Annotated in this window: 47 protein-coding genes and 1 pseudogene (1 of these 48 running past the window's edge); 29 read left to right on the forward strand and 19 right to left on the reverse strand. The window is 71.5% G+C overall.

Translation table 11 applies throughout. The annotated features are described in order from the left end of the window. From AB0N02_RS22630 to AB0N02_RS22640, 3 genes and pseudogenes are all read left to right on the forward strand, one after another. Positions 1-241: pseudogene (locus AB0N02_RS22630) on the forward strand (hypothetical protein); the annotation flags it as partial. Next, positions 184-864 (forward strand): DUF4191 domain-containing protein, encoded by a 681-nt coding sequence (locus AB0N02_RS22635; RefSeq protein WP_363949743.1) that lies wholly within the window; start codon positions 184-186, stop codon positions 862-864. The pseudogene AB0N02_RS22630 and the gene AB0N02_RS22635, both read left to right, overlap by 58 nt. Next, positions 864-1,661: a class I SAM-dependent methyltransferase gene (locus AB0N02_RS22640; RefSeq protein WP_363949746.1), complete on the forward strand. Its 798-nt coding sequence runs from the start codon at positions 864-866 to the stop codon at positions 1,659-1,661. Before AB0N02_RS22635 ends, AB0N02_RS22640 begins: the two co-directional genes overlap by 1 nt. A 271-nt stretch (positions 1,662-1,932) precedes the next feature. On the opposite strand, the gene AB0N02_RS22645 is transcribed toward AB0N02_RS22640, so the two are convergent. Both AB0N02_RS22645 and AB0N02_RS22650 read right to left on the reverse strand, forming a co-directional pair. Then, positions 1,933-4,416: an alkaline phosphatase family protein gene (locus AB0N02_RS22645; RefSeq protein WP_363949749.1), complete on the reverse strand. Its 2,484-nt coding sequence runs from the start codon at positions 4,414-4,416 to the stop codon at positions 1,933-1,935. Between the two features lie 298 nt (positions 4,417-4,714). Further along, positions 4,715-5,179: an RDD family protein gene (locus tag AB0N02_RS22650; RefSeq protein WP_363949751.1), complete on the reverse strand. Its 465-nt coding sequence runs from the start codon at positions 5,177-5,179 to the stop codon at positions 4,715-4,717. A 118-nt stretch (positions 5,180-5,297) separates the two neighbouring features. On the opposite strand from AB0N02_RS22650, the gene AB0N02_RS22655 reads away from it, so the two are divergent. The 3 genes from AB0N02_RS22655 (at position 5,298) to AB0N02_RS22665 (ending at position 11,149) form a co-directional block, all read left to right on the forward strand. Next, a complete protein-coding gene (locus AB0N02_RS22655; RefSeq protein WP_363949754.1) occupies positions 5,298-6,329 on the forward strand; it encodes a hypothetical protein in 1,032 nt (343 codons plus the stop codon). Between the two features lie 179 nt (positions 6,330-6,508). Continuing rightward, entirely contained in the window at positions 6,509-7,933 is a 1,425-nt protein-coding gene (gene glnA / locus AB0N02_RS22660; protein WP_363949757.1) for a type I glutamate--ammonia ligase, read from the forward strand. A 957-nt stretch (positions 7,934-8,890) separates the two neighbouring features. Further along, a complete protein-coding gene (locus AB0N02_RS22665) occupies positions 8,891-11,149 on the forward strand; it encodes a PxKF domain-containing protein (protein WP_363949760.1) in 2,259 nt (752 codons plus the stop codon). A 146-nt stretch (positions 11,150-11,295) separates the two neighbouring features. On the opposite strand, the gene AB0N02_RS22670 is transcribed toward AB0N02_RS22665, so the two are convergent. Then, positions 11,296-11,712, reverse strand: coding sequence for a heme-binding protein (locus tag AB0N02_RS22670; RefSeq protein WP_363949762.1), 417 nt, complete (start codon positions 11,710-11,712; stop codon positions 11,296-11,298). Between the two features lie 329 nt (positions 11,713-12,041). Here AB0N02_RS22670 and AB0N02_RS22675 point away from each other — a divergent pair, with 329 nt between their 5' ends. The 3 genes from AB0N02_RS22675 (at position 12,042) to AB0N02_RS22685 (ending at position 14,064) form a co-directional block, all read left to right on the forward strand. Continuing rightward, on the forward strand, positions 12,042-12,167 hold the full coding sequence (locus AB0N02_RS22675; RefSeq protein ID WP_363949765.1) for a hypothetical protein: 126 nt from the start codon (positions 12,042-12,044) through the stop codon (positions 12,165-12,167). Continuing rightward, positions 12,164-13,372: a multidrug effflux MFS transporter gene (locus AB0N02_RS22680; RefSeq protein ID WP_363949768.1), complete on the forward strand. Its 1,209-nt coding sequence runs from the start codon at positions 12,164-12,166 to the stop codon at positions 13,370-13,372. Before AB0N02_RS22675 ends, AB0N02_RS22680 begins: the two co-directional genes overlap by 4 nt. Positions 13,373-13,458: 86 nt before the next feature. Further along, complete coding sequence (locus tag AB0N02_RS22685; RefSeq protein ID WP_363949771.1) at positions 13,459-14,064, forward strand: NlpC/P60 family protein; 606 nt, start codon at positions 13,459-13,461, stop codon at positions 14,062-14,064. Between the two features lie 85 nt (positions 14,065-14,149). On the opposite strand, the gene AB0N02_RS22690 is transcribed toward AB0N02_RS22685, so the two are convergent. The 4 genes from AB0N02_RS22690 to AB0N02_RS22705 form a co-directional block, all read right to left on the reverse strand. After that, on the reverse strand, positions 14,150-15,028 hold the full coding sequence (locus tag AB0N02_RS22690) for a TIGR03620 family F420-dependent LLM class oxidoreductase (RefSeq protein WP_363949774.1): 879 nt from the start codon (positions 15,026-15,028) through the stop codon (positions 14,150-14,152). Positions 15,029-15,302: 274 nt separating this feature from the next. Next, positions 15,303-16,394 carry a hypothetical protein gene (locus AB0N02_RS22695; protein WP_363949777.1) on the reverse strand — a complete coding sequence of 364 codons (1,092 nt, stop codon included), beginning with the start codon at positions 16,392-16,394 and terminating at the stop codon, positions 15,303-15,305. A gap of 198 nt (positions 16,395-16,592) precedes the next feature. Beyond that, a complete protein-coding gene (locus AB0N02_RS22700; RefSeq protein ID WP_363950204.1) occupies positions 16,593-19,562 on the reverse strand; it encodes a bifunctional [glutamine synthetase] adenylyltransferase/[glutamine synthetase]-adenylyl-L-tyrosine phosphorylase in 2,970 nt (989 codons plus the stop codon). A gap of 176 nt (positions 19,563-19,738) precedes the next feature. Then, the gene (locus tag AB0N02_RS22705; RefSeq protein WP_363949780.1) at positions 19,739-20,440 is read right to left on the reverse strand and encodes a type 1 glutamine amidotransferase; all 702 of its coding nucleotides are present in this window, start codon (positions 20,438-20,440) and stop codon (positions 19,739-19,741) included. Positions 20,441-20,487: 47 nt separating this feature from the next. On the opposite strand from AB0N02_RS22705, the gene AB0N02_RS22710 reads away from it, so the two are divergent. Further along, on the forward strand, positions 20,488-21,411 hold the full coding sequence (locus AB0N02_RS22710) for an alpha/beta hydrolase (RefSeq protein WP_363949783.1): 924 nt from the start codon (positions 20,488-20,490) through the stop codon (positions 21,409-21,411). A 108-nt stretch (positions 21,412-21,519) separates the two neighbouring features. Here the strand turns inward: AB0N02_RS22710 and AB0N02_RS22715 are convergent, their stop codons facing one another. Next, the gene (locus tag AB0N02_RS22715) at positions 21,520-22,245 is read right to left on the reverse strand and encodes a hotdog fold domain-containing protein (RefSeq protein WP_363949785.1); all 726 of its coding nucleotides are present in this window, start codon (positions 22,243-22,245) and stop codon (positions 21,520-21,522) included. Positions 22,246-23,175: 930 nt separating this feature from the next. Between AB0N02_RS22715 and AB0N02_RS22720 the strand changes: the two genes are divergently transcribed. Beyond that, positions 23,176-25,995 (forward strand): tetratricopeptide repeat protein, encoded by a 2,820-nt coding sequence (locus tag AB0N02_RS22720; protein WP_363949788.1) that lies wholly within the window; start codon positions 23,176-23,178, stop codon positions 25,993-25,995. A 131-nt stretch (positions 25,996-26,126) separates the two neighbouring features. On the opposite strand, the gene glnA (AB0N02_RS22725) is transcribed toward AB0N02_RS22720, so the two are convergent. Next, the gene (glnA, locus tag AB0N02_RS22725) at positions 26,127-27,488 is read right to left on the reverse strand and encodes a type I glutamate--ammonia ligase (RefSeq protein ID WP_363949791.1); all 1,362 of its coding nucleotides are present in this window, start codon (positions 27,486-27,488) and stop codon (positions 26,127-26,129) included. Between the two features lie 571 nt (positions 27,489-28,059). Between glnA (AB0N02_RS22725) and AB0N02_RS22730 the strand changes: the two genes are divergently transcribed. The 9 genes from AB0N02_RS22730 to AB0N02_RS22770 all read left to right on the forward strand — a co-directional run bounded on the left by AB0N02_RS22730 (position 28,060) and on the right by AB0N02_RS22770 (position 40,103). Then, complete coding sequence (locus AB0N02_RS22730) at positions 28,060-28,947, forward strand: terpene synthase family protein (RefSeq protein WP_363949794.1); 888 nt, start codon at positions 28,060-28,062, stop codon at positions 28,945-28,947. Positions 28,948-28,981: 34 nt separating this feature from the next. After that, positions 28,982-29,527, forward strand: a complete 546-nt coding sequence (locus AB0N02_RS22735; RefSeq protein ID WP_363949797.1) for a hypothetical protein — start codon at positions 28,982-28,984, stop codon at positions 29,525-29,527. A 71-nt stretch (positions 29,528-29,598) separates the two neighbouring features. After that, positions 29,599-30,726, forward strand: a complete 1,128-nt coding sequence (locus tag AB0N02_RS22740) for a terpene synthase family protein (protein WP_363949799.1) — start codon at positions 29,599-29,601, stop codon at positions 30,724-30,726. A gap of 271 nt (positions 30,727-30,997) precedes the next feature. Next, complete coding sequence (locus tag AB0N02_RS22745) at positions 30,998-32,971, forward strand: sensor histidine kinase (protein ID WP_363949802.1); 1,974 nt, start codon at positions 30,998-31,000, stop codon at positions 32,969-32,971. An 85-nt stretch (positions 32,972-33,056) separates the two neighbouring features. After that, the gene (locus AB0N02_RS22750) at positions 33,057-34,523 is read left to right on the forward strand and encodes a BTAD domain-containing putative transcriptional regulator (protein ID WP_363949805.1); all 1,467 of its coding nucleotides are present in this window, start codon (positions 33,057-33,059) and stop codon (positions 34,521-34,523) included. Positions 34,524-34,711: 188 nt separating this feature from the next. Next, complete coding sequence (locus AB0N02_RS22755) at positions 34,712-36,727, forward strand: sensor histidine kinase (protein ID WP_363949808.1); 2,016 nt, start codon at positions 34,712-34,714, stop codon at positions 36,725-36,727. Between the two features lie 66 nt (positions 36,728-36,793). Continuing rightward, on the forward strand, positions 36,794-37,693 hold the full coding sequence (locus tag AB0N02_RS22760) for a hypothetical protein (RefSeq protein WP_363949811.1): 900 nt from the start codon (positions 36,794-36,796) through the stop codon (positions 37,691-37,693). Positions 37,694-37,757: 64 nt separating this feature from the next. Continuing rightward, on the forward strand, positions 37,758-39,542 hold the full coding sequence (locus AB0N02_RS22765; RefSeq protein ID WP_363949814.1) for an NAD+ synthase: 1,785 nt from the start codon (positions 37,758-37,760) through the stop codon (positions 39,540-39,542). A 345-nt stretch (positions 39,543-39,887) separates the two neighbouring features. Then, the gene (locus tag AB0N02_RS22770) at positions 39,888-40,103 is read left to right on the forward strand and encodes a DUF1918 domain-containing protein (protein ID WP_363949816.1); all 216 of its coding nucleotides are present in this window, start codon (positions 39,888-39,890) and stop codon (positions 40,101-40,103) included. A 192-nt stretch (positions 40,104-40,295) separates the two neighbouring features. On the opposite strand, the gene AB0N02_RS22775 is transcribed toward AB0N02_RS22770, so the two are convergent. The 3 genes from AB0N02_RS22775 to AB0N02_RS22785 form a co-directional block, all read right to left on the reverse strand. Then, positions 40,296-40,910, reverse strand: coding sequence for a TetR/AcrR family transcriptional regulator (locus tag AB0N02_RS22775; RefSeq protein WP_363949818.1), 615 nt, complete (start codon positions 40,908-40,910; stop codon positions 40,296-40,298). A 7-nt stretch (positions 40,911-40,917) separates the two neighbouring features. Further along, positions 40,918-42,480, reverse strand: a complete 1,563-nt coding sequence (locus tag AB0N02_RS22780) for an MFS transporter (RefSeq protein WP_363949821.1) — start codon at positions 42,478-42,480, stop codon at positions 40,918-40,920. A 106-nt stretch (positions 42,481-42,586) separates the two neighbouring features. After that, complete coding sequence (locus AB0N02_RS22785; protein WP_363949824.1) at positions 42,587-43,783, reverse strand: MFS transporter; 1,197 nt, start codon at positions 43,781-43,783, stop codon at positions 42,587-42,589. Positions 43,784-43,946: 163 nt separating this feature from the next. Here AB0N02_RS22785 and panB point away from each other — a divergent pair, with 163 nt between their 5' ends. Then, positions 43,947-44,804 (forward strand): 3-methyl-2-oxobutanoate hydroxymethyltransferase, encoded by an 858-nt coding sequence (gene panB, locus AB0N02_RS22790; protein ID WP_363949827.1) that lies wholly within the window; start codon positions 43,947-43,949, stop codon positions 44,802-44,804. A 74-nt stretch (positions 44,805-44,878) separates the two neighbouring features. Here the strand turns inward: panB and AB0N02_RS22795 are convergent, their stop codons facing one another. After that, complete coding sequence (locus AB0N02_RS22795; RefSeq protein WP_363949830.1) at positions 44,879-45,886, reverse strand: DUF2278 family protein; 1,008 nt, start codon at positions 45,884-45,886, stop codon at positions 44,879-44,881. Between the two features lie 75 nt (positions 45,887-45,961). Further along, on the reverse strand, positions 45,962-47,134 hold the full coding sequence (locus tag AB0N02_RS22800) for an aminotransferase class I/II-fold pyridoxal phosphate-dependent enzyme (RefSeq protein ID WP_363949832.1): 1,173 nt from the start codon (positions 47,132-47,134) through the stop codon (positions 45,962-45,964). Positions 47,135-47,285: 151 nt separating this feature from the next. Between AB0N02_RS22800 and AB0N02_RS22805 the strand changes: the two genes are divergently transcribed. The 4 genes from AB0N02_RS22805 to AB0N02_RS22820 are packed head-to-tail and all read left to right on the forward strand — an operon-like array spanning position 47,286 to position 50,741. Then, a complete protein-coding gene (locus AB0N02_RS22805; RefSeq protein ID WP_363949834.1) occupies positions 47,286-48,230 on the forward strand; it encodes an ABC transporter ATP-binding protein in 945 nt (314 codons plus the stop codon). Next, complete coding sequence (locus AB0N02_RS22810; protein ID WP_363949837.1) at positions 48,227-49,006, forward strand: ABC transporter permease; 780 nt, start codon at positions 48,227-48,229, stop codon at positions 49,004-49,006. Before AB0N02_RS22805 ends, AB0N02_RS22810 begins: the two co-directional genes overlap by 4 nt. Positions 49,007-49,035: 29 nt before the next feature. Further along, the gene (locus AB0N02_RS22815) at positions 49,036-50,139 is read left to right on the forward strand and encodes a histidine kinase (RefSeq protein ID WP_363949840.1); all 1,104 of its coding nucleotides are present in this window, start codon (positions 49,036-49,038) and stop codon (positions 50,137-50,139) included. After that, a complete protein-coding gene (locus tag AB0N02_RS22820) occupies positions 50,136-50,741 on the forward strand; it encodes a response regulator transcription factor (protein ID WP_363949843.1) in 606 nt (201 codons plus the stop codon). Before AB0N02_RS22815 ends, AB0N02_RS22820 begins: the two co-directional genes overlap by 4 nt. Positions 50,742-50,756: 15 nt before the next feature. Here the strand turns inward: AB0N02_RS22820 and npdG are convergent, their stop codons facing one another. After that, positions 50,757-51,422, reverse strand: a complete 666-nt coding sequence (gene npdG / locus AB0N02_RS22825; protein WP_363949846.1) for an NADPH-dependent F420 reductase — start codon at positions 51,420-51,422, stop codon at positions 50,757-50,759. Positions 51,423-51,547: 125 nt separating this feature from the next. Between npdG and AB0N02_RS22830 the strand changes: the two genes are divergently transcribed. After that, positions 51,548-52,126, forward strand: coding sequence for a hypothetical protein (locus tag AB0N02_RS22830; protein WP_363949848.1), 579 nt, complete (start codon positions 51,548-51,550; stop codon positions 52,124-52,126). Positions 52,127-52,188: 62 nt separating this feature from the next. Here the strand turns inward: AB0N02_RS22830 and AB0N02_RS22835 are convergent, their stop codons facing one another. Next, on the reverse strand, positions 52,189-53,130 hold the full coding sequence (locus AB0N02_RS22835; protein ID WP_363949851.1) for a LysR substrate-binding domain-containing protein: 942 nt from the start codon (positions 53,128-53,130) through the stop codon (positions 52,189-52,191). Between the two features lie 103 nt (positions 53,131-53,233). On the opposite strand from AB0N02_RS22835, the gene AB0N02_RS22840 reads away from it, so the two are divergent. Continuing rightward, positions 53,234-53,503, forward strand: coding sequence for a hypothetical protein (locus tag AB0N02_RS22840; RefSeq protein ID WP_363949853.1), 270 nt, complete (start codon positions 53,234-53,236; stop codon positions 53,501-53,503). Then, the gene (locus tag AB0N02_RS22845; RefSeq protein ID WP_363949856.1) at positions 53,500-54,159 is read left to right on the forward strand and encodes a cyclase family protein; all 660 of its coding nucleotides are present in this window, start codon (positions 53,500-53,502) and stop codon (positions 54,157-54,159) included. The genes AB0N02_RS22840 and AB0N02_RS22845 overlap by 4 nt, the downstream gene beginning before the upstream one ends. 18 nt (positions 54,160-54,177) lie before the next feature. Here the strand turns inward: AB0N02_RS22845 and AB0N02_RS22850 are convergent, their stop codons facing one another. Continuing rightward, positions 54,178-54,357 (reverse strand): hypothetical protein, encoded by a 180-nt coding sequence (locus tag AB0N02_RS22850; RefSeq protein WP_363949859.1) that lies wholly within the window; start codon positions 54,355-54,357, stop codon positions 54,178-54,180. A 45-nt stretch (positions 54,358-54,402) separates the two neighbouring features. On the opposite strand from AB0N02_RS22850, the gene map reads away from it, so the two are divergent. Beyond that, positions 54,403-55,251, forward strand: a complete 849-nt coding sequence (gene map, locus AB0N02_RS22855) for a type I methionyl aminopeptidase (RefSeq protein WP_363949861.1) — start codon at positions 54,403-54,405, stop codon at positions 55,249-55,251. Positions 55,252-55,259: 8 nt separating this feature from the next. Here the strand turns inward: map and AB0N02_RS22860 are convergent, their stop codons facing one another. Both AB0N02_RS22860 and AB0N02_RS22865 read right to left on the reverse strand, forming a co-directional pair. Beyond that, positions 55,260-55,667, reverse strand: a complete 408-nt coding sequence (locus AB0N02_RS22860; protein WP_363949864.1) for an ATP-binding protein — start codon at positions 55,665-55,667, stop codon at positions 55,260-55,262. Positions 55,668-56,023: 356 nt separating this feature from the next. Next, a protein-coding gene (locus AB0N02_RS22865; RefSeq protein ID WP_363950207.1) for a cytochrome c oxidase assembly protein crosses the window boundary here: on the reverse strand, positions 56,024-57,671 show its 3' portion. Its footprint extends 329 nt past the window's final position; 1,648 of the gene's 1,977 nt are visible here — the last part of the coding sequence; its start codon lies off the right edge, out of view; its stop codon occupies positions 56,024-56,026.

The following is a 57,671-nucleotide window of genomic DNA, read 5'->3' on the forward strand; positions in this document are numbered from 1 at the left end:
GGTCGTCGAGGTCGCGGGCCGGCAGGGTGAGGCCGCGTGGGGCATGCCCCTGCCCGAGGAGCTCCGCAAGGGCCTCGACTCCCCCGCCCCGGTGTTGATCGTTCCCGGTCAGCGGGGGTCGCGCGCCGACGCGCGGCAGGTCACGTTTTCATTTCTTGACCCCAGGATTTGTATCCTCAAGGCATGGCGAAGAAGCCCGAAGACCAAGAGCGCCCGGGGCGCGTCAAGCAGTTCCGTATGATCGCGCAGATCATCAAACAGGCGAACCCCAAGGGAATGCCGATCGTCTACGCGTCCGCGCTCGGCACACTCGTGCTGTGTGTCGTGATCGGCCTGGTCACCGGGCTGGTGTGGTACCTCCTGTTCATCGGGATCATGCTGGCCCTCACCGTCGGCCTGGTGGTGTTCGGCCAGCTTGCCCAGAAGGCGCAGTACTCCATGCTGCACGGCCAGCCGGGCGCCGCCGCCGCGATCCTGCAGGGCATGCGCGGCACCTGGGAGGTCACCCCCGCCGTCGCGGTCAACCGCGACCAGGACATCGTGCACCGGGTCATCGGATTCCCGGGTGTGATCCTGGTCTCCGAGGGGCCGGGCACCCGGGTGCAGAAGATGCTGGTGGCCGAGAAGAAGCGCGTCCAGCGGGTCGCGCTCGACATCCCGGTCTACGACGTCCAGTCCGGTGACGGCGAGGGGCAGATCCCCATCGCCAAGCTGCAGCGGCACCTGATGAAGTTGCCCCGCAACCTCAAGAAGCCCGCGGTCTACGAGGTCAACAACAGGCTCAAGGCCCTCCCGCAGACGCTGCCGATGCCCAAGGGCCCGCTGCCGCGTGGCGCGCGGATGCCCCGTCCCAAGATGCGCTGATGAACGTCTCGGGGATCGACCGGCGCCGCGTGGGCGCCGTGGAGACCTCGCGCGCCAACCGCGGCTGGTGGGACGGCGCCGCCGACGACTACCAGGCCGAGCACGGGGATTTCCTGCGTGACTCCGGTTTCGTCTGGTGCCCGGAGGGGCTCGACGAGGCCGACGCCCGTCTGCTGGGCGACGTCACGGGCAGGGACGTGCTGGAGATCGGCTGCGGTGCCGGGCAGTGCGGACGGTGGCTGACGGGCCAGGGGGCCCGGGTCGCCGCCTTCGATCTGTCGTTCCGGCAGCTCCAGCACTCCCACAGGATCGACTTCGGCAGCGGCTCCCGCCTTCCCGTGGTCCAGGCGGACGCGGAGTCCCTGCCCTTCGCCGACGAGTCGTTCGACGTGGCCTGCTCGGCGTTCGGGGGCCTGCCGTTCGTGGCGGACGCCCGTGCCGTTCTCACCGAGACCCGCAGGGTGCTGCGTCCCGGCGGCCTGCTGGTCTTCTCGGTGAGCCACCCGATCCGCTGGGCCTTCCCCGACGACCCGGGACCCGGGGGGCTGACCGCCGACCGGTCCTACTTCGACCGCTCGCCGTACGTGGAGATCGACGACGACGGGCGGCCGTCCTATGTCGAGCACCATCGCACGCTGGCGGACTGGATCGGGCACATCGTCGCCTCCGGGCTGGTCGTGCGCGGGGTGGTGGAGCCTGAGTGGCCCGAGGGGCACGAGCGCGAGTGGGGCGGCTGGAGCCCGCTGCGCGGCCGTCACCTGCCGGGGACGATCATCTTCAGCTGCGCCCGGCCGTAGCCCGTGCGGGGCGCGGTCCCGGGGAACCATCGGCCGGGGCCGGAACGGCGGAGGGCGGGGATCGGAGGATCCCCGCCCTTTCTCTCACCCTTCTCTCACGGTCGCGGCCGCAGCCTTCTCCCGTCCCGTCCCCGCCGGGTCACGGCGGTGGCCGGCCGGTCGCGTCCGCGGTGACCACCGGGGTGGCCGCCACAGCGACCGCCACAGCGACCACCACAGTGACCGCCGCGGTGGCCTCTGCGGTGGCCTCCGCGGTGAGCCGCGGTGACGGCTACGGGCGGTTGACCGTGATCTCGGTGACCTCGCTGCCCTCGGGGTAGTAGGGAAGCTTGGCGTGCTGGATGTCGAGGATCGAGAGCCTGGCCGTCTCCGTGTGGGTCACGGTCCTGGTCAGGGTGCACTTACCGTCGTTGCCGGTCCAGCACTGGGCGGGCAGCGCGACGTTCTTGTTGTCGCGGGTCCAGGAGCCCTTCACCAGCGCGCCGTACACCGGCTTGCCCGCGAGGTCGGTGACGGTCAGGTCCACGAAGGCCTGCCACGCCGGGGAGTGCGCGGGGTTGCCGACCGCGACGGAGCGGGGCGCCGCCGCGGCGACCACCGCGCCGGTGACGGGCCTGGACGACAGCTTGACGTCGTCGACCGCCCAGTACCAGCCGTCCTTGGCCGAGGCGTAGCGGAAACGGACCTGAGCCTGCTTGGCCCCCGCGGGAACCGGGACCTTGAACGACTCGGCCTTGGCGATGGTGTCGGCGGTGTAGGAGACGACGGGGACCGGGGCCGCGCCGTCGAAGGAGACCGAGACCTCGGCCTTCTGGGCGGGGTCGGTCCGGTAGTGCGTCACGTAGGACAGGTCGAGGGTGCTTCCCGGGTGGACCTTGGCGGGCGGGCTGACCAGGGTCGAGTCGAACCCGCCGGTGAACGGCTTGTCGCTCCACTCGTCGGAGTCGGCCACGGCGAACACGTCACGGGAGCGCACGTTGTTCTCGCGCTGCTGGTCGCGCTCCGCGCGGGTCCAGAACTCGTCGGTGGTGAAGGACCAGCCCCGCCACTCGGTGTAGCCGCCGGTGCCCATCGCGCCGTTGTCCACGCTCCAGCCGTTCGGCGCGGTGTGCGTGAAGCCCTTCAGGCCGGCGGGGATGCCGGTCTCGTCGGCCCGCTCGGACAGGCTCGGGCGCAGCGTGTCGAAGGCGTCGGTGCTCGTCACCGTGATCGGGCGCCCGTCGAGAGCCGGGTCGAGCGGCTGGCCGAAGTGCCGCAGCGCGGTGGCGGCGAGGTCCACCAGGCGCACGTCGGTGCGGGTGACGCCGGCGGGGATGTCCTTGCCCTGGGCGATGACGAAGGTCGAGCGCTCGCGGGGGTCGGAGCCGCCGTGACCGCCGCCGGACTTGTGGCCGTGGTCGGCGGTGACCATGGTCAGCCAGTTCTCCTGGGCATAGGAGGGCCGGGAGCGCACCGCCTCGAGGATCCGGCCGACCTGGGCGTCGATGTCCTTGATCGCCTTCAGGTAGGCCGGGCTGTCGGGGCCGGGACCGTGCCCCGCGCCGTCGATGTTGTCGAGCTGGATGAAGGTGGCGTCCGGGCCGTTGTCCTTGATGTAGGAGACCGCCTTGCGCGTGGTGCCCTCGTCGTAGTCGGCGCCGCCGTTGAGGCGTACGTCCACCTTGTCACCGAAGACGGTCTTGTTGATCGGGTCCCAGGACGCGGCGACGAAGGTGGAGAAGGACGAGTCGGCCTTCTCCAGCCGGGTCATGAAGTCGGGGTAGGCGTCGTAGCGGGGGGCGGTGAAGTCGTTGTCCCTGACGTTGTGCTTGTCGGGCCAGACGCCGGTGGCGATCGTGGACCAGCCCGGTCCCGAGCTGGTCTGCGCCATCGGACTCGAGTAGAGCGGGCTCGGTGCCGTGGTCCCCTTGGCGATGAGGTCCTTGAGGTTGGGCGCGTCGGCCTCCCTGATCTTGTCGAGCAGGGCGCCGTCGAGGCCGAGCACCAGAAGCTTGTCCTTCTTGGTCCCGTCGGGGCCGTCGGGGACCTCCGGGGGCGCCTCGGGCAGCGGGGGCTTGTCGATCGGCGCGTCGGCGACCCTGACGTCGTCGACCGCCCAGAACCAGTTGTTGGCGCCGTCGTGGAGCCGCCAGCTCACCTTCATCTTCCTGGCGCCGGCGGGGACCTGGATCTCCAGCGAGTAGTACTCGTTCAGCGCGTCCGCGCCGCCCAGGCTCATGATCTCGACGGGGGCACCGCCGTCGAAGCTGACGGTCACCTGGCCCTTCTGCGGGGCCTCGTCACGGTAGTGGCTGGCGAAGCCGAGGTAGACCTTGTCCTTCCCCTCGGGCAGGGTCACCTCGTTCGAGGTCAGTGTCGAGTCGAACCGGCCCTTGGTGGAGGGGGATCCCTTGTCGTCCCACTCGTCGGGGTCGGCGACGGCGAACACACCGGAGGCGCGGGTGAAGCCCTCCCTGCCCTGCCCCTCGGCGGCGGTCCAGAAAGGCATGGTGGTGAACGACCAGCCCTGCCATTCGGTCACGCCCTGCGGCATGTTCGGGGCCAGGTCGACCGCCCATCCGGCGGGCGGGGTGTGGGTGAATCCCTTGAGGTCCGCGGGAATCCCGGTTTCGTCGACCCGGGTGGACAGAGAACTGGAAAGGCCGTCGAAGTTCTCGGCCTGCAACGGTGTCTGAGCGGTCCGGGCCTCGGCGGCGAGGGGCGTCGCGATGACGGTGGCGGCCGCGAGCAGGGCCAACCCATTCCTGAAGCGCATGTGCCTTCGTTCTGTGCTGTCGTGCCGTAGCTGTCGGGTGTTTCCGGGGAAACCGTCACGCAGGACGGTGAAGCGACGGCTACGACGCAATGAACGGGCGACCAATTAGCCTTATTCGATTTCGCGTTCGGCGCCATAGGAAATAACAATGGGCCATTGTTTTCATTTACCGGTACGGTTCTCGGGGGGCGTCCTCCGTTTTCACGGAAAAAGGGGAGGGCGCGGGGCCCTCGCCCCGCGCCCTCCCCGTGCGCGCCCTCGTCCGGCTCACGACCGGCTCACGACCGGCCGTGCCGGTTCACATCCGCACGACCACGGTGTTGGCCGCGCGGTCGTGCAGGCCCCGCTGGTCGCGATCCCAGATGAGCGGCGGTACGGCCATGCACAGCAGCAGGGTCCGCACGAGCACGGACACGAACGGGGGACGGCCGCCGTCGAGCGCGGCGACCCGGATGCCGAGCAGCCGCATGCCGAACGTCATGCCCATGGTGCCGACCAGCAGGACGTACTCCAGGGCGAGCACCGCGATCGGGACCCAGCTCTGCTGGACCGGGTCGATCCGCAGGAGTCCCTGGGTGATGGCCCAGGTGCAGATCAGCCAGTCGATCATCAGGGCGCCGGCCCTGCGCCCGAATCCGGCCACCGAGCCGCTGCCCTCGGCGGGCAGTCCGAGACGCTCCCCCGGGTGACCCAGGTCGACTCCGGCCGATCTGACCCCCCCGAGCCAGGTCTGGGTCCAACGGGGCTGCTGCCTGCTGTTCATGCCTTAAAGGTATCCGCCCGGGGAGCCGCTCCCGAATTCACCTGAACCGTTATCGGAATCGATGAAAGCCATACATCATGGTCATGATCATCCCTTCAGTGACTCCGGAGTCCTCCCCGTGTCCGACACAGACGACATCGACCGGCGGTTCGCCGGTCTCACCTCCCAGATCGGCCGGCGCGAGCGGCGCAGGATGAGCAAGGCCGCCGCCAGGGAGTGGTCGCACCTGCCCCGCAACAGGCGCCGGCGTCGGCGGTGGATCATCGCGGTCACGCTGCTCGCCGTCGTCGCGGGGGCCGGGCTGGTGGTCGTCTACCGGCCCGAGGTGGCCGGCCAGGTCGCCGAGGCATTCTCCTCGCGTTTCCTCGGGACGGGCCGCGGCCTGCCCTTCGGCACGGTTCCCGAGGAGACCACGCCGGTGGACGTCGAACCGCCGGCCGTGTCCCCGTTCGAGGGATCCCCCGCCAAGGACTACGCCAACGGCGCCAAGGGGCTGGTGATGCCCGCGGCCAAGGCGACGGGCGGGCTGAGCCGCAAGGACGTCGCCCTCGCGCTGAGGCGCACCCGCGCCATGCTCGTGGCCTCCAACCTCGACCGCAAGACCCTCCTGGGCGGCAGGCCCACGGCGCTGGTGAAGCTCCTGTCCCCGGAGCTGCGCGAGTGGTTCCTGAAGAACCTGGACAACAGGAAGCGGAAGAAGGGCGGCTCCAACACCAGGTACTGGGTCACCAGCCTGGCGCCGAAGGCCGCCGAGCCGGCCACCGACGTGGTCAAGGTCAAGGGGAGGACGACGTACGCCGCCTTCCGGAAGGACGGCCGCACCGGGGTCAGGATCACGGTGAAGTACCTGTTCGTCTACGCCGTCCGGCGGCCGGGACGCCCCGAGCTCACCCGGCGGATCATCGTGCGCAGCATCGGCGAGCTCCTCGCCTACCGCGAGAACGGCGAACTGGTGCTGTGGCCCGTCCGGTGGAACGGCGGGGGCGTCACCGGCATCCGCTGCGACGTCGAGGACGGGTTCATCCACCCGTTCTACCCCGACTCCGCCCCCGACAAGGAGGCCGCCAAGGCGACCGGCGCCCCGATCGACCCCTACGCACTCGACCGCGAGCCGAAGGAGAAGGGGTGCACCCTCGCCTCCCGTACGTGAGAAGTCCGGCATACGTGAAAACTCCGGCAAAGGACGGGCTTCTCTGCCCGGTCCGGTCGCAACCCCCGGCTAGCGTGAGGGCGACTCTTCCTTAACACAGGTGAAACAGACGAGACACGGGCCGGTAACGGCCCAGGCCTACGTTCGACCTGATAGCTCGTGCCCCTTGGGAGGTTCGCGTGTTCAACTCCGCCGACGACGTCCTCAAGTTCATCAGGGACGAGGGGGTGCAGTTCGTCGATGTCAGGTTCACGGACCTGCCGGGGACGACGCACCATTTCACGTTCCCCACGGAGAACTTCGGGGCGAACGTCTTCACCGACGGCCTCATGTTCGACGGATCGTCGATCCGCGGCTTCCAGGCCATCCACGAGTCGGACATGCTGCTGCTGCCCGACCCCTCGACGGCCGTGCTCGACCCCTTCCGGCAGCACAAGACGCTCAACATCAACTTCTTCGTGCACGACCCGCTGACGGGTGAGGCCTACAGCCGCGACCCGCGCAACGTCGCCCGCAAGGCCGAGGAGTATCTCAAGGGCACCGGCATCGCCGACACCGTCTTCTTCGGCCCCGAGGCCGAGTTCTACATCTTCGACGACGTGCGCTTCGAGACCAGCGCCCACTCCAGCTACTACCACATCGACTCCATCGAGGGCGCCTGGAACACCGGCAAGGCCCAGGAGGGCGGCAACCTCGGTTACAAGCCGCGCTACAAGGGCGGCTACTTCCCGGTCCCGCCGATGGACCACTTCACCGACCTGCGCTCGGAGATGGTCCGCCGTCTCATCGAGGCGGGCATCGAGGTGGAGATGCAGCACCACGAGGTCGGCACCGCCGGGCAGGCCGAGATCGACTTCCGGTTCAACACGCTGCTCAAGGCCGCCGACACCATGATGCTGTACAAGTACATCGTCAAGAGCACGGCCCTGGAGTACGGTCACACGGTCACCTTCATGCCCAAGCCGATCTTCGGCGACAACGGCTCCGGGATGCACTGCCACCAGTCGCTCTGGAAGGACGGCGCGCCGCTGTTCTACGACGAGGTGGGTTACGCGGGCCTGTCCGACACCGCCCGCTACTACATCGGCGGTCTGCTCAGGCACGCCCCGTCGCTGCTGGCCTTCACCAACCCGACGGTGAACTCCTACCACCGGCTGGTCCCCGGCTACGAGGCCCCGGTCAACCTGGTCTACTCCCAGCGCAACCGCTCGGCGTGCATCCGCATCCCGATCACGGGCTCGAACCCGAAGGCCAAGCGCATCGAGTTCCGCGTGCCCGACCCGTCCTGCAACCCGTACTTCGCCTTCGCCGCGCAGCTGATGGCGGGCATCGACGGCATCCGCAACAAGATCGAGCCGCCCGAGCCGGTCGACAAGGACCTCTACGAGCTTCCCCCCGAGGAGGCCCGCAACATCCCGCAGGTCCCGGGCACGCTCGCCGAGGTGCTCGGCGCCTTGGAGGCCGACCACGACTACCTCCTCGAGGGCGGCGTGTTCACCCCGGACCTGATCGAGACCTGGATCGCCTACAAGCGCGAGAACGAGATCGACCCGATCCGCCTGCGCCCGCACCCGCACGAGTTCGAGCTCTACTACGACGTCTGATCCGTTGAGGCCCTGAGCGGGACGCCCCAGCGGAGGTGACCCCGCCAGGGCACGCTCAGGGCGCACAGGGCATTCGGACATCTCGCGAAAGGCCGTCGGCCGCCCCTCCGTCGAGGGCGCGCCCGGCGGCCTTTCGCATGCGATCCTCCCCGACTGTTCGAAGCGCGTGCCGGTGTGAGGCGGAGCGCCACCGCGGGGGGCCACCGTGGAAGGTCACCGCGAGAGGCCACCGCGGGAGAAACTCGCCGTCGGCCCGGTCACGGCCAAAAGCCGGCGATCCCGGAAAGGCGCGCGGGCCCTTACATGCGCTGTCCGAGGAGGTTGACATCGGGCGGGCCGACCTGCGGACCGGCCGAATGACCGGCCAGGCGCTCGAGCGGCCGGAGCGGACACCGGCCACCGAGAACGCCCGTGAACAGGCCGGAACCGCACGGGCGGCGCCGTATCGGCGGCGTGTCCTCGGACCCGGCCGGTTCCGGAGCAGGCCGCTCCCGCCCGCGGCCCCTCGAAAGCATGGATCGGGAATTCCGACAAACAACACGAGAAACGCAATTACCGAACAGCCGAAGCGTGAATCCAGAGGGTGAATCGCCCCGGGTCCGGCGCGCGCCGACCGTGTCCACCGGCCTTGACAAGTTCCGGCACGCAACGGCCGTTCCCGTCTCACGAAATCACGCTTCCGCGGCCCCCCGCCGGAGGAAAACCTCTCCACGACTTCCGGGAAGACGACCGATTTTCCGGACATCGCCTTCGACCCCACCGCGTGGAGCCGGCCATGCCCGCGAGGCGCTCCTCCCTCCGGAGCACGGGCGATGCGACCGATATGCCGCTCTTGACCCCTACTTTGCCTGCCTGGTACTAATCGCCAACCTTGTCCTCGCCCTCCGCACCCCAGAGGGCCCAGAGGGTGAGGACGCCACGCGGACTTCCATGTCCGCCATGATCAGGAGGTTCTCCGTGAGGAGTTCACTCAGACGGCCTCGCCGGTTCGAACGACTGACCGTCATCGGCGGCCTGGCGGCGGCAATGTCCCTCGGGACCGTGTCGGCGGCCGCCGGTGGCGTCCAGGCTCAAGCACTGTCCGGCTCAAGTCTGACGGCCGAGGCGCCCGCGGCGACGAACGTACCACTGCCGGACTACGACAGCGAGATCGTCGGCCGGTTCGACTCGGCCAACTCCGTCAACCACATCCGGCACCTCGCCGTGAACATCGGCCCACGCCTGAACGGCACCCCGCAGGAGCGGGAGGGCGCGGAGTACATCGGCGGAATCCTGAAGTCCTACGGCTTCGAGGTGACCCTCCAGCAATGGGGCCCGGTCTCGACCAAGCGCGTCGCGAAGGTCACGTCCTCGGACGCCGACCTGCCCGGGGGACCGAACTGGCAGATGGCCGCCTCGACCAGCGGGAAGTTCACCGGCGACACCGGCGTGAAGGGACAGGTCGTCGACGCCAAGACCGGCCAGTCCGCCGCCGACTTCCCGGCGGACACCGAGGGCAAGGTCGTGCTGATGGACTACAGCACCACCGCCACGGTCCGGAACACCGCCGTGGCCAACGCGGTGAGCCGCGGCGCGCTCGCGGTCATCCTGGCCTACCCGACCGGCAACTCCGCGCCGCCCTCGTTCACCCTCACCACGCCTCAGCCGGGGATCCCGGTGGTCGGCGGCGGCAGCGCGCACAGCACCTGGATCAGGGAGCTCCTGGCCAAGGGGCCGCTGACGCTGACGATCGCGACGAACGAGTACGCGAACCCGATGGGCAACAACGTCATCGGCATCCGGCACGCGGTCGGCGACCCGGACGGCACCACCGCGCCGATCGTCATGGTCGGCGCGCACATCGACTCGGTCCTGGGCGCGCCCGGCGCCCACGACGACGCCTCGGGCAACGGCGTCTCCCTGGAGGTCGCCCGGGTGCTCAGCCAGTACCCGCTGGACAAGGAACTGCGGATCGGCGGCTTCGGCGGTGAGGAGGGCGGCCTCCTCGGCGCGAAGGCGTACGTGAACACGCTGACCGCGGCGGAGAAGGCGCGGTTCGTCGGCGAGTGGCAGATGGACATGGTCGGCACGCCGTACGAGCCTGCCCGGCTGTGGGCGCTGACTCCGAACGGCCAGTCGAACTACGTGGTCCAGGAGGCGTACAACGCGGCCGCACGCGTCGGGTTCGAGGGACTGCGCAACTGCAGGCTCGGGCAGAGCGACCACCAGGCGTTCTACGACGTGGGCATCCCGTCCTCGCTGTTCATCTGGCTCGACTACCGGCCGCCGACCCCGCCGGCCGTCTGCGGACCGACCGGCGGCACGTACGTCACCGAGCCGCAGTACCACAAGCCGACGGACACGATGGACAACATCAGCCCCGAGCGGCTGCAGACCACCCTTGACGTCGTGGGCGGCGCGGTGGCGCACAACGCGCTGAACGCGGTGACGGTGTCCGCGCTCTCGGACGCCGGTGAGCCGCTGGCCGGGGCGCAGGTGCAGGCCGACTGCGGCAACGGCCCGCGGAAGCTGGGTGCCACCGGGGCGGACGGCCGGCTCAAGGCGGTGTTCCCGCACATCACGTGCGACTTCTCCGTGACCGCCGAGGACGCGGTGGCGACCGAGCAAGGCGTGTCGATCTCCGGTGACCGGACGGTGAAGGTGACCGTCGACCTCACCAAGCCGACGATCTCCCTCACCAGGCCCGCCGACGGCGCCGTCTACACGCTCGGGACGGCCGTGACCGCGTCGTACCGGTGCGAGGACAACCTGTCCGGGATCGCCACCTGCGCCGGTACGGTGCCCGACGGCAGCCCGCTCGGCACCTCCGCCGTCGGCTTCCACGAGTTCACCGTGAAGGCCACCGACCGCGCCGGTAACACCGCGAGCCAGAAGGTGACCTACCAGGTCGTCTACCCCTGGCACGCCTACTTCCCGGAGACGATGGAGGGCAAGGCCGGCAGCGCCGTACCGATCAAGTTCAGTCTCGGCGGTGACCGGGGCACCGACTTCTTCGCTTCCGGCTACCCGGCTTCCCAGCCGGTGACCTGCGACACCGGGAAGCCGACCGGCCCGGCCGAGCCGACCCGCAACCCGGGCAACTCGAGCATCAGCTACGGAGGCGGCCAGTACAACTACGTGTGGAAGACCGACAAGAGCTGGTCCGACACCTGCCGCCAGTTCCAGCTGAAGCTTGACGACGGCACCAGCCACTTCGCCACCATCAAGCTGAAGTAGTCCCGACCAGGTTGGAATAGCCGCGACATGACGCCCTGCCGGGGAACGGGATCGGCACCGTTCCCCGGCAGGGTTCTCCTTTTCGCGCACCCCGGGGGAGGGTGACCGGCGCTCCGTCAAGCCGGTCGAGCCCTCCCCCGGTGAGCTCATGCGGTCGCGCAGGCGTCCCTGGCCGCCTCGGCGCACAGGACGTCCTGGGCGGGGGTCGCGCCGCTGACCCCCACGGCGCCGACGATCTCACCGTCGACTTCGAGCAGGATCCCGCCCGGCAGCGTGGTGGGACGGAAGGGCACCTGGTCCCCGGCGAGGGTGAACACCTCGGGGTAGGACTCCTTGAGCCCGGTGAGGGTGGCGCTGTCGCGCCGGAAGGCGGCGGCCGTACGGGCCTTGGAGCGCGCCACCTCGGGGGTGAACCAGGTGGCCCCGTCGCTTCGGACGACGAGCACGTCCCGGCCCATGGCGTCCACCACCGCGACGCTGACCCGCAGGCTGTCCCCGGCCGCGCGTGCCAGCGCGGCCTCCACCGTCACGCGTGCCAGGTCGAGTCCCAGTTCCCGTGCCACAGATACCTCTCCTTCAGCGTGCCGCACCCGCGACGGGCGACGGCTCACGTGTCACATGACGGTGCTCATATGGTGGCCCCTCCAGGGTCCGGTCCCGCACCCGCATGCCGTTCCGCGACCCGAGCCTCCCGGCCGGGACCCCGGTGACGGGCGACGAAACGGGCGTCGTGATACTGGATCGTGGCCGTCGTCCTGACGCCCCGGCGCGGCGGAGCCCGGCCGGAGCGCCCTGACGATCCCGCACGACGAGAGTCCCCCGACACCGGCGACATCGCGAACCCCCGCCCGGGGTGGCGCGAGCCCCGGGCAACCCCCTGGGAAGGAGATCCATGGACGCCGGTCTCGATGACGGCGCCGTGTCCGTCCACGCCGCCGATCTCCCCGGCCGGGACGTCCGGCGCGGGCGGCGGCGGGACGAGGACCGGTGGAAGGCGCGGGTGCGCGGCCCGCGATGACCCTTACCGCACAACCCGCCCTCACCGGCGCCCGGCGGCTGCGCGTCCTGATCGCGCTCGGTGCCCTGTCTGCGTTCGGTCCCCTGTCGATGGACCTCTACCTGCCGGTCCTGCCGGAGCTCGGCCGGGCCCTGCGGACCACCGACGCCCTCGCCCAGCTCACCATGTCCATGTGCATGGTGGGACTGGCGTTCGGCCAGCTCCTGGCGGGCCCGCTCAGCGACCGGGTGGGCCGCCGCCGCCCGCTCATCGTGGGAGTGGCGACGTACGCGGTGACCTCGCTGCTGTGCGCGCTGGCCCCGGACATCTGGTCGCTGATCGGCCTGCGGCTGGTGCAGGGAGCCGCCGGAGCCGCCGGGCTGGTCATCGCCAGGGCGATGGTCCGCGACATGTTCGACGGTGACGCGGCGGCCCGGGTCTTCTCCCTGCTCATGCTGGTCAGCGGGCTGGCGCCGGTGGTGGCGCCGCTCGCGGGGGGCCAGCTCGCCCGCTTCACCGACTGGCGCGGCATGTTCGTCGCGCTCGCCGTCATCGGCCTCCTGCTGTTCCTGGCGGCGCTGAGCCTGCCCGAGACGCTCGCCCCCGGGGCCCGCCACACCGGCGGGCTGCGCGTGACGGGACGCCAGTTCGCCGTGCTCGTCCGCGACCGCGGCTTCGTCGGCTACGCGCTGGTGCTCGCGTTCGCCGGTTGCTCCCTGTTCATCTACATCACGCTCAGCCCGTTCGTCCTGCAGGAGGGCTACGAGCTGACCGCGCAGGCCTTCTCGGCGATCTTCGCGGTCAACTCCGTCGGCATCATGCTGGGAGGCAACCTCAACCGCGTGCTGGTGGGCCGCTACGGTGCCCGCCGCATGCTGGGAACCGGGCTCGTGATCGGGCTGACCGGCGCGCTGACCGCGCTCGCGGGCGTCCTGGCCGGCTGGGGGCTGCCGGGACTGCTGCCCGGCCTCTTCGTCGCCGTCTCCAGCATCGGCCTGGTCTCACCGAACGCCAACGCGCTGGCCATGTCCCCGCACGGCGAGCGGGCGGGCACCGCGTCCGCGCTGCTGGGGGTGATGCAGTTCATCGTCGGCGCGGCGGTTCCTCCGCTGCTCTCCATCGGCGGCGCGAGCGCGCCGTCCATGACGCTGGCGGTCGCCGCCGCCTCCGCCACCGCGCTGGTCCTGCTGATCACGATGACCCGGGTACGGCCCGGCCGGACCTGAGCGGGAGAGGCGGAAAGCACACGATCCGGCACGGCGGTATGTTGACCGAAACGGTCCGGGATCAACCTGACGATCGAGGAGAGCCGATGCCGAGGACCCCCCGGAGCGCGGGAGAGCGTCGGGGGATCTCCCGCTGGCGGGGAGCCTCCGCCGCGGCCGTACTGCTGGGCACCCTGCTGTTCACCGGCGGTTCGGTGCCGCTTCTGCCCGCCATCCTGAACCGGGTGATCACCGTCGCCCACGCGATCGAGGCCGGGCAGGGCCAGCCCGGCTGGCGGGGCGGGAAGATCCCCTACTCCTGGGGTGGCGGTCACGACGAGGCTCCCGGCCCCTCACTCGGCACCTGCGCGGGCTACCACGGAGCGATAACCCCCTGTCCCGCCGCCGACACCCGGGGGCTCGACTGCTCCGGCCTGACCAGGTGGGTCTACCGGCTCGCCTACGGCAGGGACGTGCTGGGCCCCGGCAACACCAACGACCACCTCCGGCGGCTGACAAGGATCCCGGCCGCCGCGGCGCGCCCCGGCGACCTGGTGTTCTACGGCGAGATCGGCAAGCGCGTGAAGACCCACCACGTGGGCATCTACATCGGTCAGGGCAGGATGATCAACGCGCTGCGGACCGGAACCCGGGTCCGGACCGACCCCCTCACGGCCGTCAAGGACTTCGCCGGATACTTCCGCTACCGGTAACGGGCCCCACCCGGGGGCGGCGTCCCGGCTCCGCCTTCCGCGGGGTCCCGCAGGGGCCGGTGGACAGGGCTCGGGCGGAGCGGGCTCAGAGTTCCAGCAGGGCGGGGGCCAGCTCACGCCACTGCCGGATCGGCAGGCCCTCCGCCAGGACCTGGACGCAGACGTGGTCCGCGCCCGCGTCGAGGTGCTCGCGGACCCGCCCGGCGACGGTCTCCACGTCGCCCCACACGACCAGTGCCTCGAGCAGCCGGTCACTGCCGCCGTCGAGCAGGTCGTCGTCGCCGAAGCCCAGCCGCCTGAGGTTCTCCACCTGGTGGAGCGCCTGGGTGTATCCGCCGACGAACTCGCGGGCGATCTCCCGCCCCCGGTCGGGACGTTCCAGGACGACCGTCTGCTCGACCGCGAGCAGCGCGTCGGGTCCCAGGATCTCCCTGGCCCTTGCCGTGTGCTCGACCGGCACGAAATAGGAGTGGGCGCCCCAGGTGCGCTCGGCGGCCAGTTCCAGCATCCTGGGCCCGAGGGCGGCCAGGACGCGGCGGGGCGGTTCGGCCGGTGCCGGGCTCCGCAGGGGGGCCTGGTCCATCGCGTCCAGGTAGGCGCGCACGGTGGGCACCGGGCGCCCGTGGTGCGGCAGGAGACCGGCGGGCTGGTCCACGGTGCGGTGACCGCCCAGGCCCAGCAGGAAGCGGTCCGGGAAGGCCTCGCCGAGGGTGCGCTCCGCGGCGGCCGCGGCGATCGGACCGCGGAGGAAGATGTTGGCGATGCCGGTGGCGACGGCCAGCCGTTCGGTCGCCTCCAGCAGCAACGCCGCCTGGGTGAACGCCTCCCTGCCGAACGCCTCGCCGATCCAGATCGCCCCGTAGCCGAGCCGGTCGAGCTCCGCGGCCGCCTCCCGCACCCTGGCGACCGGCTGGTCTTCGAAGGCGAAGGTCCACACTCCCACGCGCCCGAGATTCACGCTCATCGGTTGGATGCTCCTCGCAGGATTTACCGGAGGCCGTCTCCGGATGACGCCCACCATACGGAGGCGACCTCCACTTAGCAACGGATTATCCGGAAGGCGGCCGGAAGACCTCCGGACGCGCGGCACGGAACCGCCCGGGAGGAGTCACCGGACCATGCGCCACCCACCGGCGCCGATCAGCCCCGCCGCACCGGCGCCCCGAAAACCCCCTGGCACAGGCGGGGACGCATGAACGCCCCCAGAGGAGGGGGCCGGTGCCCCGGATGGGGGCAGGTCAGGAGTTCTTGCCGCGGATGCCGGTGAGCCTGCGCAGGATGTCCCACCAGAAGGAGGCGCCGAACAGCAGGGCGACCACGGTTACCAGGTAGCCGGGCCAGTGCCCCGGGGTGATCAGGCGGTTCCACCAGCTGCCGGCGTTGAAGCTGAAGGAGGGGCCGTCCGCGCCCTCGGCGGGGATCGTCACGCTCATCACGGCGTGGTCGAAGATCTTGACCAGTGCCGGGGAGCTGAAGACCTCGGTGACGCAGGAGTACGGCTCGACGGAGCCCGCGACGGCGCACTTGTCCTTCAGGGAGTCCTTGAGCTCGGCCGTACCGTCCCCACCGCCGCTCGCGATGGCCGCGACCGCCGCCCGGTAGGCGTTGTCCCGCAGCAGGGTCTTGCCGTACTCCAGGGAGTCCATGCTGAACAGCAGCGTCAACGCCAGGGCGAGGGCGAAGACCACCCACTTGACGTAGCGGCGGTAGAGCGTGGACAGGCGCTGCATCTCCCCGTCGAACCAGTCCTCGACGCCCTTGCGGAACTTGCCCATGTCCCGCTGGGCGCCCTCCCACACGCCCCGCAGGTGCCCGGCCAGCGGGCTGCGGATGGCCTCCAGCTTGGCGATCAGGCTCTCGATGCCGCCCTCCTCGGCGGCGACCAGCTCCAGCAGCGCGCCGGAGAACCGCTCCGGCGGGATGTTGGAGATGCTGGTCCTGGCCCCCTTGGGATGGTCGATCTCCTGGAGCCGTTCGTACAGCCGCTCGGTCATGTCGACCGGGGGAACGGGTGCCTCCTCGGCGAGCACCGCGCTGGGATCGACCGGCATCGGCTCGACCACCGACGGCGCGGGGTCGGGGGCGTGCCGGGGACGCGGGTCCTGGCTGGAGAAGGGCAGCTTGGCGAAGACGTCGATGATCCTCGACGGGATCCACGACCTCCCCTTCCCCGGGCCGCCGTCGAAGGTGTCGCGGAGGTAAGCCCACAGGAACTTGCTGCGGATGCCGAGCAGCCTGACGACGGCCTCGTTGAGACCGCTCACCAGGAGCGACAGCAGCAGGAAGGCCAGCACGAGGCCGATGGCCAGGTCAACGTAGACGGATATCACAGTAGATCACCCGCACCGTTGATACACGTCAGCCCCAGGAAGCGCAACGTCATCGCACGAAATGGGTCAAGCGCCGAGAGGTCCCATCCCGTATGTCCGTATCCCCGCGATGTCCGTATCCCCGCGGGCCATACCGTCGCACCCGCGGACCGCACCGCCACATTCGCGGACCGCACCGCCGCGCCGCCGCGGTCGCCGTCAGTCCTCGTAGAAGACCCGCTCCATGACCAGGCGGGCGCGCCGGGTGAGGCGGCGGTAGTCGTCGACGAAATCCCCGCTGCTGTCCGGCGGGTAGCCGAGGGTGCGGGAGATGAGCGCGCGCTCGCGCACGTCCACCGGGATGGAGTCCGCGGCGCGGCCCCGGACCAGCACTATGGCGTCGCGGACGCGCGAGGCGAGCCGCCAGGCCGCCGCGAGCGCGGCCTCGTCCTCCTCGGACAGCAGGCCCTCGGCGACCGCGGCGCGCAGCGCCTCCAGGGTGCGGGTGGTGCGCAGCGACGGCAGCGCCCCGGCGTGGCGGAGCTGCAGGAGCTGGGCCACCCACTCCACGTCGGACAGGCCGCCCCTGCCGAGCTTGGTGTGCAGGGTCGGATCGGCGCCGCGCGGCAGCCGTTCGGCCTCCATCCTGGCCTTCAGCGTGCGGATCTGCAGCACGGCCGTGTCCGAGATGCCGTGCTCCGGGTAGCGCAGCGGATCGACCAGCCTGAGGAACTCGGCGCCGAGCGAGGCGTCCCCCGCGGAGAGCCGGGCGCGCAGCAACGCCTGGGACTCCCACGGGGACGACCAGCGCTCGTAGTAGGCCGCGTACGAGGCCAGCGTGCGGACCAGCGGGCCCTGGCGGCCCTCGGGGCGCAGGTCGGGGTCGATGTGCAGGGGCGGATCCGGCGCGGGCAGGCTCAGCAGGCGACGCAGCTCGTTGGCCACCGCGAAGGCCGCGTCTGTCGCGTCCTTCTCCGCGACGCCCGCGAGGGGCGAGTGCACGAACATCACGTCGGCGTCGCTGCCGTAGGAGCATTCGAGACCGCCGAGACGGCCCATCGCGATCACCGCGAACCGTGTGCCCAGCGGGGCGCGCCGTTCCATCTCGACCTTGCCGATCGCGGCGTCCAGCGCGGCCTGGAGCGTCACGTCGTTGAGCGCGGACAGCGCCTGGCCGACCCGCTCGACGTCGATGTGCCCGGACAGGTCGGCGGCGGCCGTACGGACCAGTTCCCTGCGCCGCAGCCCGCGCGCCGCGGCCACCCCGCTCTCGGCCTCGCCGGGGTAGCGGCCGACGGTGGCCCGCGCCTCCGTCAGCAGCGCCTCGGCGGGCCGGGGGTCCAACTCGGCGTCCGAGCCGAACATCGCCACCGCCTCGGGGGCGTGCAGCAGCAGCCCCGTCACGTAACGGCTGGTCCCCAGCAGCCGGGCCAGCCGCGAGGCGACCGCGGTCTCGTCGCGCAGCAGCCGCAGGTACCACGGGGTGCTGCCGAGCTTGTCGGAGACCTGGCGGAAGCCGAGCAGGCCCGCGTCGGGGGCGGGAGCGTCGGCGAACCAGCCGAGCATGACCGGGAGCAGGGTCCGCTGGATCGCCGCGCGACGCGAGACACCACTGGTCAGAGCGCTGATGTGGCGCAGCGCTCCGGCCGGGTCGGTGTAGCCGAGCGCTTCGAGGCGGGCCTGCGCGGCGGCGGTCGACAGCCGGGCCTCCGACTCGGGCAGCCGGGCGACGGCCTGCAGCAGCGGCCGGTAGAACAGCTTCTCATGCAGGCGCCGGGCCTCCATCGCGTGGCGTTTCCAGCGCGCGGTGAACTCCCCGACCGGGTCGCTGGTCATGCCCAGCCCCCGGCCGAGGCGCCGCAGGTCGGCCTCGCCCTCCGGCACCACGTGGGTACGGCGGAGCCGGTACAGCTGGATCAGGTGCTCGATCCGGCGCAGGAAGGTGTATGCCTCGGCGAGCGCCTTGGCGTCGTCCCTGCCGACGTAGCCGCCCCTGGACAGGGCGGCGAGCGCGGGAAGCGTGGCCCGGCGGCGCAGCAGCGGGTCGAGGCGGCCGTGGACGAGCTGCAGCAGCTGCACCGCGAACTCGATGTCGCGCAGCCCGCCGGGACCGAGCTTGAGCTGGCGGTCGGCCTGGTCCCCGCGCACGTGGGCCTCGACCCTGCGGCGCATCGCCTGCACGTCCTCGACGAACCGGTCGCGGGTCGCGGCCTGCCAGACCATCTCGTTCATCGCGGCGACGTACCGCTCGCCGAGTTCGAGGTCCCCGGCGACGGGCCGGGCCTTCAGCAGCGCCTGGAACTCCCACGTCTTGGCCCATCGGCGGTAGTAGGTCTGGTGGCTGGCGAGGGTGCGGACCAGCGGCCCCGCCTTGCCCTCGGGGCGCAGGGCCGCGTCCACCTCCCACAGCGCCCCCTCAGGGGTGCTGGCCGAGCAGACGCGCATCATGTCCTTGGCCAGGCGGGTGGCCAGCTGGACGGCCTCGGTCTCGTCCACGCCCTCCCCCGGCTCGGCCACGAAGACGACGTCGACGTCGCTGATGTAGTTGAGCTCCCGCGCCCCGCACTTGCCCATGCCGATGACGGCCAGCCGTACCGGGCGGGGGTCTGTGTGCCCGGACCGGGCGACGGCGAGCGCCGCCTCCAGCGCGGCTCCCGCCAGGTCGGACAGCTCGGCGGTGACCTCGGTGAGCGAGGCCTCGCTGAGGACGTCGCGGGCGGCCAGGTGGAGCAGGTGCCCGCGGTAGGCGACCCGCAGGGCGACCAGGACCGGGGTGCCGGCACCGGCGGCCCTGGGCTCGGGGTCCTCGGGGTCGGCGCCGACCGCGAGCAGCAGGGCGGCGCGGAGCTCCTGCCCGGACGGCCGCCGCAGAACGTGCTCGCCGGCGAGTACGCGCCGGTGCTCGGGGTGCCTGACCACGTGTTCGCCGAGGGCGGCGCTGACCCCGAAGACACCGAGGAGCCTGGCTCGCAGGCCGGGGTCGGCGCGCAGTTCGCCGAGGACACCGGGGTCCTGCTCGGCCAGCCGGTTGAGCGAGGTGAGCGCCAGGTCGGGGTCTGCCACGGCGACCAGGGACTCCAGCAGGTCGGAGTCGCCCGCCGCCTCGGGGCCCAGCCCGCTCAGCAGTCGTTCGGCCCTGGTCCCGTCGGCGAACCCGAGCCTGGCCAGTTGTCCTGCGGTCGTCCGCATCCGGGGCACCGCGTTCACCGCCCCTCCCTCGTCTCCGCCACGGGCGTCTCCGCCACGCGCACGGATGGCTTCCCGGCTCCCGCCGCATCCCTACCCCAGGGCGCCGGGGGCTCGCCGCGGACGCCGTCTCTGAAACCGTACGACGTCAGCGGTCGATTCGGACGGTAATCGGCCGATCACACGGATTTGACGACGTCGGCGAAGCGGCGGGCGACCGTCCCCCAGGCCGCGATCAGCCCTTCCTCGGCCTCCTTCGCCCGCGTGTCGAGCTCCTCGACCGAGTGGCCGAGCGAGATCAGGTGGTCGGCGGAGTCGCGGGTCCAGTCGGTGAAGATCTCGGCGGTCGCCTCGGGGTGGAACTGCACCGCCCACGCCCTCTCCCCGAGCCGGTATGCCTGGTTGGGGTAGGGATCGCCGGTGGCGAGCGGTACGGCGCCCTCGGGCAGCCTGGTCATCGCGTCGCCGTGGTACTGCACGGCGGGAACCGGGCCGAGGCCGCCGAACAGCCGGTCGTCCGCGGCGGCGGGGAGCGGGACGACCTCCCGGACGCCGACCTCGAGGCCGTGCTCGCCGCGTTCCACGGCGCCGTCGAAGGCGAGGGTCATCAGCTGGGCGCCCAGGCAGATCCCCAGGGTCGGCACGCCGTCCTCGACCGACCTCCGGATCAGGGCGCGGGCCGCGGGCAACCAGGGGTACCGCTCGTCCTCCCATGCCGCCGCCGAGCCGCCGAGCACGATCAGCCCGTCCTCGGCCCGCCCGGGAACCGCCTCTCCCAGGTGGGGCCGGACGACCTCGTGGTCCACTCCGCTCTCCGCCAGCCATCCGGCGAAGAATCCAAGGCCCGCTCCGGCTTCGTTCTCGACGACAGTGATTCTCATGGGGTAATTATGGGCGAAAGTAGAACAAGCCCCCATATCGGGCTTCGGTGGACCGGTCAGGCGTCTTCCGGCGGCCCGCCGGGCCTTCGACCGGCTCCCCCTCCGGCGCGCCCGTCTTCGGCGAGGTCGAGGTGCCCGGCGGCCGGCTGCGCGTCGCCAGGTTCGGCACCGGGCCGCGCCTGGTCGTGGCCGTGCACGGCATCACCGCCTCCCTCATGGCCTGGAAGGCCGTCGCCGGGCGACTGCCCGCCGAGTGGTCACTGGTCGCGATGGACCTGCGGGGCCGCGGTCACAGCGCGGACCTGCCGGGGCCGTACGGTCTGCCGCGGCACGCCGAGGACGTGAACCTGGTCGCCCGGTCCCTGGGCGCGGAGCGGGACATCGTGCTCACCGGCCACTCGATGGGCGCCTACGTCGCCGCCCTCGCCGCGGCCGGTCACGACTACGCGGCTGTGGTGCTGGTCGACGGCGGGATCCCGCTGCCGCTGCCCCCGGGAGCCGATCCGGACGCGGTCCTGTCGGCCACGCTCGGCCCGGCCATCGCCCGGCTGGGGCAGACCTTCCCGAGCGTCGACGCCTACGTGGACCTCTTCAGGGCCCATCCGGCCGACGGCCACTGGAACGAGGCCGTCGAGGAATACGTCCGCTACGACGCGACCGGCCCCGAGGGGGCGGTGCGCTCACGGGCGCGGGAGGAGGCGGTCCGCCAGGACGGCAGGTGGCTGCTCACCGAGGCCGAGGCGATCGGCGCCGCCCTGCACGCCGTGACGTCGCCGCTGTCGTTGCTGCGGGCCCCGCGCGGGCTGCTCGACCAGCCGGTCGGCATGATCCCCGACGATCTCGCCGCCGCCTGGACCGGACGGCTGCCCACGCTGAAGGACGAACTGGTCGAGGACTGCAACCACTACACGATCCTGCTCCAGGACCGGTGCGCCTCGCTGGTCGCCGACCGCCTGACCCGGACGTCCTGAGCCGGGCATCCCGACCCAGGCGTCCTGAGCCGCCCGGCCGCCGGGGCCGTCGTACCGCCGACGCCCCGGCCGGTGTGGCGGCCCGGCCGGGAGCGATCACGCGAATGCTCAGGCGGGAGCGATCCAAACGGCCTTGGCGGCGGCGACCAGGGTGCCGTCGACCTCGTACACGGCGCTCTCGCCGAAGAGCTTGCGGCCCTCGCGGCCGGTCGCGCGGCCGACGACGGAGTAGGTGCCGCCGGGGTAGACCCTCCGGTGGACCTGCGCGGTCAGCCTGCCGAGCAGGGCGGACTCGCCGGGCGTGAAGTGGGCCCAGCCGGTGACACAGTCGAGGGCGGCCCAGACGACCGCGTCGGGAACGACGCCGTCCTCGTCGGTGAGGGTCACCGGCACCCGCCAGCCCGCGGCGACCAGGTCGGTCCCGGACACCTGGCCGGGGAAGATCCGCAGGCCGTCGCCGGGAGCACGCAGGCCACAGGCGAAGCAGTCCGGGAAGGCGTGATCGGCGAGCCCGGCGAAGCCGCCCTCGGCGCGGGCCGCCTCGTTGAAGGGCACGAACGCCGGGGCGGTGAGCTGCTCGGTGACCGGGAGCGCCTCGACGAGCAGGGTGTCACCGTGGGTCAGGGTGGCGCTGTTGGCCAGCTGCCGCAGGGACAGCCCGGTCTCCAGTGGCGTGGGCGCGTGCAGCGTGACCTCGACGGCCGAGTCGTGCCGGGCGCCGTGTGACGCCTCGGAGACCGTGCCCGCGATCCATCCGCCGTTCGCGGCGCCCTCAGGGCCGCGGAAACGCGCTGGAACGGTCACCACGGTCTGCAGCTCGGCAGCCGTCGTCATGCGGCACCTCCTGATCGCCTTTTATGGCGATTCATCCTCGAAAATCCCTCTAAACGGACCGACCGATTTTACCGGAGTCGTTGCACACACAGCGAACCAGGCGGCGATGTTCCGCGGGCCAACGGCGCTTTGCCACACGCTGTCCGGCTCGGGACCACGAGATCGTCTCCGCCCCGCGAACCCGTCCCGGCGGCCGCTTCCGGCCCCCGCGCGCCTCCGGCTCCCCGTACGGCCGCCGGCCCCGCACCCGATGGACCGGCCGTCAAGCGGGCACGACGAAGTGACCCCGCGCGACGACGATCACACGGTACGGGCGGCGGGCGGGTCGCCTGCGCCGTTGAACCCTACCGCGCGCACGCGGCCCGCGCGCGGGGCACCCGCGCCGCCCCCGAAGCCCTCGGACGGCGCACAGGCGGCCCGGAGTCGCCAGGACGGCACGGGCCAAGGTTCACCGCCCGTCGGCCCCGCGCCCCTCGATCCGCGAAAGACAGCTGCTGACCTGGGATCACAGCACCGGGAGGTAGCGGCCGAGCTCGAACTCGGTGACCTGGCGGCGGTACTCGCGCCACTCGGTGCGTTTGTTGCGCAGGAAGTGAATGCCGCACCTCAGCCAAGTGAATGCCGCACCTCAGCCACCTGCGGACACCTGCGGACACCTGCGCGCCACCGCACCGACCTCGCTGCCGAGCCGTCAGCTTCCGCCGCCATCTGTCGTCGTTGACCCCCTTCGCACGGCCTGCAGACGGCCCAGCCTGACAGTCGCCCGAGCCGCCGCCCCATGTGCCTGGGTGACTGTTCTACCCGGTCATATGGGATGAGCCGGGTCAGATCACGGTCTTGACGCGGTTGAGATGTTCAGGCTTGTTGATCTCGGTAAGCCGTGATCCTGGGGGCATGGGTGACGGGCACCGTGAGCGACCGCTCAGGTTCTTGCTGCTGCTGGTGATGGCGGGGGTGGTGGCGGCGGTGGCGCCGTTGACCCCCTCGACGTGGCCGCCGGCGGTGCGGGTGGTGCTGGCCGTGGCGGGGGCGATCGCGGCGGGGGCCGCGGGGTCGTATGTCAGCGAGTGGCTTACCGCCCGGCGGGCGCTCAAGGCCGCTGAAGATGCCGCCGTCGCTGAGACGGATGCACGGCGGGCGGCGTTGGTGGCCACCCGTGAGGTGGCCGCGGCGGGTGAGAGCGTGGCGGGGCTGCTGCGTCCCGAACGTGGAGCGGTCACGTTCGCCGGGCGTGTGGACGAGCTGAGGTCGCTGACCGGCTGGTGCGGGGATGAGGCGGCCTGTCCGGTCTGGTTGCTGACCGGCCAGGGCGGAGTGGGCAAGACCCGGCTGGCCTTGCACTTGGCCGAGTCGCTGCCTTTTATGGAGTGGGAGTGGCAGCAGGTCCGGCCGGGTCAGGAGGTGGCGGCCGTCCGGGCCGCCCGCCAGGTGGATCAGCGGGTGTTGCTCCTGGTCGATTACGCCGAGACCCGCTCTGAGCTGGCGGCCATGCTGGCCGAGGTAGTACGCCTGGAAGCGGCTGGAGACGCGGGCCGGCTGCGGGTGCTGCTGGTGGCCCGTCAAGCCGGTGAATGGTGGACGGAACTGGACACCGAATCGGATGCGGTCCGGGATCTGGTGTCGCGCGTCTCGGTGCTGGACTTGGCGCCCGCCTTGGACACCGATCGCGGTGACCTTCAGGTGATCCAGGAGGCGCTGCCCTCCTTCGCGGCCGCACGGGGCCGTCCGGTGCCGCAGGTGTCCTTCACCGTTGATGCGGCGGAGCGGTTGCCGGTACTGGTACTGCATGCGGCGGCGCTGGTGGCGGTGCTGGACGAGGAGCAGGGCAGCGCCAGAGGCCGGGCGGCTGCGAATTCGGGGGTGTTGGACCGGCTGCTCGGGCATGAGCGGCGACTGTGGGACAAAACCGCCCGGCGCGCCGAGGTGGGGGTGGATCGGGCGGTGCTGCGACAGGTGGTCGCGGCTGTGGCGCTGCTGCTGGACCCTCAAGACCACGATGAGCAGGCCGTGCGGGCGGTGGTACGGCGGGTGCCCGACCTTGCGCGAGCCGATGACGTGCGGGTGGGGGCGGTGGTGCGGTGGCTGCGGCAGGTGTATCCCGGCGGCGGGGAACGGGTTGAGGCGTTGCGGCCCGATCTGCTGGCCGAGCGGCACGCCACCCATGAGCTGGCGGCGAATTCGCTGCTGCGCCGGGCCTGCCTGACCGATCTGACCCGTCGGCAGGCGGTACGGACACTGACGATCCTGACCCGGGCATGCACCCATCACGACCAGGCACCCGGCCTGATCGAACAGGCGTTACAGCAGGATCTGACCGGCCTGGCCAAAGCAGCGATCACAGTCGCGGTCCAGACAGGTACTCGCCTGGGTGACCTGTTCGCCCGTGTCCTGGAAAACGCCTCGGCCGACGTGACCGACCTCCAGCAAATCGCCGACATGATCCCTTACCCGACGGTGGCCTTGGCCGCTGCCGATGTGACAGTGAACCGCCGGGTCCGGAACCTTCTGCCGACTGACACCGACCCTGCCCGAATAGCCGAATGGAGCGACAGGCTCGCCTTGCGCCTGGCTCAACTTGGCCGGCGGGAAGAGGCGCTGGAGGCCGTCACCGAAGCCGTCACCGTTCACCGGTCTCTGGCCCAGGCCCACCCCGACGTCCTCCTGCCCGACCTCGCCGGCTCGCTGAACAACCAGTCCGGCCGCCTGGCGGACTTGGGGCGACGGGAGGAGGCACTGACCGCGATCGAAGAAGCCGTCCAGATCCGCCGCGCCCTGGCCCAGGCCCACCCCGGCGCCTTCCTGCCCGACCTCGCCCACTCGCTGAACAACCAGTCCAACCGCCTGTCGAGCTTAGGGCGACGGGAGGAGGCACTGACCGCGATCGAAGAAGCCGTCGACCTCCACCGCGCCCTGGCCCTGGCCCACCCCTACGCCTTCCTGCCCGACCTCGCCCTGTCGCTGAGCAACCAGTCCGGCCGCCTGGCGGACTTGGGGCGACGGGAGGAGGCACTGACCGCGATCGAAGAAGCCGTCCAGATCCGCCGCGCCCTGGCCCAGGCCCTCCCCGACGCCTTCCTGCCCAACCTCGCCACCTCGCTGAACAACCAGTCCAACTGCCTGTCGAGCCTGGGGCGACGGGAGGAGGCACTGACCGCGATCGAAGAAGCCGTCACCGTTTACCGCGCCCTGGCCCAAGCCCACCCCGACGCCTTCCTGCCCAACCTCGCCCACTCGCTGAACAACCAGTCCAACCGCCTGTCGAGCCTGGAGCGACGGGAGGAGGCACTGACCGCGATCGAAGAAGCCGTCACCGTTTACCGCTCTCTGACCCGGGCCCACCCCGACGCCTTCCTGCCCGACCTCGCCAGCTCGCTGAACAACCAATCCGCCTTCCTGTCGAGCCTGGGGCGACGGGAGGAGGCACTGACCGCGATCGAAGAAGCCGTCCAGATCCGCCGCGCCCTGGCCCAGGCCCACCCCGACGCCTTCCTGCCCGACCTGGCGGGAAGCTTGGCGATGAAGGGAATGATTCTGCTTCAGAACGGCAACGCTGGCGGATCGGCTCCCTTCCTGCTGGAGAGCCTGATAATTTCCGTTGGAAAGGAGCTAGAGGAGCTGGTTCCACTTGCCTCGGACCTTCTCCGCCAGGCATATCAGCACACCCCGGAAAGCGTCGCACGAGCATGGCGTGAGATCACCGAAAGCGACCTGCCAGGTTGGCTGACGGATACCTGGACCACAGGTGAGTGATCCTCGCGAACATAGCGCGCGGGGCGGCGAGATGCAGCCGGCCCAGAGCCGTTGAGACGGCGCGGGGCCGGCGGTTCATCACCGTTGGCCCCGCGTCCTCACGCTACGGGAGTCTGCCCCCTGACCTGTGCTTACAGCACCGGGAGGTAGCGGCCGAGCTCGAACTCGGTGACCTGGCGGCGGTACTCGCGCCACTCGGTGCGCTTGTTGCGCAGGAAGTAGTCGAAGACGTGCTCGCCGAGGGTCTCCGCGACCAGTTCGCTGCGCTCCATGACGGCGATGGCCTCGTCCAGCGACTGCGGCAGCGGCTGGATGCCCAGGGCACGGCGCTCGGCGGAGGTCAGCGCCCAGACGTCGTCCTCGGCGCCGGGCGGCATCTCGTAACCCTGCTCGATGCCCCTCAGGCCCGCGGCGAGGATCACCGCGAAGGCGAGGTACGGGTTGCAGGCGGAGTCGAGCGAACGGAACTCGATGCGGGTCGAGCCGCTCTTGTGGGGCTTGTACATCGGCACCCGGACGAGGGCCGAGCGGTTGTTGTGGCCCCAGGAGATGTAGCTGGGGGCCTCGCCACCCGCTCCGGCGATCGCCTCGGCGCCGCCCCACAGGCGCTTGTAGGAGTTGACCCACTGGTTGCAGACCGCGGTGATCTCCGCGGCGTGCGTGAGCAGACCGCCGATGAAGGAGCGGCCGACCTTGGAGAGCTGGTAGTCGGCTCCCGGCTCGTGGAAGGCGTTGCGGTCGCCCTCGAACAGCGACATGTGGGTGTGCATGCCGGAGCCGGGGTACTCGGTGAACGGCTTGGGCATGAAGCTCGCCCAGATGCCCTGCTCCAGCGCGACCTCCTTCATGACCAGGCGGAAGGTCATGATGTTGTCGGCGGTGGTGAGCGCGTCGGCGTAGCGCAGGTCGATCTCCTGCTGCCCCGGGCCGCCCTCGTGGTGGCTGTACTCGACCGAGATGCCCATCGACTCCAGCATCATGATCGCGTTGCGCCGGAAGTCGTGGCCCGAGCTGTGCGGGGTGTGGTCGAAGTAGCCGCCGTCGTCGATCGGCTCGGGGCGCATGCCCGCCGCCGGCCGGTTCTTCAGCAGGAAGAACTCGACCTCGGGGTGGGTGTAGAAGCTGAAGCCCATGTCGGAGGCCCTGGCCAGGATGCGCTTGAGCACCCAGCGGGGGTCGGCGTGCGAGGGCGAGCCGTCGGGCATGAGGATGTCGCAGAACATCCGGGCCGCGCCCGGCGTCTCACTGCGCCAGGGCAGGATCTGGAACGTGGAGGGGTCGGGCTTGGCGAGCATGTCCGACTCGTAGACGCGGGCGAAGCCCTCGATCGCCGAGCCGTCGAAGCCGATGCCCTCGGCGAAGGCGCCCTCGAGCTCCGCCGGGGCGATCGCCACCGATTTCAGGAACCCGAGCACGTCGGTGAACCACAGCCGGATGAACCGGATGTCGCGCTCCTCGAGCGTACGGAGAACGAACTCCTGCTGGCGGTCCAAAGCCTCTCCTCCACTGCCGACGCCGACGCGGTGCGACACGTCTGGCCTTCTACCAGTCTGCCCGCTCCGTGTTTCGGACACGTTACGAGGAAGAACAGGTGGAGACCACATCGGGCATGCCACGCCCCCATGGACGATTCCCCCCTTTCCGCGACCGGCGCCGGGCGGCGTGCGGACGGGCGTCCCGATCCCGGCTCGCCGTACCGTCCCGGCCCCGTCGGCGCACCCGGCCAGGCGGGAGGCCGCCCCGCCCCTCCCCCTGCGGGCACGGAGACACGCCAGGCGGAAGCGGTACTGGTTACCCGGCATGACCAGGCGAAACAATGCGGGCCACCGGCCCGGGACCGGCGGCGGCGTTTCGCGGCCGGACATCGGAAACCTACGTCCTTCGGGGGAAGAGACGATGCGTACCCAGCCCCACGGACCGCGAGGCGGGGCCGCGCCCCGTACCGCGACCTCGGCCACTCCCACGTCCGCGCCCACACCCCCACCCCTGCCCGCGCCGCGGAGCGCGCCCCGGGCCGCACCTCAAAGCGCACCTCAGACCGTGCCTCAGACCGTGCCTCAGACCGTGCCTCAGACCGTGCCCCGGGCCGCGCTCCGGACCCCGCTCGGCGAACGGCTCGGCGAGCGGCTCGCGGCGATGTCGGTGCCGTGCCCCATGCACCCGTCGGTGCACCGGATCGAGGCGGCGGTCATCGACTGGGCGCGCGGGACCGGCCTGGACACCGATCCGGCGGCCGGGGTGCACCTGCTGGCGGGCCGGGCGTTCGCCCGGTACGACACCGGCGTGGCCACGCTGTTCGCGCGCTGGCTGACCTGGCTGTCACGGCTGCGCGGGGAGCCCTCGGCCTTCGAGGGGGTGCTCGCGATCGCCGGGGGCGGCGAGCCGGGGCCGGCGCCGCTCGAACGTGCCTTCGCCGACCTGTGGCGGGCCTGCGCGCCCGCCATGAGCGACGGGTGGCGCGAGCGGTTCACCGCCGGGCTCGTCGCGCAGCGCGCGGCGCTGCCCGGGGCCCGCGTGTCCTCCGGCGAGGACCGCCCGGCGCCGGGCGGGGCGGGGTTCGGCCGGCACCTGTTCGACCTGGTCGAGCCCTGCGTCGGCGTCGAGGTGCCCGCCCGGATCCAGGAGAGCCCCCAGTGGCGGTCGGCGGCCGAGGCGAGCGGCGACGTGGTCGCCTGGTGCGACGACCTGGCCGCCGGGGGCGGTCGCGGAACGGCCGTCTCGGCCCCGCCGGACGGCGGCGAGGCCGCCGCGGAGTGGGTCGCCGACCGCGTGGTGGCCCGGATGGAGGAGCTCTGGAACGCCGCCCGCGCGCTTCCCCTCCTCGTCGAGCGGTGCGATCTCGGCTTCGCGGCCTCACGCGATGTCATCCGGGTGGCCTGCGCCTTCTTGACGATTCCCAGGGCTTACCTGGAGGGACTCCTGGAATCACCTCGCTATCGTCACCTAGAGTAACCGCCTGAGTTCTTCGGGTAACATGGAGGTCAAGTTGAGCACAGAGCTTCTCAACCGGAAACTGGACCGTGCCTTCGAGCATCTGGACGCCGGGGGCAACGGGACGGTCGAGCACGACGACCTGCTCGGCCTGGGCGCCCGGATCCTGGTCGGCTTCGGCGAGTCGCCGACCTCGGCCGCCGGCAGCAAGCTGATCGACGGCTTCGAGTCGATCTGGCGGGCTCTGTCGGCCGAGCTCGCCCTCGACGACGAGGGCGCGATCTCGCCGGAGGAGTTCCGGACCGGCATGGTCTCGGCGTTCGCCGGGGACGAGCGGTTCGACGCGGCGTTCAGGCCCGCCGCCGAGGCGATCGCGGAGCTGTGCGACACCGACGGCGACGGGGTGGTCGGGCCCGCCGGGTTCCGGGTGATGCTCAGCGCCTTCGGCACCCCGCACGACGAGGTGGAGGCCGCCTTCGAGCGGCTGGACCTCGACCGCGACCGGAGCATCTCGGTCGGCGAGCTGGTCGAGGCGACCCGTCAGTACTACACGAGCGCCGATCCCCTCGCGACCGGCAACTGGCTGTTCGGTCGGCTGTAGTGCCTGTCATCCACACACCCCTCAGAACGACCGGCAGGACGGGAACCACGGGGACCCCGGGAAAGACCGGGGTGCGGTCGTCGCGGGAGCGGGCCTCCTCGGTGGCCGCGGCCCTGCTGCTGCCCCTCGTCGACCGGATCACGGTGATGGCCGCGCCGTGCCGCATGCACGCGTCGATCGACCGGATCACCGCCTCACTCGCCGAATGGACCCGCGAGGTCGGGCTCGACACCCCCTCGTCAGCGGGGTTCGACCGGATGGCGGGCCGGGCCTTCGCCGGATCCGGGGCGGACTCGACGCTCCTGTTCGCCAAATGGCTGACCTGGCTGTTCCACTTCGACGACGAGTGGGACGAGAAGCCCGCCGGACGCGCGGCCGGAATCGTGGAGGCCACCTTCACCCGCCTCGCCCGGCACACCGCGGAGACCGGCCGGGACACCACGGAGACGGACCAGGACACTGCGGAGACGGACCGGGACACCGCGGAGACGAAGGGGGCCGTGCCGCTCCGGTCACCGGGCGGAGCCGCGCCGTGGCCGGCGGGTTTCTCTCCCTTCCCGCCCCTCCAGGCGAGGAGCGCCACCCCGGTCGAGGTGGCCTTCAGGAACCTCTGGGAGGAGACGGCCCCGCGGATGAGCGCCCGCTGGCGTGAGCGCTTCACCCGGGGGCTGGCGGCCCAGGGGGCGGCCTGCCGTACTGAGGCGGAGAACCGGTGCGCCGGGCGGGTGCCCTCGGCGGCGGAGTATCCCGCGCTGCGGCGGGGAACGGCCGGCCCCTACCTGTTCGACCTGGTGGAGCCGTGCCTCGGGGTCGAGGTGCCGGCCGGGCTGCGGGAGAGCCCGACGTGGCGGACGCTGGTCGACGCCTGCAACGACGTCACCGCGTGGTGCAACGACGTCGCCTCCCACCACAAGGAGCAGGCGAACGGGGACATGCACAACTACGTGACGGTCGCCGCCCACGCGTTCGGCCTGTCGAACACCGACGCCGTGGCGTGGGTGAACGACCGGATCGCCGAGCGCGCCGAGGATCTCAGGGCGGCCGCGAGGCGGCTTCCCGGGCTGTTCGACAGGTTCGGGCTCTCGCCGGTCCAGGCCAGGAACGCCAGCAAGGTGGCCTGCGCGTTCCTCGCCGCCCCCAGGGCCCAGCTGGAGTGGCTCCTGGAGTCCAGCAGGTACAGCCTGGCGGACACCAGGTGACGTAGCCGCGTCACCCGGGGATCGGTCGCCGCCCGCCCGCGGCCCGGTCGCGTTTCCCCCCGTCCCGTCCCCGGCCCCGGCGCCCCGATCGTGGCGGCGCCGGCCCCGTCCCACCCGCGTGAACGCCGGGAGGGAAGGTGAACACGGTCGTGGATGGGCGGTGGGACGTCATGGTGACACCTGGCGCACACACCGCTTTAAACGCATATTGATCCAATTGCGGTTCCCGCCGGTTAAGGTCCCTTTAACAGGAAATGGAAGGGCCGGAACGATGCGCGGGCTGAGCCGGGTGTTCCCTGCGGTGACGCCTGTCCAGGCGCGGATCGCGGCGGTGCTGATCGCCGCCGTCTCGGTCGCCATGGAGTGCGTCAACATCTGGGTCACCGCCCGGCTCCCGCAGCCGTCGTACACACCGCTGCCGTTCGCGCCCGAGGACGTGGCCGGTACGGCGTTCCCGATCTTCGGGGCCCTGCTGGTGTTCCAGCGGCCCCGGCTGGTCATCGGCTGGCTGCTCTGCCTGGGCGGGCTGTGCTCGGCGCTGAACAGCCTGTCGACGAACCTCGCGCTGCTGGAGATGGACACGGGGAGGTTCGGGCTTCCGGAGCGGATCTGGACGGTCGTCGGCGTGAGCTGGAAGCTCACCGTCCTGCAACTGGGCGTGCTGCTGCCGCTGCTGTACCCGGACGGGCGTCTGCCCTCCCGCCGCTGGCGGCCGCTGATCTGGTTCACCGTCACCGTGCTGACCCTCGACGTGCTGCGCGCGGAGTTCCTGTCCCCGCAGACACCGGACCGCTCCGACCTCCCCTGGCGCGTCCACTTCCTGCTGGAGCAGCTCGCCAACGCGGCCATGATCCTGGCGTTCGTCTCGCTGGCCGTACGGTTCCGGCGGGTGAGCCTGGAGGAGCGCAGGCAGATCCTGTGGCCGCTGCTGGCGATCGCCACCGTGATCGTCCCCTTGGTGATCGGCAACCCGGTGTGGTGGCTGGCCTCGTTCACGATCCTGCTCATTCCCGCCGCGATCACCTTCTCCGTGCTGCGCCACCGGCTCTACGGCATCGACACGCTGATCACGCGGACGCTGGTGGGCGCGGGGCTGGTCGGTGTGATCGGCGGCGTGTACGTGGCGGCCGGGGCGGTCTCCAGCCTGTTCCTGTCCGACATCGACCGGCTCGGCGGCCTGCTCGCCGCGCTCTGCGCCGGGGCGTTCTTCCAGCCGCTGCGCCGGGTGCTCCAGCGTGGCGCGGACCGCCTGCTCTACGGCAGCAAGGGCGATCCGGTGACGCTGGCCGACGGACTGCGGCGGCGGCTGCAGCGCACCGACCCGGCGGAGGGCCTGACGGCCGCGCTGGAGGTGCTCCGCGACGGCCTGGCGGTGACCGGGGTGGCCGTGCGCTTCCTGGACGGCGGCCCCGAGAGGGCGGCCGTGGGGAAGCTGGAGAAGGTGGTCCGCGAGGTCGGGCTGGTCTGGCACGGCGAGCCGGTCGGCTACCTGCTCATCGGCCCGCCGGGGGTCAGGCGCCTGCCGGCCGCGCACAACGGGCGGGTCATCGCCACGCTCACGCCGTACGTGGCGGACGCCGCCCACGCGGTCCGGCTGGTCGGCGCGTTGCGGCGCTCCCGCGAGCGGATCGTCGCCACCCGCGAGGAGGAGCGGCGCCGCCTGCGCAGAGACCTCCACGACGGGCTCGGCCAGTCGCTCAGCGGAATGGCTATGTCCATCAACATGGCCAGGCACTCGCTGCGCGCCTCCCCCGAGACCGCCGAGCGGATGCTCAGCGACCTGCGCTCCGGCATGGACGCGGTGACCAGCGACATCAGGCACCTGGTCTACGGCCTGCGCCCGCCCGCGCTGGACGACCTCGGCCTGGCCAAGGCCGTCACGGAGATGGCGGGGCCCGGCGTGACGGTCGAGGTGAGCGGTGAGCTGGCCGGGCTGCCCGCCGCCGCCGAGGTCGCCGCCTACCGGATCGTCCAGGAGGCGCTCACCAACGTCCGCAGGCACGCAGGGGCCGAGGTGGTGCTGGTCTCGCTGGAACGGGTCTCCCTGGAGCGGGGCGAGCAGCTGAACATCCGGGTGAGCGACGACGGGGCCGGGCTCTCGCCGGACAGGCGCTCGGGTGTGGGACTGGCGTCGATGCGCGAGCGGGCGGCCGAGCTCGGCGGCACCTGTGTGATCACCTCGCCGCCCGGAGGCGGGACGGTGGTCGAAGCCGTGCTCCCGTTGAACTTGAATGTAGAGACCTGACCACTGATTATTTCTTACAGTACGCGAACGATGGTGGGTATTGCCGTATGACGTTAGACCAGCTAGCTCTACGCTTGCCCCTGCAATGCTGACATTTCGTGCTCTCGGACCGTTCCAGGCGTGCCACGGCGACACGGTGCTCGACCTCGGTGGTCAACGACAGATGGCCGTGCTGGCCCGCCTGCTCGTCGCGGGCGGCCGCGCCGTCCCCGTAAGCATGCTCATCGACGAGCTCTGGCCCGGGGAACCCCCGGCCCAGGCCCTGTCCACCATCCAGGGATACGTGTCGCGGCTGCGGCGCGCCCTGGAGCCCGGACGCGCCCCCAGGGAGGAGGCGGAGGTCCTGGTCTCGGCTCCGCCGGGATACGCCCTGCGCGCCGGCACCGAGCAGGTGGACTCCTGGAGGTTCGAGAACGCCGTCAAGACGGAGGGCGAGCCCTCGGCGGTGTGGGAGCTCCTGGGACACGCCCTCGCGCTGTGGCGCGGCCCCGCGCTGGCCGAGTTCTCCGACCTGCCGTGGGCCGTCACCGAAGCGGGCCGGCTGGAGGAGCTGAGGCTGATCGCGGTCGAGCGCCGCGCCGACGCGGGGCTCATGCTCGGGCAGTCCGGCGCGCTGGTCGCCGATCTGGAGGCGCACGTCTCGGCCCATCCGCTGCGCGAGGAGGCCTGGCGGCTGCTCGCGCTGGCGCTCTACCGCAGCGGCAGGCAGGGAGACGCGCTGGGAGCGCTCCGGCGGGCCAGGATGACACTCCGCGAGGAGCTCGGCCTCGACCTCGGCGCCACCCTCCAGCGCCTGGAGTCGGACATGCTGTCCCACGCCGCCCACCTGGACCTGCGCAAGGAGGCCGCCCCCCACCGGGAGAGCGTCTCGGCGCGGGCGGCCGAACCCGCCGCGCTGCGCGTGGTGGTGGTCGACGACCAGGCGCTGGTCCGCACCGGCCTGCGGGTCGTGCTGGACAGCGAGCCGGGCCTCCACCTCGTCGGCGAGGCGGAGGACGGCGAGCAGGCGATCGCGGTCGTCCGCGAGACCTCTCCCGACCTGGTGCTGATGGACATCCAGATGCCCCGCCTCGACGGCCTGACCGCCGCGCGGCGGATCCTGTCCGACGAGGCCCCTCCGAAGGTGATCATGATGACCACGTTCGGCACGGACGACAACCTGTACGCCGCGCTGCGGGCCGGGGTGAGCGGCTTCGTGCTGAAGACCTCCGCGCCGGAGCAGCTCATCACCGCGATGCGCGCCGCGCAGGCCGGTGACGCGCTGATCGACCCCGCGGTCACCACCCGCCTGATCGCGGCCTTCGCCGGGCGGACCAACCCCTCGGCCCCTCCGGGGCTGGCCGGTCTCGGCGACACCGAGCTGGACCTGATGAAGCTGATCGCCAGGGGGCTCACCAACCGCCAGATCTCGGCGACCCTGGCGATCTCCGAACGGTCGGTCGCCCAGGCGGTGACCAAGCTCCTGGACCACCTGGGGCTGTTCGACCGGGCCCAGCTTGTCGTCGCGGCGTACGAATCGGGACTGGTCAATCCAGGTGATGTGGGCAGGTAACGATGTTCATGCGGGCGCGGCCGGGTAAGGGCGCGGGCGCCTCCGGGCCGGACGAGGAGACCCCCGGACCGGGCGCGGGCGCCTCCGGACCGGGTGGGGAGGGCTCCGGGCCGGCCGAGGTCTCCCCCCGGGCGGGCGGGGACGCCTCGGAATCGGCCGAGGGCACCCTTCGGCCGGGTGCGGACTCGTTGATCCCACCCCGCCCCGCCCCGACCATCGTGCGCGACCTGCTGGACTCTCCGCTGCGCCTGACGGTCATCGCGCTGTCGTTCGTCGCGTTCGGGCTCACGGTGGCCGGAATCCTGATCACCGAGAGCCTCCCGCCCGAGTGGGCCCCCGGACCTCGGTTCGCCCCCGACCACTCCGTCGGGCTCGCCTTCACCCTGGTGGGAGCGTTCCTGCTGGCCCACAGGGCGCGCCCGGCCACGGCCTGGCTGATGTGCTTCGGCGGCATGGGCGGCGCGCTCAACGTCTTCTGCACCGCCATGATGGGCCGCTCGGGCGCCGACGGCGCACTGGTCGTCGCGGGGTACTACCGCCCCTTCACCGGGGTCGGCTGGATCGTCGGCGGCATGCTGCTGGCCACCCTGCTGCCGCTCTACTCCCCCGACGGACGGCTGCCCTCGAAGCGCTGGCGCCCGGTGGTGGTCGCGGCGTACGCGCTGATAGCGGTGGAGATCGTCCGCGCGATCGTGCGCCCCACGCCGACCCCGCAGAACTACCCGCTGCCCCAGATCATCCCCAACCCGCTGGCGATCGAGGCGCTCGCCCCGTACCACGCGTCACTGCAGCAGGCGATCGTGTCGATGACCATGGTCTTCGCCGTCCTGGCCATGCTGTCGCTGGTGCTGCGCCTGCGCAGGGCCGATCCGATGACGCGGCGCCAGATCGCCTGGCCGCTGACCGCGTTCGCGATCTACATCGCCTGCATGCTCGCCGGTGAGGACTGGATGTTCGCGGCCGCCGTCTGGACCGGGATGATCCCGGTCGCCATCGCCTTCTCCGTGCTGCGCTACCGCCTGTACGGCATCGACACCGTGATCAGCCGCGCCTTCGTGGCCGCCGGGCTGATCGCCGCGGTCAGCGTCGTCTACTTCGGGGCGGGGGCGATCGCCGGGTTCGCCCTGTCCGGCTACGACCGGGTGGGCGGCCTGGTGGCGGCGCTGTTCGCCGGGGTGTTCTTCCACCCGCTCCGGCACATGCTGCGGCGCTGGGTCGACCGGCTCATGTACGGCACGCACGGCGACCCGAAGGCCCTGGCCGCCCGGCTGTCCAGGGAGGTCGGCCAGACCGAGCCCGCCAACGCCCTCGCCGCCATCGCCGCCGTGGTCAGGGACGGCCTCAGCGTCACCGGCGTCGCGGTCGAGGTGCGGGACCCCGGCACCCGGCGGGTGGAGGTCGGCCTGCTCGGCCCGGCCCCTCGTGTGGTGCCGCTGGTGTGGCACGGTGAGCCGGTCGGACGGCTGCTCCTCGGCTCCCCTGGCCCCCGCAGGTTCGCCGCCGCCCACAACGACCGCCTGATCGCCGTGGTCACGCCGTACGTGGCGGACGTGGTGCACGCCGTGAGGATGACCGCCGACCTGCAGCGTTCCCGCGAGCGCATCCTCACCGCCCGCGAGGAGGAGCGCCGCCGCCTGCGCCGGGACCTGCACGACGGGCTCGGCCACGCGCTGACCGACATGGCGATGTCGATCAACATGGCCAGGATCAGCCTGCGCAGCGCCCCCGCCTCCGCCGACCGGCTCCTGGCCGAGCTGCGCGGCGGCATGGACACGGTCGGCCAGGAGATCAGGGAGCTGGTGTACGGCCTGCGCCCGCCGACCCTGGACGAGCTCGGCCTGGCCGGAGCCGTACGGGCGCTGGCCGCCGAGGGCGAGCCTCGGGTGGCCGTCGAGACCGAGGGCGACCTGTCCGACCTGCCCGCCGCCGCCGAGGTCGCCGCCTACCGGATCGCGCAGGAGGGGCTGACCAACATCCGCAAGCACGCGGGGGCGCGCTCGGCGGTGGTCTCGCTGCGGCGCGGCGACTCGCTGGTGGTCCGCGTCCAGGACGACGGGCACGGGCTGCCCGCGGGGCCGCGCTCCGGCATCGGCATGATCTCGATGCGTGAGCGCGCCGCCGAACTCGGCGGGACATGCGTGATCGGCCCGGCGCCGGGCGGCGGCACGGTGGTCGAGGCCGTTCTGCCGATTTCCGCCGCCTGAGTGTGAACCTTCCGCCCCTTCCAAGGCTCTAACTATGCGTCGTTGAACTTATCTGAGGAGCTTGTCGTGAAGCACCTGGCACTGGCCGTCGGCGCCGCACTCGCCGTGTCCACCGCCGCAGTCGCCTCCCCCGCACTGGCCTCGTCACGGGCCGCGACCACTCCGGGCGCCGTCTACCTCGGCTACAAAAGCACGGGAGTCGAGGTGACCACCCAGCAGGGCGGCCTGAGCAGGCTGACCGTCGGCGGCGGGAACTTCGTCGGGCAATTCGCCGCCGCGCCGGGCGGCGGGAAGGTCGCCTGGATCGACGGCAAGAGCCGCCTGCACGTCAAGAGCGCGAGCGGGGACAAGGTGATCGCCCAGAACGCCGCGTACGGCGGGCCCTGCCTGACCCCCGCCTGGAGCGCGGACGGCAAGCGGATCGCCTACGTGGTGAAGGGCACGGCCGACGCCGGGACCGTCGCCCTGGTCGGCTCCGGCGGCGGGAGGCCGGTCACCGCCGGCAAGACCCTCGGCGTCTGCCACCTGGCCTGGTCGGCCGACGGCAAGACGCTCGCCGGGTACGCCGGGGACACCGACGGCGTCTACCTCCTGAACACCGTCTCGCACGTCTCCACCAGGGTCCCCGGGATCAAGCTCGCCAATCACGTGGACGGCCTCTCCCCCAACGGCGACCGGGTCGTGGTGAACACGATCAGCCCCTCCGATCCCGGCGGCGACGGCTCCTGGCCCCTGGCGTACACCCCGTCGCTCTACGAGACCAAGACCGGTAAGAAGATCACCATCCCGGTCAAGGGCACGCTGATCGGCGCCCGCTTCCTGTACGACGGCACCCTCGTGGTCCGGGTCAAGGGCAGGAGCTTCAACACGTGGGTCGTCCTCGACCCCGACACCTACAAGGTGAGCCAGCGCGTGCCCGAGATCAAGGAGGCCAGGAACCTCGGCCTGCTCGGCGTCATGGGCTGATCCCGGCCCCGGTGCCGTCCGGGCCCCTCGGCGGCGGATCGGGGGCGGCAATAAGGTGGGCCTCGTGGCTCAACTGCGCATCGCCCTGGCCCAGACCAATCCCGCGGTCGGCGACCTGGCGGCGAACGCCGACAGGCTCGTCGAGTGGACCCGGCGCGCCGCCGACCGCGGTGCGCACCTGGTGGTCTTCACCGAGATGTTCCTCACCGGATACCCGGTCGAGGACCTGGTGCTGCGGAACTCGTTCGTGGAGGCGTCGATCGCCGCCGTCGAGGCCCTCGCCGCCCGGCTGGCCGGCGAGGGGCTCGGCGAGACGCCGGTGGTCGTCGGCTACGTGGACCGGGCGAACCTGGCACCGCGCGTCGGCCAGCCGAAGGGCGCCCCGCTGGACGCGGCGGCCCTGCTCCACCGGGGCCGGGTGGTCGTCAAGACCGCCAAGCACCACCTGCCGAACTACGGGGTCTTCGACGAGTACCGCTACTTCGTGCGCGGCGACCGGCTGCCGATCTTCCGGCTCCACGGGGTCGACGTGGCGATCGCCGTCTGCGAGGACCTGTGGCAGGAGGGCGGACCCGTCGCCGTGGTCGCGGAGACCGGGGCCGGGCTGCTGGTCGTGCCGAACGCCTCGCCGTACGAGAGGAAGAAGGACGACGTACGGCTCGCGCTCGTCGCGCGGCGGGCCGGGGAGGCCGGTTGCGCCCTCGCCTACGCCAACCAGGTGGGCGGGCAGGACGAGCTGGTCTTCGACGGCGACTCGCTCATCGTCTCCGCCTCCGGCGAGCTGGTGGCGCGGGCCGCGCAGTTCTCCGAGGAACTGCTCGTGACGGACCTGGAGCTGCCCGAGGCCCGCTTCGGCGGTCTCGGGACGTTCGAGGTCGACGCCGCCGACGGAACCGTGATCACGGTGGAGCGGATCGAGCTGTCGGCCTTCCCGGTGGAGCCGTACGAACCGGAGCCCCCCTCGATCGCCGCGCCCCTCGGGGACACCGCCGAGGTCTACTCGGCGCTGGTCCTCGCGGTCCGCGACTACGTGCGGAAGAACGGCTTCCAGTCGGTCGTCCTCGGCCTGTCCGGCGGGATCGACTCCGCGCTGACCGCCACGATCGCCTCGGACGCGATCGGCCCCGAGCGGGTGCACGCGGTCATGATGCCCTCCCGCTACTCCTCGGAGCACTCCCTGGGCGACGCCAGGGAGCTGGTCGAACGGCAGGGGATCAACGCCCAGGTCGTCCCGATCTCCGACATCGTCACCGCCTTCGAGAAGGAGATCTCCCTGTCCGGCCTGGCCGCGGAGAACCTCCAGGCCCGGGTGCGCGGCATGATCCTGATGGGCCTGTCCAACCAGCACGGCCACCTCGTCCTCACCACCGGCAACAAGAGCGAGCTGGCCGCCGGATACTCCACCCTCTACGGCGACTCCGCCGGGGGCTTCGCCCCCATCAAGGACGTGCTCAAGACCGCGGTCTGGGAGCTGTCCCGCTGGCGCAACGCCCAGGCGGGCAGGTCGGGCGACTTCCTCTACGGCTTCGACAGGCCGCCGATCCCGGAGAACTCCATCGAGAAGGAGCCGAGCGCGGAGCTCCGCCCCGGCCAGCGCGACACCGACTCGCTGCCGGAGTACGACGTGCTGGACCGTCTTCTCGACGACTACGTCGAAAAGGACATGGGCTCGGCCGAACTGATCGCCGCCGGTCACGACCCGGCCCTGGTCTCCCGGATCATCCGCCTGGTCGACCTGGCCGAGTACAAGCGCCGCCAGTATCCCCCGGGCCCCAAGATCACCCCCAAGAACTTCGGACGCGACCGCCGCCTGCCCATCACCAACCGCTGGCGCGAGACGCCCTCCTGAGAACACCCGCGGTGGCGGGCGCGCCGGGGACGGCGGCCGACACGCACGGGGGCCGCCCGTCCGGCGCGGCGGGCGGTGCGGGGGCGGTGCGGGGGCGGTGGAAAACCGGGCCGAAGCATCTCCTCGTGGCCGTGCATGACCTGGCCGGGATGGGTATCACCGCAGGGAGGTGTCACCGACGGCCGGGAAGGGGGCTGAACGGCCGGTCGGCGGTGATCCCACGGGTGATGAACGGACCACGTCCCCCCTTCGCGCGGTCTTCGGGCACGGCGCGGCGCGGTGTCGCATGGGGCCATCGGCCGACGACCGTAGTCCACCGAAATCCAGGCAAAAGGGGGGAATCCAATGAAGGCAGCGGTAGGAGACAAGCTGATCGTCGAGGGCACCAAGCACGGTGAGACCCGGCGGATCGGCGTGATCGTGGAATTGGTCCACGAGGACGGCTCCCCGCCCTACATGGTGCGCTGGGAGCACGCCGACCACGAGACCATGGTGTTTCCCGGCCCGGACGCGCACGTGATGGCCGGAGACCGGAAGGACACCCCGCTCACCACCTCGTGATCAGACGCACGAGCGCCGCCGCGGTCCTCTGACGGGACCGCGGCGGCGCTCACTGTCGCGTGGGACCACCACGGCCCCGCCCCGGACCGCCCCCGCCTCTCAGGGGCCACGCCCGGCCGAAAGGTCGGAAGGCCGCCCCTCCGCCCCTCCGCGCAAGACCGGGAGGCCGTCCCTCTCCGAGCCGCCTCCGCCTCAGCGGGGGGCCATGCCCGCCAGGAGGTGGTCAGCGATCTGTTCGGCGACGTCCTCGGTGACCATGTCCTCGCCGGGCTGCAGGCCCCGGGTGTACCACACCGCGGTGCCGATCAGCGCCGCGAGCGCGACGGGCACGTCGAGATCGGCTCTGAGGTCGCCGGACGCGATGCCCCGCTGGAGCAGAGAGGTCAGCGCCGCCCTGCGGGGCTCGATCGCCGCCTGACGGATCCGCGCCACCAGGCGCGGGTGACGCTCGACCTCGTTCATCGCGATGTTCATCACGCACCGCGACCGCGCGTCGCACGCCTCTCGCAGGAAGACCTCGACGCAGGCGACCAGGTCTCCGCGGAACGGCCTGCCCCCCAGCCTGGGCAGGGGGGCCTTCAGCGTGGCCATCGCGTCGACGAGCAGGTCTTCCTTGTTGGACCACCGCCGGTAGATGGTCGTCTTACCGACTCCCGCCCGGGCGGCGATCGCCTCGATCGAGAGGTCGCTGAGGCTGGTCGCCTCACCGACCAGGTCGAGGGTCGCGTCAATGATCGCCTTTTCGGCCCGTGCGCTGCGAGGACGGCCCGCCGGGCGGGCGGCCTGCGTCTCATCCGTGGTGGTCATCGTCTCTCTACACTACTGCCGGTTCCATGTCGGGACTGTGCTGCTCCACGGCGGGGGCCGGGGCGTTCTTGCCCGGCAGCCACCTGAGCACCACCAGGGCGCCGAGGAGAGCGAACGCCGCCGAGACCAGCGCCGTCACGTGCATGCCGTCGAGGAAGGCGTGCTTGGCGGGGGCGATCAGCGCGGCGCCGCGCGCGCCGAGCGCCTCGGCCACGCTGAACGTGCCGGTCAGGGACTCGCCCGCGATGTGCTGGAGCTGCTTGGGCAGCGCGGTCAGGGCGGGGGCGATCTCGTCGCGGTAGGTCGCCGACAGCAGCGAGCCGAGCAGGGCGACGCCCATGGCCCCCGCGACCTGGCGCACGGTGTTGCTCATGGCCGAGCCGACCCCTGCCTTCTCCCTGGGCAGCGACTCCATGATCGTGGTGGTCGCGGACGGCATGATGGTGGCCATCGCCGCTCCCTGCACGAAGAACACGATCTCGATCACCAGGATCGGGGTGTTCTGGTCCATCAGCGCGTAGGAGGCCAGCGCGGCGGCCACGACGACCATGCTCACGGTGGCGCTGACCTTGCCGCCGAAACGGCTGACCAGCTGCTGGCTGAGCGGGGCGAAGATGAGCTGCGCGGCGGCGAACGGGATCATCAGCACGCCCGACTCCAGCGGGGTGAAGCCCAGCACGATCTGCAGGTAGAAGATCAGGAAGAACATCGCCCCCATCATCGCGAAGAACACGATGCCGATCATGCCGATCGCGGTGGAGAAGCGGACGTTGGAGAAGTAGCGGACGTCGAAGGCCGGGTGGTCGATGCGGCGCTCGTACCAGACGAAGGCCGCGAGCACCACCAGTCCCCCGAGGAACGGGATCAGCACCTCGGCGCTGGCGACCGTGGCCAGCTCACCGCCCCTGATGATGCCGTAGGTGATCGCGACGAGGCCGACGATGGACAGGAGCACGCCGACCGGGTCGAGCTTGGACGGCCTGGGGTCTCGCGACTCGGGCACGACCAGCCCGATCAGCACCATGCTGACCAGCACGATCGGCAGGTTGACCAGGAAGACCGACCCCCACCAGAAGTGCTCGATGAGCAGGCCCCCGGTGATCGGGCCGATCGCCACGGCGAGGCCGACGCCGGCCGCCCAGACGCCGATCGCCTTGCCGCGCTCCTGCGGCGGGAAGACGTTGGAGATGATCGCGAGGGTGGCCGGCATGATCGCGGCACCGCCGACGCCCATGAACGCCCGCGCGACGATCAGCTGCGTGGGGTCCTGGGCATAGGCGCTGGCCAGCGAGGCGAGGCCGAACAGCCCCATGCCGATGAACAGCATGCGCTTGCGGCCGGTACGGTCACCGATCACCCCGAAGGTGAACAACAGACCGGCGAAGACGAGCGTGTAGGAGTTGATCGCCCATTCGAGCTGACTCTGGGTGGCGCCCAACCCCTCCCCCGGGTCGGCGATGGTCTTCAGTGCCACGTTGAGGATGGTGTTGTCCAGCACGACCGCCAGCAGGCTGAACACCAGCACTGCCAGGATCCGCCACCGTCTCGGGTGACCGGTTTGTTGTTCCATTGGGGGCCCCGTTTCGATACGCAAAAGTTTCGAAACAGTACCGTATCGCCCTGGCATACGATACGCAACCGTTACGTTTCGTATTTGACGGATATTTCCGGACAGTTCAGACGGAAACCACCATGGAACCGTCCCCCGCCGCACCGTTCCGCCGCCAGAACGGCAGCGCGATCAGCACCATCGCCACGCTGCCCGCCCCCACGGCCGCCAGGGTCCAGCCGGGACCATGGGAGTCGATGAGCGCTCCGGCGATGGGCGCCGAGGACGCTCCGCCGATCAGCAGGGCCGTGCCGTGCAGCCCCATCGCCTCACCGCGTGCCCCCGCGGGAACCCAACGGCTCAAGGTATCAACCGTGGCCGACAATCCCGGGGCGCACAGCACCCCGGCCGGGATGAGTGCCAGGATCAGCCACCGCCAGTCTCCGCCGACCAGCCCCACCGGGATGGTGAGCGCGCCCATCATGCCGATCAGCACCAGGGGCGAGAATCCGCGGGGCAGGCCGCCGTACACGAAGCCGCCGACCAGCGAGTAGGCGCACCAGATGCCGATCGCCAGGCCCGTCCACGCGGTGTCGCCCGCCTGCTTCATGGAAGCCACCAGCGACAGCTCCGTCGCGGTGAGCACGAAGGTCGCCGCGGTCACGGTGCCGAGCAGGGTGACCAGCCCGGGGGTCAGCCACTGGCGCCGCGACACCTTCTCCGCGGGCGCCTCAAGCTCCTCGGCCGAGCGCAGGGGCGGGTTCAGCACGAGCAGCGCCGTGCCCGAGCCGACGAGGCCGAGCGCGACGACGCACATCGTCCACGTACTGCCCAGCAGGGTGACGCCCGCCACCCCGAGGGCCGGGCCGGTCATGTAGGAGACCTCGACGAGCATCGAGTCGAGGGAGAAGCCCATCCTGCGCTGCTCGACCGGGACCAGCGCGGTCAGACACTGCCTGATCACGCTGAACACCGGCAGGCTGAGGAGTCCCGCCAGCACCGCGGCCAGGAGCAGCGCGGGGAACGGCAGCGCCCAGGCCGTCGTCCAGAACGCGAACTGCGCCAGAGTGGTCACCACGAGCACGGGCCGCAGACCGTGCTTGTCCACGAGCCGGCCCGCCAACGGCGCCCCGACGGCCATGCCCACCGTGCTCGCCATACCCGCCATGCCCGCCTGGGCGAACCCGAGGCCGAGACCGCCGACCACGTGAAGCGTCAGCGTGATCCCGGTCGCGGTCGCGGGGATCCGGGCGACCATTCCCACCAGCAACAACGACCGCACACCGGGGATGGACAGCAGACGACGGTAAGGCTCCATTGCCATTTTATTACTTACCTCCCTCCGTATTGTGTCGTATGGCACCGACACGGCCACCACCGGATTACCTGTGGTGGAAGGGGTGTTTAAACAAGCCGCAGGCGTGCAATCATCGGAACCGTCCGGGGACGTCACAGGGACGCCTCGAGACTTCTGCTGGAGGCTCCACATGTCCTCTTCCGTGTCCTCTTCCGTCACCGGCCCGCCGACCGCTCTCTACGGCGGCCAGGCCGGACGAAGGGTCACCGTCCGCGACATCGCCGCCGCCAAGGAGCGCGGCGAGAAGTGGCCGATGGTCACCGCGTACGACGCGATGACCGCGAGGGTCTTCGACGAGGCAGGCATCCCGGTGCTGCTCGTCGGCGACTCCGCCGCCATGGTCGTGTACGGCTACGACTCGACGCTGCCGGTCTCCGTGGACGACCTCATGCCTCTGACGGCGGCCGTCGTGCGCGGCTCCTCACGCGCGATGGTGGTCGCCGACCTGCCGTTCGGCTCCTACCAGGCCTCGCCCCAGCAGGCGCTGGAGACGGCCGCCCGCTTCATGAAGGAGGCGGGCGCGCACGCGATCAAGCTGGAGGGCGGCCGCCGGGTCCTCCCCCAGGTCGAGACCCTGGTCTCGGCGGGCATCCCCGTCATGGCCCACCTGGGCCTGACCCCCCAGTCGGTCAACGCCTTCGGCGGATACCGGGTGCAGGGTCGCGGCCAGTCGGGCGACGAGCTGATGGCGGACGCCAAGGACCTGGAGTACGCCGGGGCCTTCGCGGTGGTCCTGGAGTGCGTGCCCGCCGACCTCGCCGAGCGGGTCACGGCCTCGCTGTCCATCCCCACGGTGGGCATCGGCGCGGGCCCCTCGACCGACGCCCAGGTCCTCGTCTGGCAGGACCTGATGGGCCTGACCCCCAACCCCGCCAAGTTCGTCAAGAAGTACTCCGACCTCGCCGGGGAGATGGGCAGGGCGATCCGCGCCTACGCCGACGAGGTGACCAACGGCGCCTTCCCCACCGTCGAGCACAGCTACCGCTGAGCGGACCCGCCGGCCGGTACCGCCCAGCGGATCGGGACCGGCCGGCGGGGCTCGGAGCCGGGTTCGGCCGGGGCTCAGAAGGTGACCGTCCACCCCTCCCTGGCCGCCTGGGCCGCGGTGTAGGCGACACCGTGGACCTTGAGCCCGGCGGCGTCGAGCAGGGTGATCGTGCCCCCGCCGTTACCGAGGGCGAACGGGGCGGCGGTGGCGACCTGCAGGAGCGCCCCGGGGGCCAGCGGGCCGGCGGGCAGGGAGAAGGTGCTCTTGCCCCGGTCGGCGAGCCGCCATCCGGCGAGGTCGACCGGCCGCGGGGAGGCGTTGAGCAGGGTGACGACCTCGCGCTCCGGCGCGGGCCCCACCGGGTTGACGAGCGCGGCGACGACGCGGACCGGCTCCTCACCCGTGCCGGGCCTGGCCGGGGCGCCGTCCAGAGTGTGCCCCGTGATGTCGTCGGTGTGCCAGGCCTGGGACTGGAAGGCCAGGAAGATCGCGATCCAGCGCGGCTCGGCGGGGAAGTGCAGGAGCAGGCCACCGTCCTGCCACACGCCGTCGTCGCCCCGGAAACGCCCGGAGTTGCCCTGGTTCATATGGATGTCGTGGACGCCGTTGCCCGGCCGGAATCCGAAGATCTTGTCGGGGACGCCGGATTCCGGGCCCCAGCGCTCGCCGAAGGCGTAGACGACCGCGGTGGGGTCGGCGATCGCCCGCTGGACGTAGTGGTCGAGCCTGTCCGCCAGGTCGTTGTCGACGCCCGGCAGGTCGGGCGGGAGCGGGCGCACGGCCGCCGGGTCGAACAGGTTGCCCCGGACGTAGTCGAGGGCCGCGCCGCCGGGACGGGACGGCAGCGCCGCCCAGCCCGTGGCGGCCTGTGGGAGGGCCTCCGTGAGCGGGTGCCGGAAGTCCTCGTCCGCGAGTTGGAGCAGGTCGGAGGGGGCCTGCTGGGACATGACGTTGACCGCGACCCGGTAGGAGGTTCCCGCCGTGTCGACGAGGTGGATCTGGTAGTGCGGGCTGTCGGTTCCGCCCTCGCGCCGCCGGTCGACGGCTCTGCCCGCGAGGACCCCGTAGCTCTTCAGCGGCATCGATCTACCTTCCGCGGAGACCAATTTCCCGGACTGCACTCGCTTTCCGGGTACACAGTGACACCTCGCGAAAAGTCACGAAAGCGCCTGGGAGAAATCCGCCCAAAGATCCTCTATATGCTCGATGCCCACCGCGACCCGTATCGTGCCCTCGCCGATCCCGTGCCGGGCGAGTTCCTCGGCCGTCAGCGAGCGGTGGGAGGTGGTCGCCGGGTGCAGGACGAGCGTCTCGACGCCGCCCAGCGACGGGGCCAGCAGGGCGAGCCGTACCGAGCTCATGAACCTCTCGCCCGCCGCCCGGCCGCCGACGAGGTCGAAGGAGAAGACCCCGCCGAAGTCCGGCAGCAGTTTCTTGGCCAGCAGGTGCGAGGGGTGCGAGGGCAGGCCGGGCCAGTGCACGGCGGAGACCTCGGGGTGGTTGTCCAGGCGCAGGGCCAGTTCGCGGGTGTTGAAGCAGTGACGCTCCATGCGCAGCGGCAGGGTCTGGATGCCGCGCAGGGTGAGCCAGGCCGCGAACGGGTCGGCGGTGGCGCCCAGCTCGATCGCGAAGTGCCACACCTTGCGGTAGAGCGTGTCCGAGGCGAAGACCGCGATGCCGCCGAGCACGTCGGTGTGACCGCTCAGATACTTGGTGGTGGAGTGGACCACGATGTCGGCCCCGTGCTCCAGCGGACGGCACAGGATCGGCGAGGCGAAGGTGTTGTCCACCACGGAGACCAGCCCCGCCTCACGGGCCACGGCGCACATCCCGGGCAGGTCGGCGACCTGGGTGACCGGGTTCGCGATGGTCTCCAGGTAGACCAGCCTGCTCTGGGGGCGTACGGCCGCCCGCAGCGCCTCCGGGTCGTCCTCGGGGACGTAGGAGACCTCGATCTGGAACCGCTCGGCCAGGTCGTTGATCATCGCCGCGGTGCCGCCGTAGAGGGGCTTCTGCGCGATCATGTGGTCGCCGGGCTTGAGCAGGCCGAGCAGCACGGAGTTGATCGCCCCCATGCCGGAGGCGGTGGCGACCGCGCCCACGCCGCCCTCCAGCCCGGCGACGGCCTCCTCCAGGGAGCGGACGGTCGGGTTCGACAGCCTGCCGTACACGAAGGGGCCGTCGGGGCGTCCCATCCCGTCGGCGAAGACGGAGGGGTCGTCGAAGACGAAACCCGAGGTCTGGTAGATCGGCACCGCGATCGGGCGGCTGCCGTTCAGCGGGGGCCGGGGAAGGTGAACCGTTCGAGTCTCGGGGCGAAGTTCAGTCATGCGTCAAGAATGTCCGGTTCACCGAATCCTTGTCAGACCGGGCCGGACAAGTTTGGTCCATCAGGCGGAACGGTGAGGGGAAAGCCCCTCACGGGCGATGTCGTGAATTCCTCACTGTCCACGCGGGCGACGGGTCTTCATGCTCGAAGACATGACAGCGATTCTGGTGGACGGGCTCCACAAGAGCTACGGGGACTTCGCGGCCGTCAGGGGCGTCTCGTTCAAGGTCTCCCAGGGGGAGATCTTCGCCCTGCTCGGTCGCAACGGGGCGGGCAAGACCACGACGATGGAGGTGCTCGCGGGCTTCCAGGCCCCGGACGCGGGCACGGTACGCGTGCTCGGGCTCGACCCGGTCGAGGACCGGACCCGGGTGCGCCGGAGCGTCGGCGTCATGTTGCAGGAGGCGGGGTTCTTCCCCGACCTGACCGTGGCGCGGACCGTGGACGCCTGGCGGGACTTCGTCGCCGCTCCCAGGCCGCGCGACGAGGCGCTGGAGCTGACCGGGCTGCGGGAGCGGGCCGGAACCCGGGTGCGGCAGCTGTCGGGCGGGGAGAAGCGCCGCCTCGACCTGGCCCTGGCCATCCTGAGCAGGCCGGACGTGCTCTTCCTCGACGAGCCGACCACCGGGATGGATCCGGAGGGCCGCAGGAACACCTGGGAGATCATCCTGGGCCTGGCCGGGCAGGGCACCACGATCCTGCTCACCACGCACTACCTGGAGGAGGCCCAGCGGCTGGCCTCCAGCATGGCGATCATGGACCAGGGGGTGGTCGTCACGGGCGGCGGCATGGCCGAGACCCTGGCCGCCCAGACGGGCCGGATCGCCTTCGAGCTTCCCCCCTCGGTCACCCTCGGGGAGCTGCCGGTCCCCGGCGCCACCGTGGAGGGCGGCACCGTCGTGTACCGCGTCGCCGACCCCGACCTCGCCGCCCAGGCCCTGCTGAGCTGGGCCGGAGAGCGCGGTCTGCGCCTGCGCGGCCTGGAGGTCCGTACGGCGACGCTCGAAGACCTGTTCCTGGACCTCGCCTCCGGCGACGGAACCCGCAACGACCACAACGGCCACAACGGCCACAACGGCCACAAGGAGATGGTGTGACCGTGTCCACGCGCGACCTGGCGGTCGTGACCCGGTTCAACAGCGGCCTGTTCTGGCGGGACCGCGCCGCGTTGACCACGTCCGTCGCGCTGTTCCTCGGCCTGGGCATCGGGCTCCCGTTCATGATGGACCGGCTGGTGGCGTCGGTGCAGCCGGGGGTCGTGCTGGACACGCACCTGGGGGTGCTGGCGACGGTCCTCACCGTCGCGACGTTCCAGCAGATCGTGCTCACCCTCACCGCCCGCCGCGACCAGCTCCTGCTCAAGCGGATGCGGGCCACCGGGCTGGGCGACCGCGACATCCTCGGCGGCGAGATCCTCAACCTCGTCCTGCAGAGCACGGCGCTGACCGCCGTGGTCTCGGTGGCGCTGTACACGCTGACGGACCTTCCGGTGCCGGGGAACCCGCTGCTGTACGCGGTGTCCGTGGTGGCGTGCGCCGCCGTGATGTGCCTGCTCGGCGCGGCGTTCACCGCAGCCGTGCCGCGCAGCGAGCTCGCCGCCCCGATGGCCATGCCGTTCTTCCTCCTGACGGGGATCGGCGCGGGCGGTTTCGGCCCGCTCCTGCAGTTCCTGCCCGGGTGGGTGACCGCGATCCTCGGCCTGCTGCCCGGCAGCGCCCTGGTGGAGGCGGCCCGCGTGGCCTACACGGGGAACGGCGGCCTGGCCGGTGACCTGCGGGCGGTGGCCGTACCGGCGCTGAAGCTGGCGGTCTGGGCGGCGGTCGGCCTGTTCGCGACCGTGCGCTGGTTCCGCTGGGAAAGCCGGAAATCCTAGATTTCCCGACATGTCGTATGTTCCCTGATATGCGGATAACCCCCCAGCGCCTGGCCGTCGGCGTGATCGCGGTGATCTCCGTGGGCTTCATGATCTTTCCGGTGTTCGCCCTCGCCCGGTACGGCGGCCCGCCCGGGATCGCCGTGCTCGCCGTCGGGCTCCCCGGCTTCTTCGTCCCCCACTTCCTGAACGTCCGCGCCGCCCTGCGCGGCGCGGAGCCCGGCGGCCCGAGCGTCCTGCTCGCGGTCCAGGCCCTCGCCACCTACCTGCCCCTCGTGATCCTGCCGGACGACCTCAAAGGCTGGTGGGCGGGCGTGCCGACCATCCTGCTCGGCTCGGTGCTCCTGCGCCTGCGGCCGCCGCTGGCCCTGGGCTGCCTGGTCCCGATGGCGGTGGCCGACTTCGCCTTCATCTGGTCGGCCTCATCCGCGGAGTACCGGCTGGGGGGCGCTTTCTACCACGTCATCACGCTCTTCGTCACCGGTTTCGTGATCTACGGGGTGGCCCGGCTGGTCGTCGTCAGCCGCGAGCTGGCGCAGGCCCGGACGGAGCTGGCCGAGGCGGCGGTGCTGCGGGAGCGGCTGCGGATCTCCCGCGACCTGCACGACGGCCTGGGCAGCAACCTGACCGCCATCGCGCTCAAGGGCGACCTCGCGCGCAGGCTCGTCGAGGGCGACCCCGGCGCGGCGAAGACGGAGCTGTCGGAGCTGATCGAGGTGGCCAGGGACGCGGCGCAGGAGGTGCGGCAGGTGGCCAGGGGCTACCGGGAGATGTCGCTGGCCGAGGAGGTGCACCGGGCGGTCGCGCTGCTGGAGGCCTCGGGGGTGAGCTGCCAGACCAACCTCGCCGACCTCACGGTGCCCCGCCCCGTCGACGAGGCGCTCGCCTGGGCGGTGCGCGAGGGGATCACCAACGTGGTACGGCACAGCCAGGCGACGACCTGCTCGATCAGCACCTCGGTGCGCGAGGGCACCGTACGGCTGGAGCTGGTCAACGACCGCGCCCGCAGGAGCGCGGCGGACGGCAACGGGCTGACCGGCCTGCGGGAGCGGACGGTCGGCCTGGGGGGCACGATCAGCGCGGAGCGGACCGACGGCGGCGGTTTCCGGCTCGCGGTCGAGGTGCCCGCGTGATCAAAGTACTGCTCGCCGAGGACATGCACATGATCAGGGCCGCGCTCGTCGCGCTGCTGCGGCTGGAGCCCGACATCGACGTGGTCGCCGAGGTCACCCGGGGCGACGAGATCCTCGCCGCGGCGCTGCGGACCCGCCCCGACGTCGCGGTACTGGACATCGAGCTGCCCGGCGTCGACGGCATCACCGCCTCCGTCGAGCTGCGCGAGCGCCTGCCCGGCTGCCGCGTGCTGGTGCTCACCGCGATGGGCCAGCCGGGCCAGGTGCGCAGGGCGCTGGGGGAGGGCATCGAGGCGTTCCTGGTCAAGGACGCCCCCGGCGACCGCCTGGCCGACGCGATCCGGCGCACCGCCCAGGGCCTGCGGGTGCTGGATCCGGAGCTGGTCGCCGCCGCCATCGAGCACGGCAGGAGCCCGCTGACCCCCCGCGAGGCCACCGTGCTCAGGGAGGCCGCGCGGGGTGCCCCGGCGGAGGAGATCGCCGCGCGGCTGCACCTGTCGCCCGGGACGGTCCGCAACTATCTGACCGGGGCGATCACCAAGACCGGTGCCCGCAACAAGATCGACGCCATCCGGATCGCGCAGGACGCGGGCTGGATCTGACGCCGGGACCGTACCTCAGATGTCGGTGACGCGGAAGCCGGCGTGGGCCTTGTAGCGGCGGTTGACGGAGATGAGGTTGGCGGTCAGCGCCTCGACCTGGTGGGCGTTGCGCAGGCGGCCGCCGTACACGCCGCGGACGCCCGCGATCCGGCCGGCCAGCGCCTGCACGGTGTCGGTGGCCTCGCGGTCGTCACCCAGGACGAGCACGTCCAGGTCGACCTTGTCGACCTCGGGGTCCAGCAGCAGGACGGCGGAGACGTGGTGGAAGGCGGCGACGACCCGGCTGTCGGGCAGGACCGCCGCGGCCTGCTGGGCGGCGCTGCCCTCCTCGACGGGCAGCGCGTAGGCGCCCTGCTTGTCGAAGCCCAGCGGGTTGACGCAGTCGATGACGATCTTCCCGGCCAGCTCGGTCCGCAGCGACTCCAGGGTGGCCCTGTGACCGTCCCACGGGATCGCGACGATCACCACGTCGGCCTCCGCCGCCACGGTCGCGTTGTCCGCGCCGCGGACCGTCCCGCCGATGCTCGCCGCCGCCTCCTGCGCGCGCTCGGCGCTGCGCGAACCGATCAGCACCGGGTTTCCGGCGAGGGCGAACCTCCGGGCCAGGCCCTTGCCCTGGTCACCGGTACCGCCCAGGATGCCGATCGAGATTCCACTTACGTCCGGAATGTCAGTGCTCACTGATCGCTCCCTGTCATCGTCTGCCGTTCATGGCCGGACTCGATCGGCCCGTTGTACCTGTCCAGATGATGCCAGGGGCGCGTTCGGCGGGTCATCTCGGGGTGACCGGGGGCACCATGGAGGGCATGGACGCTCGGTCGGTGGCAATTCTGCGCGAGATCCTGGCCTCGACCGGCTGGATCGAGCGCACCCGTGAGTTCGGCCTCGCCCTGCGCGCGACCCGGTCGCCCGGAGGACTGCTGGTCGTCGGCACCCCGCAGGAAGAGCCCTGGCATCTGACCGCGCATCTGAGCGACGAGGCCCGGCTCACCGGGCTGCCCCAGCTCGCCCCGACGCTGGTCCGCTGGGCCCCCGCCCCCGACGCGCCCGCGCACCTGCGCGTCGGCCTGGAGCGGATCGAGCAGGCCAGGCGGGGCGAGACGCTGTTCGTCGTGACCGAGGAGCAGGCCCCCGTTCCCCTGCTGGAGCGGGTCGGCGACGCCCGGCGTGTCGGGGCGACCGTCCTGGCGCTGGACGGCGGCGATCCCGAGCTCGAGGGCCTGGCCCACGACGCGCTGGCGATCCCCCGGCTCGGGCCGCTTTCCTTCGACGGCGCCCAGCATCTGATCAGCCTGGCCGCGGGCGAGACCGACCGGCGCCCCGGCCTGCGCGACCGCCTGGCCAGGCTGCTGGACCGGGTCAGCGGCCCGCGGGTCCCCGACTGAGCGACCGCCCCCGCCCGCCCCGCCCCGCCCGTCACCGGGCGCTCCCCCGGGCGGTCCCGCCGTCAGCGGATCTCGCGGCGCTCCCCGAGCGGCGCCGCGAGACCCGCCGCCGCCTCCCTGAGCGCGGCGACGACCACGGCCTGCACCGGGCCCGGCTCTCCCGACCGGGTACGGCTGACGCGGGTCACCGCGGTGAGACTGCGGGCTCCCACGTTGGGGATGTCGGTGACGACCACCTCACCGGCGCCGATCTCCAGCAGGGCCAGCGCCGGCACGATCGCCATCCCGTGCCCCGCCGCCACCAGGGCGAGAGTGGGCGGAAACTCCTCGATCACGTGGACCCGGCGCGGAGCGAAGCCGTGCAGGGCGGCCAGCCGCTCCAGCGCGTGCCCGCAGGGCTGGTCGGGCGGCCCGGCGATCCAGGGCACCCGGCCCAGGTCCGCGCCGTCGCGCGGGACGTTCGCCCAGCCGGGGGGCGCCACGATGCGGTACTCGTCCACGTGGAGGGGATGGAAGACGATCGAGGGCTGCGCGGGGACGGGTTTGTCCGCGTCCTGCTCGGTGATGGCCAGATCGACCCCGCCGAGCCTGAGCTCGTGGAGCGCGGACGGTCCGTACAGCTCGCGGACGCTCGGCTCGATCCGGGGGTGGCGCTCGGCCAGCGTCGCCAGCGCGGGCAGCACCAGGTGCCGGATGGCCGTGGGGAAGGCGGCGATCGAGACCGGCCCGGCCAGCCGCTCGGTGAAGCGGGTCAGCTCCCTCTTGGCCTCGGTGAGCTCCTCGTCGATCCGCTCGGCGTACCCCGCGAGCACCCGGCCCTCGGGGGTGAGGGCGACCCGGCGCTGGGACCGGTCGATGAGCGCGAGGCCGACCTCCCGCTCCAGCTGGGCGAGCTGCTGGGAGACCGCCGAGGCGGTCAGGTGAAGGGCCTCGGCCGCACGCATGACACCGCCGCGGCGCGCGACCTCGTGAAGCACCAGCAGCCGCCGGGGGTCGATTTCCATACAGCTCAGCTTACGCACCTCTTTAGAAGACTTTATTTGCACTTCATCGAGGCTGGTCGGGATCATAGAGACATGAGCATCTCCCGGACCGGGGCGTGATCCGGTGTCCCTCTTCGTCGACCTGCTCGGCTGGGGCGGCGCCGGGATCATGCTGTACGGCTACGCCATGGTCTCCACCTCCCGGATGGCGGGGGACGGCATGCCATACCAGAGCATCAACCTTGTCGGGGCGATCGCCCTGATGATCAATACGGCCTTTCACTCCGCCTGGCCCTCGGCGATCCTCAACGTCGTCTGGGGCGTGATCGGTCTCATCGCCGTCACGAGATTGATCGTGGCCCGGAACAGAAGGAAAAGGGTGAACGTCCCGTGACCCGGCTGATCGAACTGAGCCACCGCATCGTCGAGGGAATGCGTACCTACCCCGGCGTCCCCGGCCCCCGGCTCGGAGTGCACCTGAGCCGGGAGGCCTCACGTGAGCTCTACGCGCCCGGCACCGAGTTCCACATCGGCAGCATCGAGCTGGTCGCCAACACCGGCACCTACCTCGACACCCCCTACCACCGCTACCCGGACGGCCCCGACCTGTCCGAGATGCCACTGGAGGCGGTCACCGACCTGCCCGGCCTGGTCGTGCGGGCCGAGGGAGCGCGCTCCGTGGGACCGGACAGGTTCGCCGGACACGACGTGCGCGGGCGGGCCGTGCTCGTCCAGACCGGCTGGGACCGGCACTTCGGCACCGACGCCTACCTCCACGGCCACCCCTACCTCGAACCGGCGGCGGCCGAGTGGCTCGTGGAGCGGGGGGCGGCCCTCGTCGGGATCGACTCGCTGAACATCGACGACATCCCGCCGCACGGCGAGCGCCCCGCGCACACGCTGCTCCTCGGCGCGGGGATCCCGATCGTGGAGCACATGACCGGCCTGGCGGCGCTCCCCGAGACCGGGTTCCGCCTCCACGCCGCTCCCCTGATGGTCAAGGGCATGGGCACCTTCCCGGTCCGCGCCTACGCGGTCCTGGACGGCTGATCCGCGACGCCGCCGGCCTCAGTCGTCGTTCCAGGCCCTGTCCTCCTCGCGCCAGGCCTCGTTGCGCTCGGCCGCGGTCTTCAGCGCGTTGGCCGCGGCCTCCTGGGTCTCGTAGGGGCCCATCCGGTCCTTGTTCGGGCAGCCCTCTTCCGGCTCGACCCGCATGTGCTTCAGGCAGAACCACCATTGATCGCTCATGCGATCAATCCTGCCCAGTGAGAAGCACAACTAGACTGGGGGACCATGACGACAGTGCTCCAGCCCGGGCGGATCTCGCCCATTCGCAAGGTTCCCGCCCACATCGAGCGGCCGGAGTACGTCGGGAAGAAATCCCCGAAGACCGGGGAGCCCGACGTCAAGACGCCCGAGATCATCGAGCGCATGCGGGTCGCGGGCAAGCTCGCCGCCCAGGCGCTGGAGGAGGTCGGCAGGCACGTGGCGCCCGGCGTCACGACCGACGAGCTCGACCGGATCGGCCACGAGTTCCTCTGCGACCACGGGGCCTACCCCAGCACGCTGGGCTACCGGGGCTATCCCAAGTCGCTGTGCACCTCGATCAACGAGGTGATCTGCCACGGCATCCCGGACGACACCGTGCTGCGTGACGGCGACATCGTCAACGTGGACATCACCGCCTTCATCGGCGGGGTGCACGGGGACACCGACGCCACCTTCCTGGTCGGCGACGTGGACGAGGAGTCACGCCTGCTGGTCGAGCGCACCCGCGAGGCGACCAACCGGGCCATCAAGGCGATCGCGCCGGGCCGCCAGCTCAACGTGGCCGGCCGCGTCATCGAGGCCTACGCCAAGCGGTTCGGTTACGGCGTGGTCCGCGACTTCACCGGTCACGGCATCGGCACCACGTTCCACTCCGGCCTCATCGTCCCGCACTACGACGACCCGTCGCTGGCGGTCACGCTGGAGCCCGGCATGACGTTCACCATCGAGCCCATGCTGACGCTCGGCACGATCGAATACGACATCTGGCCCGACGGCTGGACCGCGGTGACCAAGGACCGCAGGCGGACCGCCCAGTTCGAGCACACGATCCTGGTCACCGAGACCGGCCACGAGATCCTGACGCTTCCCTGACGGACCCGCTAGCCGTTGCGGGGCACCACCCCGGTGACGGTGGTCCCCTCGCCGGGGACGCCGTTGACGCTGAGCGTGCCGCCGACCTCGGTGAAGTGGGTGCGCATGACGGTGACGCCCCGGCCCGTGACCGGGCCGGCGAAGCCGATCCCGTTGTCGCTGACCGTCATGCGCAGGCCGGCGGACCCCAGGGTGACGGCGACGGAGACCACGCGCGCCCGGCTGTGCCGTTCGACGTTGGACAGCGCCTCCCCCAGGGTGGCCAGGACCGCCCTGGCGATCCGGACGGGCACGTCACGGCCGGGCAGCGCCCAGATCTCGACGGTGATCCCGGTGCTCTCGGCCCACTCGGCCAGATGCTCCTCAAGGGCTTGGGCAAGGCTCAGACCCGCACGCATGTCCAGTTCTTTGGTCACTGCTCACCCCTCCTGCCACGATGGCAGTCACCGGCCCCCCGACCGAACACGTGACCTGTACGTGATTGGGCGTGGCGCGCGATGGCGACCAGGCGCTGCGCCCGCTGCGGTGATGCCGACCCCCTGTCTTACAGGTTACCGGGAGGTGGCCGGAACGACGCTGGAAGATAGGAGGGCGTGGCGGTCGCGCTACTCGGCCCTGCTGGACGCGGCTGATAATGCGCTGATCGCGCGCTCGCGCCGTACCGGCGACCAAAAAGGGCATAAAACAGCGCGAAAGAGCGCAAAAAAGCACGAGGACAGCGCACGAGGAGAGAGCGAGGGCGGCACCGGTACCGCGGGCCGCCCCGCTTCCGTCACTCGGCGAGGTCTCGCTGGTTGAGCCTGGTCAGATAGTCGTTGTAGGCGTCGAGCTGCTCGTCGCCGGTGCCGCCGGTGCGGGCCGCGACGGCGTCGGCCCTGCGGTCGGCCCTGCGGGCCTTGCGGTCGTCGTCACGCCACCACTGGAAGGCCAGCGCGATCAGCACGATCAGCGTCGGGATCTCGCCGAAGCCCCAGGCGATGGCGCCGCCGGTCTGCTGGTCGGAGATCGCGGAGGCACCCCAGGTACGGCCCAGCTGGTCGTACCACTCGGCGGCGAGCACCGTCCCCATGCTCATCAGCGCGATGCCGAAGAACGCGTGGAACGGCATCGTGACGAACAGGAGGATCAGCCGGGCCACGTGCGGCAGCTTGTGCGGCGCCGGGTCCACCCCGATGATCACCCAGAAGAACAGGCAGCCGCTGAGCAGGAAGTGCACGGTCATGGCGATGTGACCGAGGTGCTCCTCCATCGCGGAGGTGAACAGCGGGGTGAAGTACAGGGCATAGGTGGAGACCACGAAGATCGCGGTGGCGATCCCCGGATGGGTGATGAACCGGACGTACCTGCTGTGCAGGATCGTGGTCAGCCACTCGCGCGGGCCCCGGTCGCCGCGGCGGGCGGCCGGCTTGAGCGCGCGCAGCGCCAGGGTGACGGGCGCGCCGAGCACCAGGAAGATCGGGACCAGCATGGACAGCGTCATGTGCTCGGCCATGTGCGCGCTGAACAGCACCTTGGCGTAGCGGGCCACGCCGCTCTGGGTGGCGAGGACCAGCACCAGCAGGCCGGTGAACCACGCGACCGTGCGGCCCACGGGCCAGGAGTCGCCGCGGCGGCCCAGCCGTACGACCCCGGCGAGGTAGAACCCGCCGAGCAGCGCGATCAGCGTGCCGGAGAACAGGTCGAACCACCACAGCGAGGCCAGGTTCGCCAGGGAGATCTCCGGCGGCATGGCATAGCCGAGCAGGTCGAAGACCGGGTCGCGCAGGGGCGTGGGGGGCGGTGCGGTACGGCCGAGCGCGACGGCCAGGCCGACGGTCGCGAACATCACGAGCAGCTCGACCGAGGCGAACCGGATGAACACCCTCGGCACCCCGGCGGCGAGCTGGGGCAACGTCCGCTTCCTGTGCCACCAGCCGAGGACGCCGAGCACCGCGAACGCCGCGGTCTTGGCCAGGATCAGCAGACCGTAGGCGGAGGTGAACAGCTCGCCGAGCGAGCTGAGCCGCGCCACGACGCTGAGCATGCCGGACACTCCGACGGCGACGAAGCACCACAGCGCCATCGAGGAGAAGCGGGCCGCGGCGACCTCCAGGGAGGGCTGCCCGCGCAGCGCGTGGACGCAGAGCGCGGCCAGGCCGCCGACCCACAGGGCCAGGACGAGCAGGTGCACGGCGACGCCGGTGGTGGCGAGGTCGTGGTTGGGCGAGGAGGAGGAGTGGCCGGTCAGCGCGGGGGGCAGCAGCGTGACCAGGGCGAGCGCCAGCAGCCCGCCACTCGCGCCGACCGTGATGGCCCCGCGGGCGAACAGCGCGATCGCCACCGTGAACAGCACCACGAGGGTGAGCGCGATGCCCTGGGAGACCTGGCTGGCGTAGCTGGTGAGCTCGTTGCCGCCGAGCACGTCGAGGAAGGGCAGGCCG

It is taken from the genome of Streptosporangium sp. NPDC051022, assembly GCF_040683035.1.
Lineage (GTDB): Bacteria > Actinomycetota > Actinomycetes > Streptosporangiales > Streptosporangiaceae > Streptosporangium.

What these genes read in the sequence shown, in the direction of transcription:
- AB0N02_RS22635 (WP_363949743.1), top strand. Translation starts at nt 184, where the DNA reads ATGGCGAAGAAGCCCGAAGACCAAGAGCGCCCGGGGCGCGTCAAGCAG.
- AB0N02_RS22640 (WP_363949746.1), top strand. Translation starts at nt 864, where the DNA reads ATGAACGTCTCGGGGATCGACCGGCGCCGCGTGGGCGCCGTGGAGACC.
- AB0N02_RS22645 (WP_363949749.1), bottom strand. Translation starts at nt 4,416, where the DNA reads ATGCGCTTCAGGAATGGGTTGGCCCTGCTCGCGGCCGCCACCGTCATC.
- AB0N02_RS22650 (WP_363949751.1), bottom strand. Translation starts at nt 5,179, where the DNA reads ATGAACAGCAGGCAGCAGCCCCGTTGGACCCAGACCTGGCTCGGGGGG.
- AB0N02_RS22675 (WP_363949765.1), top strand. Translation starts at nt 12,042, where the DNA reads ATGGACGCCGGTCTCGATGACGGCGCCGTGTCCGTCCACGCCGCCGAT.
- AB0N02_RS22680 (WP_363949768.1), top strand. Translation starts at nt 12,164, where the DNA reads ATGACCCTTACCGCACAACCCGCCCTCACCGGCGCCCGGCGGCTGCGC.
- AB0N02_RS22685 (WP_363949771.1), top strand. Translation starts at nt 13,459, where the DNA reads ATGCCGAGGACCCCCCGGAGCGCGGGAGAGCGTCGGGGGATCTCCCGC.
- AB0N02_RS22690 (WP_363949774.1), bottom strand. Translation starts at nt 15,028, where the DNA reads ATGAGCGTGAATCTCGGGCGCGTGGGAGTGTGGACCTTCGCCTTCGAA.
- AB0N02_RS22700 (WP_363950204.1), bottom strand. Translation starts at nt 19,562, where the DNA reads ATGCGGACGACCGCAGGACAACTGGCCAGGCTCGGGTTCGCCGACGGG.
- AB0N02_RS22705 (WP_363949780.1), bottom strand. Translation starts at nt 20,440, where the DNA reads ATGAGAATCACTGTCGTCGAGAACGAAGCCGGAGCGGGCCTTGGATTC.
- AB0N02_RS22715 (WP_363949785.1), bottom strand. Translation starts at nt 22,245, where the DNA reads ATGACGACGGCTGCCGAGCTGCAGACCGTGGTGACCGTTCCAGCGCGT.
- AB0N02_RS22745 (WP_363949802.1), top strand. Translation starts at nt 30,998, where the DNA reads ATGCGCGGGCTGAGCCGGGTGTTCCCTGCGGTGACGCCTGTCCAGGCG.
- AB0N02_RS22750 (WP_363949805.1), top strand. Translation starts at nt 33,057, where the DNA reads ATGCTGACATTTCGTGCTCTCGGACCGTTCCAGGCGTGCCACGGCGAC.
- AB0N02_RS22770 (WP_363949816.1), top strand. Translation starts at nt 39,888, where the DNA reads ATGAAGGCAGCGGTAGGAGACAAGCTGATCGTCGAGGGCACCAAGCAC.
- AB0N02_RS22775 (WP_363949818.1), bottom strand. Translation starts at nt 40,910, where the DNA reads ATGACCACCACGGATGAGACGCAGGCCGCCCGCCCGGCGGGCCGTCCT.
- AB0N02_RS22780 (WP_363949821.1), bottom strand. Translation starts at nt 42,480, where the DNA reads ATGGAACAACAAACCGGTCACCCGAGACGGTGGCGGATCCTGGCAGTG.
- AB0N02_RS22785 (WP_363949824.1), bottom strand. Translation starts at nt 43,783, where the DNA reads ATGGCAATGGAGCCTTACCGTCGTCTGCTGTCCATCCCCGGTGTGCGG.
- panB (WP_363949827.1), top strand. Translation starts at nt 43,947, where the DNA reads ATGTCCTCTTCCGTGTCCTCTTCCGTCACCGGCCCGCCGACCGCTCTC.
- AB0N02_RS22795 (WP_363949830.1), bottom strand. Translation starts at nt 45,886, where the DNA reads ATGCCGCTGAAGAGCTACGGGGTCCTCGCGGGCAGAGCCGTCGACCGG.
- AB0N02_RS22800 (WP_363949832.1), bottom strand. Translation starts at nt 47,134, where the DNA reads ATGACTGAACTTCGCCCCGAGACTCGAACGGTTCACCTTCCCCGGCCC.
- AB0N02_RS22805 (WP_363949834.1), top strand. Translation starts at nt 47,286, where the DNA reads ATGACAGCGATTCTGGTGGACGGGCTCCACAAGAGCTACGGGGACTTC.
- AB0N02_RS22815 (WP_363949840.1), top strand. Translation starts at nt 49,036, where the DNA reads ATGCGGATAACCCCCCAGCGCCTGGCCGTCGGCGTGATCGCGGTGATC.
- AB0N02_RS22830 (WP_363949848.1), top strand. Translation starts at nt 51,548, where the DNA reads ATGGACGCTCGGTCGGTGGCAATTCTGCGCGAGATCCTGGCCTCGACC.
- AB0N02_RS22835 (WP_363949851.1), bottom strand. Translation starts at nt 53,130, where the DNA reads ATGGAAATCGACCCCCGGCGGCTGCTGGTGCTTCACGAGGTCGCGCGC.
- AB0N02_RS22850 (WP_363949859.1), bottom strand. Translation starts at nt 54,357, where the DNA reads ATGAGCGATCAATGGTGGTTCTGCCTGAAGCACATGCGGGTCGAGCCG.
- map (WP_363949861.1), top strand. Translation starts at nt 54,403, where the DNA reads ATGACGACAGTGCTCCAGCCCGGGCGGATCTCGCCCATTCGCAAGGTT.